This is a genomic window from Clostridium homopropionicum DSM 5847, assembly GCF_001263795.1.
Lineage (GTDB): Bacteria > Bacillota > Clostridia > Clostridiales > Clostridiaceae > Clostridium_H > Clostridium_H homopropionicum.
In genome coordinates this window covers 1-57,671 of sequence record NZ_LHUR01000011.1, presented here as the reverse complement: position 1 = coordinate 57,671, position 57,671 = coordinate 1, and the positions used below count along the sequence as shown (strand labels likewise).

General features: G+C 29.6%; 53 protein-coding genes (1 of these 53 running past the window's edge). 9 read left to right on the top strand and 44 right to left on the bottom strand.

Translation table 11 applies throughout. The annotated features are described in order from the left end of the window. A protein-coding gene (locus CLHOM_RS02425) for a GNAT family N-acetyltransferase (RefSeq protein WP_052220092.1) crosses the window boundary here: on the top strand, positions 1-80 show its end. Its footprint begins 787 nt before the window's first position; 80 of the gene's 867 nt are visible here — the last part of the coding sequence; the start codon falls outside the window, past its left edge; it ends in the stop codon at positions 78-80. 77 nt (positions 81-157) lie between these two features. Here the strand turns inward: CLHOM_RS02425 and CLHOM_RS18260 are convergent, their stop codons facing one another. Then, positions 158-322 (bottom strand): hypothetical protein, encoded by a 165-nt coding sequence (locus CLHOM_RS18260; RefSeq protein WP_161803191.1) that lies wholly within the window; start codon positions 320-322, stop codon positions 158-160. 201 nt (positions 323-523) lie between these two features. Here CLHOM_RS18260 and miaB point away from each other — a divergent pair, with 201 nt between their 5' ends. The 6 genes from miaB (at position 524) to CLHOM_RS02395 (ending at position 9,058) form a co-directional block, all read left to right on the top strand. Further along, complete coding sequence (gene miaB / locus CLHOM_RS02420) at positions 524-1,852, top strand: tRNA (N6-isopentenyl adenosine(37)-C2)-methylthiotransferase MiaB (protein WP_242846726.1); 1,329 nt, start codon at positions 524-526, stop codon at positions 1,850-1,852. A 48-nt stretch (positions 1,853-1,900) separates the two neighbouring features. Further along, positions 1,901-4,537 (top strand): DNA mismatch repair protein MutS, encoded by a 2,637-nt coding sequence (gene mutS, locus CLHOM_RS02415; protein ID WP_052220090.1) that lies wholly within the window; start codon positions 1,901-1,903, stop codon positions 4,535-4,537. Positions 4,538-4,548: 11 nt separating this feature from the next. After that, positions 4,549-6,378: a DNA mismatch repair endonuclease MutL gene (mutL, locus tag CLHOM_RS02410; RefSeq protein WP_052220089.1), complete on the top strand. Its 1,830-nt coding sequence runs from the start codon at positions 4,549-4,551 to the stop codon at positions 6,376-6,378. Positions 6,379-6,422: 44 nt separating this feature from the next. Continuing rightward, entirely contained in the window at positions 6,423-7,367 is a 945-nt protein-coding gene (gene miaA, locus CLHOM_RS02405) for a tRNA (adenosine(37)-N6)-dimethylallyltransferase MiaA (protein ID WP_052220088.1), read from the top strand. 73 nt (positions 7,368-7,440) lie between these two features. Beyond that, positions 7,441-7,677, top strand: coding sequence for an RNA chaperone Hfq (hfq, locus tag CLHOM_RS02400; protein WP_052220087.1), 237 nt, complete (start codon positions 7,441-7,443; stop codon positions 7,675-7,677). Positions 7,678-7,774: 97 nt separating this feature from the next. After that, positions 7,775-9,058, top strand: coding sequence for a methionine gamma-lyase family protein (locus CLHOM_RS02395; RefSeq protein WP_052220086.1), 1,284 nt, complete (start codon positions 7,775-7,777; stop codon positions 9,056-9,058). Positions 9,059-9,109: 51 nt separating this feature from the next. On the opposite strand, the gene lexA is transcribed toward CLHOM_RS02395, so the two are convergent. Beyond that, on the bottom strand, positions 9,110-9,718 hold the full coding sequence (lexA, locus tag CLHOM_RS02390) for a transcriptional repressor LexA (protein WP_052220085.1): 609 nt from the start codon (positions 9,716-9,718) through the stop codon (positions 9,110-9,112). A 134-nt stretch (positions 9,719-9,852) separates the two neighbouring features. Between lexA and CLHOM_RS02385 the strand changes: the two genes are divergently transcribed. Continuing rightward, the gene (locus tag CLHOM_RS02385; RefSeq protein ID WP_052220084.1) at positions 9,853-10,248 is read left to right on the top strand and encodes a hypothetical protein; all 396 of its coding nucleotides are present in this window, start codon (positions 9,853-9,855) and stop codon (positions 10,246-10,248) included. A 47-nt stretch (positions 10,249-10,295) separates the two neighbouring features. Here CLHOM_RS02385 and CLHOM_RS02380 read toward each other — a convergent pair whose 3' ends face one another. After that, the gene (locus CLHOM_RS02380; RefSeq protein ID WP_052220083.1) at positions 10,296-11,288 is read right to left on the bottom strand and encodes a tyrosine recombinase XerC; all 993 of its coding nucleotides are present in this window, start codon (positions 11,286-11,288) and stop codon (positions 10,296-10,298) included. 321 nt (positions 11,289-11,609) lie between these two features. Continuing rightward, on the bottom strand, positions 11,610-13,043 hold the full coding sequence (gene purB, locus CLHOM_RS02375; protein WP_052220082.1) for an adenylosuccinate lyase: 1,434 nt from the start codon (positions 13,041-13,043) through the stop codon (positions 11,610-11,612). 180 nt (positions 13,044-13,223) lie between these two features. Between purB and CLHOM_RS02370 the strand changes: the two genes are divergently transcribed. Next, entirely contained in the window at positions 13,224-13,436 is a 213-nt protein-coding gene (locus tag CLHOM_RS02370) for a DUF378 domain-containing protein (RefSeq protein WP_052220081.1), read from the top strand. A gap of 28 nt (positions 13,437-13,464) precedes the next feature. Here CLHOM_RS02370 and CLHOM_RS02365 read toward each other — a convergent pair whose 3' ends face one another. The 40 genes from CLHOM_RS02365 to CLHOM_RS02175 form a co-directional block, all read right to left on the bottom strand. Further along, on the bottom strand, positions 13,465-13,725 hold the full coding sequence (locus CLHOM_RS02365) for an HPr family phosphocarrier protein (protein WP_052220080.1): 261 nt from the start codon (positions 13,723-13,725) through the stop codon (positions 13,465-13,467). Positions 13,726-13,794: 69 nt separating this feature from the next. Beyond that, positions 13,795-14,988: a pyridoxal phosphate-dependent aminotransferase gene (locus CLHOM_RS02360; protein WP_052220079.1), complete on the bottom strand. Its 1,194-nt coding sequence runs from the start codon at positions 14,986-14,988 to the stop codon at positions 13,795-13,797. A gap of 101 nt (positions 14,989-15,089) precedes the next feature. Beyond that, entirely contained in the window at positions 15,090-15,350 is a 261-nt protein-coding gene (locus CLHOM_RS02355) for a stage V sporulation protein S (protein WP_052220078.1), read from the bottom strand. Positions 15,351-15,478: 128 nt separating this feature from the next. Beyond that, positions 15,479-17,014 carry a ribonuclease Y gene (gene rny / locus CLHOM_RS02350; RefSeq protein ID WP_139205627.1) on the bottom strand — a complete coding sequence of 512 codons (1,536 nt, stop codon included), beginning with the start codon at positions 17,012-17,014 and terminating at the stop codon, positions 15,479-15,481. Positions 17,015-17,203: 189 nt separating this feature from the next. Then, positions 17,204-18,238 carry a recombinase RecA gene (recA, locus tag CLHOM_RS02345; RefSeq protein ID WP_052220077.1) on the bottom strand — a complete coding sequence of 345 codons (1,035 nt, stop codon included), beginning with the start codon at positions 18,236-18,238 and terminating at the stop codon, positions 17,204-17,206. Positions 18,239-18,393: 155 nt separating this feature from the next. After that, positions 18,394-18,936, bottom strand: coding sequence for a CDP-diacylglycerol--glycerol-3-phosphate 3-phosphatidyltransferase (gene pgsA, locus CLHOM_RS02340; RefSeq protein ID WP_052220076.1), 543 nt, complete (start codon positions 18,934-18,936; stop codon positions 18,394-18,396). Then, complete coding sequence (gene rimO, locus CLHOM_RS02335) at positions 18,920-20,257, bottom strand: 30S ribosomal protein S12 methylthiotransferase RimO (protein WP_052220075.1); 1,338 nt, start codon at positions 20,255-20,257, stop codon at positions 18,920-18,922. The genes pgsA and rimO overlap by 17 nt, the downstream gene beginning before the upstream one ends. Before the next feature lie 85 nt (positions 20,258-20,342). Next, a complete protein-coding gene (locus tag CLHOM_RS02330; RefSeq protein ID WP_052220074.1) occupies positions 20,343-22,640 on the bottom strand; it encodes an FtsK/SpoIIIE family DNA translocase in 2,298 nt (765 codons plus the stop codon). 86 nt (positions 22,641-22,726) lie between these two features. Beyond that, on the bottom strand, positions 22,727-23,419 hold the full coding sequence (locus CLHOM_RS02325; RefSeq protein ID WP_052220073.1) for a ClpP family protease: 693 nt from the start codon (positions 23,417-23,419) through the stop codon (positions 22,727-22,729). A gap of 56 nt (positions 23,420-23,475) precedes the next feature. Then, on the bottom strand, positions 23,476-24,681 hold the full coding sequence (dapG, locus tag CLHOM_RS02320; protein ID WP_052220072.1) for an aspartate kinase: 1,206 nt from the start codon (positions 24,679-24,681) through the stop codon (positions 23,476-23,478). A 13-nt stretch (positions 24,682-24,694) separates the two neighbouring features. Then, positions 24,695-24,970 (bottom strand): YlmC/YmxH family sporulation protein, encoded by a 276-nt coding sequence (locus CLHOM_RS02315; protein WP_052220071.1) that lies wholly within the window; start codon positions 24,968-24,970, stop codon positions 24,695-24,697. A 56-nt stretch (positions 24,971-25,026) separates the two neighbouring features. Then, on the bottom strand, positions 25,027-26,346 hold the full coding sequence (locus CLHOM_RS02310; protein WP_052220070.1) for a M16 family metallopeptidase: 1,320 nt from the start codon (positions 26,344-26,346) through the stop codon (positions 25,027-25,029). A gap of 49 nt (positions 26,347-26,395) precedes the next feature. Continuing rightward, positions 26,396-28,519, bottom strand: coding sequence for a polyribonucleotide nucleotidyltransferase (locus tag CLHOM_RS02305; protein WP_052220069.1), 2,124 nt, complete (start codon positions 28,517-28,519; stop codon positions 26,396-26,398). Between the two features lie 115 nt (positions 28,520-28,634). Then, positions 28,635-28,898 carry a 30S ribosomal protein S15 gene (gene rpsO, locus CLHOM_RS02300; protein WP_052220068.1) on the bottom strand — a complete coding sequence of 88 codons (264 nt, stop codon included), beginning with the start codon at positions 28,896-28,898 and terminating at the stop codon, positions 28,635-28,637. A gap of 139 nt (positions 28,899-29,037) precedes the next feature. Next, a complete protein-coding gene (locus CLHOM_RS02295; protein WP_052220067.1) occupies positions 29,038-29,955 on the bottom strand; it encodes a bifunctional riboflavin kinase/FAD synthetase in 918 nt (305 codons plus the stop codon). A gap of 21 nt (positions 29,956-29,976) precedes the next feature. After that, positions 29,977-30,846 carry a tRNA pseudouridine(55) synthase TruB gene (gene truB, locus CLHOM_RS02290; RefSeq protein ID WP_052220066.1) on the bottom strand — a complete coding sequence of 290 codons (870 nt, stop codon included), beginning with the start codon at positions 30,844-30,846 and terminating at the stop codon, positions 29,977-29,979. Further along, entirely contained in the window at positions 30,846-31,805 is a 960-nt protein-coding gene (locus tag CLHOM_RS02285) for a DHH family phosphoesterase (RefSeq protein WP_052220065.1), read from the bottom strand. Before CLHOM_RS02285 ends, truB begins: the two co-directional genes overlap by 1 nt. A 2-nt stretch (positions 31,806-31,807) precedes the next feature. Next, entirely contained in the window at positions 31,808-32,158 is a 351-nt protein-coding gene (gene rbfA, locus CLHOM_RS02280) for a 30S ribosome-binding factor RbfA (protein WP_052220064.1), read from the bottom strand. 26 nt (positions 32,159-32,184) lie between these two features. Then, entirely contained in the window at positions 32,185-34,260 is a 2,076-nt protein-coding gene (gene infB, locus CLHOM_RS02275) for a translation initiation factor IF-2 (RefSeq protein WP_052220063.1), read from the bottom strand. A 23-nt stretch (positions 34,261-34,283) separates the two neighbouring features. Further along, complete coding sequence (gene rnpM, locus CLHOM_RS02270) at positions 34,284-34,565, bottom strand: RNase P modulator RnpM (protein ID WP_052220062.1); 282 nt, start codon at positions 34,563-34,565, stop codon at positions 34,284-34,286. A gap of 25 nt (positions 34,566-34,590) precedes the next feature. Beyond that, positions 34,591-35,637 carry a transcription termination factor NusA gene (gene nusA / locus CLHOM_RS02265; RefSeq protein WP_052220061.1) on the bottom strand — a complete coding sequence of 349 codons (1,047 nt, stop codon included), beginning with the start codon at positions 35,635-35,637 and terminating at the stop codon, positions 34,591-34,593. Between the two features lie 11 nt (positions 35,638-35,648). Continuing rightward, positions 35,649-36,110: a ribosome maturation factor RimP gene (gene rimP, locus CLHOM_RS02260; RefSeq protein WP_052220060.1), complete on the bottom strand. Its 462-nt coding sequence runs from the start codon at positions 36,108-36,110 to the stop codon at positions 35,649-35,651. Between the two features lie 222 nt (positions 36,111-36,332). Then, positions 36,333-40,658, bottom strand: a complete 4,326-nt coding sequence (locus CLHOM_RS02255; RefSeq protein ID WP_052220059.1) for a PolC-type DNA polymerase III — start codon at positions 40,656-40,658, stop codon at positions 36,333-36,335. 67 nt (positions 40,659-40,725) lie between these two features. Then, entirely contained in the window at positions 40,726-41,775 is a 1,050-nt protein-coding gene (ispG, locus tag CLHOM_RS02250; RefSeq protein WP_052220058.1) for a flavodoxin-dependent (E)-4-hydroxy-3-methylbut-2-enyl-diphosphate synthase, read from the bottom strand. 16 nt (positions 41,776-41,791) lie between these two features. Continuing rightward, positions 41,792-42,802, bottom strand: coding sequence for an RIP metalloprotease RseP (rseP, locus tag CLHOM_RS02245; protein WP_052220307.1), 1,011 nt, complete (start codon positions 42,800-42,802; stop codon positions 41,792-41,794). Between the two features lie 16 nt (positions 42,803-42,818). Further along, a complete protein-coding gene (gene dxr / locus CLHOM_RS02240; RefSeq protein ID WP_052220057.1) occupies positions 42,819-43,985 on the bottom strand; it encodes a 1-deoxy-D-xylulose-5-phosphate reductoisomerase in 1,167 nt (388 codons plus the stop codon). Between the two features lie 4 nt (positions 43,986-43,989). Then, complete coding sequence (locus CLHOM_RS02235; protein WP_052220056.1) at positions 43,990-44,988, bottom strand: AI-2E family transporter; 999 nt, start codon at positions 44,986-44,988, stop codon at positions 43,990-43,992. A gap of 4 nt (positions 44,989-44,992) precedes the next feature. Further along, complete coding sequence (locus tag CLHOM_RS02230; protein WP_052220055.1) at positions 44,993-45,793, bottom strand: phosphatidate cytidylyltransferase; 801 nt, start codon at positions 45,791-45,793, stop codon at positions 44,993-44,995. Positions 45,794-45,803: 10 nt separating this feature from the next. Continuing rightward, complete coding sequence (locus CLHOM_RS02225; RefSeq protein ID WP_052220054.1) at positions 45,804-46,565, bottom strand: isoprenyl transferase; 762 nt, start codon at positions 46,563-46,565, stop codon at positions 45,804-45,806. Positions 46,566-46,639: 74 nt separating this feature from the next. Continuing rightward, positions 46,640-47,197, bottom strand: coding sequence for a ribosome recycling factor (frr, locus tag CLHOM_RS02220; protein ID WP_052220053.1), 558 nt, complete (start codon positions 47,195-47,197; stop codon positions 46,640-46,642). A 15-nt stretch (positions 47,198-47,212) separates the two neighbouring features. Continuing rightward, complete coding sequence (gene pyrH, locus CLHOM_RS02215) at positions 47,213-47,923, bottom strand: UMP kinase (protein ID WP_052220052.1); 711 nt, start codon at positions 47,921-47,923, stop codon at positions 47,213-47,215. A 112-nt stretch (positions 47,924-48,035) separates the two neighbouring features. Further along, positions 48,036-48,953 (bottom strand): translation elongation factor Ts, encoded by a 918-nt coding sequence (tsf, locus tag CLHOM_RS02210; protein WP_052220051.1) that lies wholly within the window; start codon positions 48,951-48,953, stop codon positions 48,036-48,038. A gap of 30 nt (positions 48,954-48,983) precedes the next feature. Next, positions 48,984-49,685, bottom strand: coding sequence for a 30S ribosomal protein S2 (gene rpsB / locus CLHOM_RS02205; protein WP_052220050.1), 702 nt, complete (start codon positions 49,683-49,685; stop codon positions 48,984-48,986). Between the two features lie 220 nt (positions 49,686-49,905). Then, positions 49,906-50,685, bottom strand: coding sequence for a GTP-sensing pleiotropic transcriptional regulator CodY (gene codY, locus CLHOM_RS02200; RefSeq protein WP_052220049.1), 780 nt, complete (start codon positions 50,683-50,685; stop codon positions 49,906-49,908). Between the two features lie 149 nt (positions 50,686-50,834). After that, on the bottom strand, positions 50,835-52,910 hold the full coding sequence (gene topA, locus CLHOM_RS02195) for a type I DNA topoisomerase (RefSeq protein ID WP_052220048.1): 2,076 nt from the start codon (positions 52,908-52,910) through the stop codon (positions 50,835-50,837). Positions 52,911-52,973: 63 nt separating this feature from the next. Next, the gene (gene dprA / locus CLHOM_RS02190) at positions 52,974-54,053 is read right to left on the bottom strand and encodes a DNA-processing protein DprA (protein ID WP_052220047.1); all 1,080 of its coding nucleotides are present in this window, start codon (positions 54,051-54,053) and stop codon (positions 52,974-52,976) included. Positions 54,054-54,095: 42 nt separating this feature from the next. Next, a complete protein-coding gene (locus CLHOM_RS02185) occupies positions 54,096-54,986 on the bottom strand; it encodes a YifB family Mg chelatase-like AAA ATPase (protein ID WP_082204341.1) in 891 nt (296 codons plus the stop codon). A gap of 51 nt (positions 54,987-55,037) precedes the next feature. Then, positions 55,038-56,681, bottom strand: coding sequence for a recombinase family protein (locus tag CLHOM_RS02180; RefSeq protein WP_052220045.1), 1,644 nt, complete (start codon positions 56,679-56,681; stop codon positions 55,038-55,040). A gap of 102 nt (positions 56,682-56,783) precedes the next feature. Then, positions 56,784-56,960, bottom strand: a complete 177-nt coding sequence (locus CLHOM_RS18255) for a hypothetical protein (RefSeq protein ID WP_161803190.1) — start codon at positions 56,958-56,960, stop codon at positions 56,784-56,786. After that, positions 56,953-57,525, bottom strand: coding sequence for a hypothetical protein (locus tag CLHOM_RS02175; protein ID WP_052220044.1), 573 nt, complete (start codon positions 57,523-57,525; stop codon positions 56,953-56,955). Before CLHOM_RS02175 ends, CLHOM_RS18255 begins: the two co-directional genes overlap by 8 nt. Positions 57,526-57,671: the final 146 nt, after the last annotated feature.

Sequence of the window (57,671 nt, the reverse complement as noted above, 5' to 3'; positions counted from 1 at the left end):
ATTATTCAGCAATTGCAATGTATAAAAATTTAGGATTTAGAGAAATAGAAGAGTACTCTAATTGGTATTTAAAGAAATAGCTGTGAATTTAAAAGAGCATTAATTTACATATGTAGTATCATCATTAACTACATATGTAGTTAATGCTCTTTTGAACTTATTCCATTTTAATTATTTTTTCTGTTGGAATATAGGAAGATTTAAAATTCATCAAACTTTCCTTTTGGACATTCATGAAATAACTTCTATCTCCAATACACCCATTTTTTAAATTATTGGTTGTATGATTACTTTTTACATTATTATCTTTTGCATCATACATAGTATCACACTCCCTTTTGTTATATTCTTTGCAAAATAATCAAATTTAATTAATAAATTTCATAAATTTTTGTATTTTTCATTATAAATTGCAAAACAATATAAAAGTTCTTTTAAATTAAGTGCAAATTATATATAATAAATAATTGTATAAGAAATTTATAAAAGTTTACCAAAGTTATTTTAGATGAGGAGAAAACACATGAATAAAGTAAATAAGAAATACTATATAGATACTTGGGGATGTCAGATGAATGAAGAAGATTCTGAGAAGATATCTGGCTTACTTAAAGGAATTGGCTATATTCGAACTGAAAATAGAGAGGAATCAGATATAATAATATTTAATACTTGCTGCGTTAGAGAAAACGCTGAGCTGAAAGTATTTGGGCATCTTGGAGCTCTAAAAGCACTAAAAAGGAAAAATCCTGATTTAATAATAGTTGTAACTGGCTGCATGATGCAACAAAAGGGAATGCCAGATAAGGTTATGAGTAAATTCCCTCATGTAGATATTATTGCAGGTAGTTATAATTCATATAAGCTCCCTGAGTATATTGAAAGAGTAAAAACAGAAGGGAATTCTATAGTTGAAGTATGGGATAAGGAAAAAGATATTATTGAAGGACTGCCAGTGGATAGAAAAAGCGATGTAAAGGCTTTTGTTACAATAATGTATGGCTGCAATAACTTCTGTTCATATTGCATTGTTCCTCACGTTAGGGGAAGAGAAAGAAGCAGGGAACCTGAAAATATAATAAATGAGATTAAAGATTTAATTTCTAAAGGTTATAAAGAAATTACCTTATTAGGTCAAAATGTAAATTCTTACGGCAAGGGGCTTAACCCTGAGATTTCCTTTGCAGAACTTTTAAGAAAGGTAAATGAAATAGAAGGTCTTGAAAGAATTAGATTTATGACTTCTCATCCTAAGGATGTTTCAGATGATTTGATTTTAGCAATGGCAGAATGTGATAAAGTTTGTGAACATGGACATTTTGCACTTCAATCTGGATCAACAAAAATTCTAGAAGCAATGAATAGAAAATATACTAGAGAAGATTATTTAAATCTTGTGGTTAGATTAAGAAAGGCTGTACCTGATGTTGCAATTACTACTGATATAATAGTAGGATATCCTGGAGAAACAGAAGAGGATTTTATGGATACCTTAACTCTTGCAGAGCAAGTTCAATTTGATTCTGCTTTTACTTTCATATATTCTAAACGTGAAGGTACTCCAGCTGCAAAGTATGAGGATCAAATACCAGACAGTGTTAAACATGATAGATTTAATAGATTAGTAAAGGTAGTTAATGATTCCATGGCTAAGAAAAACAAAGAATACGAAGACAAAATTGTTGAAATCTTAGTTGAAGGACCTAGTAAAAATGATGATACAAAGCTTATGGGAAGAACCAGAACAAGCAAGCTTGTAAACTTTGATGGAAGTATAGATTTAGTTGGAAAGTTAGTAAAAGTGAAAATAACTAAAGCTCAATCCTTTTCACTAGTAGGGGAAATAGTATAAAAGCTCTTTTGAGGGCTTTTTTACTATATTTAATAAGGAGGAATTAGAATGGCACTTACTCCAATGATGCAGCAATATTTAGAAGTTAAAGAAAAAAATAAAGAGTGTATTCTATTTTTTAGGCTTGGAGATTTTTATGAAATGTTTTTTGAAGATGCAGAAATTGCATCAAGAGAATTAGAGCTAGTTTTAACCGGTAGAGATTGCGGTCTTGAGAAAAGAGCTCCCATGTGCGGAATCCCTTATCATGCATCTAGTTCCTATATAAATAAGTTGGTAACAAAGGGTTATAAGGTCGCAATTTGTGAACAATTAGAAGATCCATCAGAAGCAAAGGGAATAGTTAGAAGAGATGTTATAAAGATAATAACCCCTGGTACCTATTCAGATTCATCTTTTCTTGAAGATACAAGAAATAACTATTTAATGAGTTTATATATAGAAAGTGATAATGCAGCTTTATGTTTTGCAGATGTTTCAACTGGAGACTTTCAATGTACTTTAGTGAAGCATGAAATATCAAATATATTAGATGAAATTTCTAAGTTTTTGCCTAAGGAAATTATATTAGTTGAGGGTATTCCAGATAGATTATTGAATTCAATTACTGAACGATTTTCAATACTAATTACTAAAACGGATAAGAAGTACTTTATAGCTGACGCTTTAGAAAATCTTAAGACTCAATTTAAGGATTGTTCAATAGAAGGCTTCGATAGTATCCTTCAAAAAGGCGCTAATGGACTGCTAAAATACATAATGGAAACTCAAAAGATAGTATTATCTCATATAAATCAAATTAGCTTTTATAATTCATATGATTATTTAAGTATAGATATAAATTCTAGAAGGAACTTAGAAATTACTGAAACTTTAAAAGATAAGTCTAAAAAAGGATCTTTATTATGGGTATTAGATAAGACTAATACTGCTATGGGTGCTAGACTATTAAGAAAATGGCTTGAACAGCCACTGATTAAAAAAGATAAAATTGTAGATAGATTAGATGCAATAGAAGAAATAATGAATAATTATCAGCTATATGAAGATTTGAAATTAAATCTTAAGGATATTTATGATATAGAAAGGCTAGTTGGCAAAATATCTTCAAAAAGTGTAAATGCGAAGGAACTTTTAGCACTTAAAGCTTCTATAGAAAAAATCCCAAGAATAAAAGAACTTCTAAGCAATTTTAAATCTAATCTTCTTAAAGGTATTTACCATAACCTTGATTGTCTTCAAGATGTTTATGAAGTAATTCACAAGTCTATAATTGAAAATCCTTCCTTTTCAATAAAAGAAGGAGGAATTATCAAAAATGGATATAATGAAGAAATTGATGAATTAAGAAGAGCAAAAACTAACGGTAGAGAATGGATAGCATCTTTAGAACATCAAGAAAGAGATGTAACTGGGATTAAGTCTTTAAAGGTTGGTTATAATAAAGTATTTGGTTATTACATTGAAGTTACAAAGTCAAATTTCGGTTCAATTCCTGAAAACAGATATATTAGAAAGCAAACCTTAGCAAATTGTGAAAGGTATATTACTCCAGAACTTAAGGAAATAGAGGAAAAGGTATTAGGAGCGCAAGAAAAGTTAATTGAACTTGAGTATTCTGTTTTTGTGGAAATTAGAGATTTAGTAGAAAAACAGATAGATAGAATGCAAAATAGTGCAAAATTAATATCTGAAGTAGATTGTCTTTGCTCGCTTGCGTTGGTGGCAAAAGAAAATAATTATTGCAAACCAGAAATCAAAGCTGAAGGGGAGCTTGTAATTATTGAAGGCAGGCACCCAATTGTAGAAAAGGTTATTCCAAGAAATAGTTTTGTGGCAAATGATACTCACTTAGATAATGAGAGTAAACAGCTGATTCTAATTACTGGTCCTAATATGGCAGGAAAATCAACCTATATGAGGCAGGTTGCACTAATTAATATTTTAGCACAAATAGGAAGCTTTGTTCCTGCTAAGAAAGCTTCAATTGCTATATGTGATAAAATTTTTACTAGAATAGGAGCTTCTGATGATTTAGCTGGCGGTAAGAGTACCTTTATGGTTGAGATGTGGGAAGTCTCTAATATATTGAAAAATGCTACTAAGAATAGTTTAATTATTTTAGACGAAGTGGGGAGAGGTACTAGTACCTATGATGGGTTAAGTATTGCCTGGTCCGTTATAGAATATATCTGCTCAAATGAAAAAATCAAATGTAAAACATTATTTGCTACTCACTATCACGAATTAACTTCCCTTGAAGGTAAAATAAATGGTGTTAAAAACTATTCCGTAGCAGTTAAAAAAGTACAAAATGATATAGTATTTTTAAGAAAGATTATTGAAGGTGGAGCAGATGAATCCTATGGTATTGAAGTTGCTAAATTAGCCGGAATACCTGAGGAAGTAACAAATAGGGCAAAAGAAATATTACATACTTTAGAAAGCAAAGGCAAGAAGTATGAGGATTCAAAAGAAGCATCAATACAAAATTTTGTAGAAGAACCTAAACAAAAAGTAGAAAATACTAAGAATTCTAAGAAAACTATTAAACAAGTAGGCTTTATTGATATTGAAAAGGAAAATATATTAAATGAATTACAAGCAATAGATATATTAAATATGACTCCTATGGAGGGATTTAATAAACTGTATGATATAATTAAAAGAGTAAAATCTCTATAGAAGGTGATACTTTGAACAGAATTAATCTGTTAGATGAAGAAATATCAAATAAAATTGCAGCCGGAGAGGTTGTAGAGAGACCTGCTTCAGTAGTTAAAGAGCTTGTAGAAAATAGTATTGATGCAAATGCTAAAAATATTACTATAGAAATTGAAGAGAGTGGTCAAAAAAGTATAAAAATCACTGATAATGGAACTGGTATTCATCCCGATGATATTGAAAAAGCATTTATGCCTCACGGGACTAGTAAAATAAAAAAAGTTGAAGATTTATTTTCTGTAAATACCTTTGGATTTAGGGGAGAAGCTTTACCTAGTATAGCATCTGTATCTAAGGTTAATTTAATAAGTCGTATGGAAGGAAATCCTTTCGGAAAAGAAATACATTTAAGTGGTGGTAAAATAGAACTTATCGAGGATATAGGATCAAACGTTGGTACAACAATATTAGTTCAGAATTTATTTTTTAATGTGCCTGCAAGACAAAAATTTTTAAAATCGGACCAAAGGGAAGGCTCGTTAATAAGTAATATAGTTACTAGACTTGCTCTTGCTAATCACAATATCTCTTTTAAATACTACATAAACGATAAAAAATCACTAATAACTTTTGCTACTGAAGATTCAAAGGATACAATAAGAAATATATACGGTAATAATGTATATAATAATTTAATCCAATTTGAAGGATGTACTGATATTGCATCTGTACATGGATATATAGGAAATTCTGAAATAAGCAGAGGGAGTAGAAATAATCAGAGTATTTTTGTAAATAAACGCTATATAAAAAGCGGCCTTATTACTGCTGCTGTAGAAAATGCTTTTAAATCTTTCTTAACTATAAATAGATATCCTTTCTTTGTGCTTTTTATAGAAATATTTCCTGAATTAATAGATGTTAATGTGCATCCTACAAAATCAGAAGTTAAGTTTCAGGATGAGAGAATCATCTATAAATTAGTGTTTGAATCAGTTCATTCAGCTTTAAGGGATTATGTAAAAGGTACATTTAATAAAGAGGAAGAGCTTGATTTACCTTTTATAAATAAAGAAGTTCCTAAGGTAGAAGATATAGAACCAAAATTAGTACAGCTTCCCATAGACCTTAAGGAAGAAAAAGAGAACCAAGTATCAAAGTTTAAAAATTCAGAATATGCTTTTGATAATCATAATAGTAAACAGGATGATACTTCTATTAAAGAAGAAATTCCTAATTACTTAAATAAGACTGAAGCTTCAATTAAAGAAGCAATTGAACCTAAATTCCCTGCTTTAGATATTATAGGGCAATTTAATAATACTTATATTTTAGCTGAATGCAACGGTACCTTGTATATGATAGATCAGCATGCAGCACATGAAAAAATATTATTTGAAAAATATAAAAACGATATTATAAAAAGTAAGGTAGTTTCACAAATACTTATTACTCCAATACTTATGGAGTTAAGTCACGAGGATTATAGTTATTATAATGAAAATATAAACATTTTTATTCAAGCAGGATTTTCTATAGATTTATTTGGAGATAATACTATAAGCATCAGAGAAATTCCAATATTTTTAGGTAAAGTAGGAATTAAGAATTTATTTATAGACATTCTAGATAATATAAAAAATATGGGTTCTGGGAAAACTATTGAAGTAAAATATGATACAATAGCTTCTATAGCCTGTAAAGCTGCAATTAAAGCTAGTCATCAGTTATCTAAATTGGAGATGGCGGCTTTAATTGATGAACTCAGATACATTAATGAACCTTTTAATTGTCCTCATGGTAGACCGACGATTATTACTATGGATGTTAAAGATATAGAAAAAAGATTTAAAAGAACATAAGTAATAAGATGTGTATTTATTTAAATATTGTAAGGAGATCGCTAATGAAAAAAGACTTATTCATTTTAGCTGGACCAACAGCTATAGGAAAAACAGAAACATCTATTGAACTAGCTAAAAGGTTAAATGGAGAAATTATTTCTGCTGATTCTATGCAAATTTATAAGAATATGGATATTGGTTCAGCAAAAATAAAGCCAGAAGAAATGCAAAATGTAAAACACTATCTTTTGGACTTTTTAGATCCACGATTAGAATTTAGTGTAGCTGAGTTTAAAGAAAAAGCTATTGAAGCAATAAATGAAATTTATTCAAAAGGGAAATTACCTTTGGTTGTTGGTGGAACGGGATTTTACATAGATTCTCTAGTATTTAACTATGATTTTGCATCAGTAGAAAAAGATGAAAGCTATAGAGAAAGCTTAAAAGAATTAGCTGTGGAAAAAGGAAATGAATATGTTCATAATCTTCTAAAAGAAGTTGACGAAGAATCGTATAAAAGATTATTTTCAAATGATTTAAAAAGAATTATTAGAGCTTTAGAGGTTTATAAACTAACTGGGAAAACCCTAAGTCAGTTTAATGCCGAACAAAATATTCATGATATTCCATATAATGTTTATTATTTTGTATTAAATATGAATAGAGACAGATTATATGAAAGAATCAATCTAAGAGTAGATATTATGATGGAACAAGGTCTTGTAGATGAGGTTTGTAAACTTAAAGAGATGGGCTGCACTGCAGATATGCAATCTATGAAGGGGATTGGTTATAAAGAGATACTAAGTTATCTTGATGGTAATATCTCTCTTAGTGAAGCTATTGAAATGATTAAAAAGGGTAGTAGGAATTATGCTAAGCGTCAATTAACATGGTTTAGAAAAGATAAGAGAGTTATTTGGGTAGATAAAGATAAATTTAAAGATAGTGATGAAATAGTAGAATATATTAAAAGCAAGTTTTATGAATTAAAAATTAATAAATAAATAATAAAAAAATAAAGGATTTTACTTATTTTTATAGAATAATTTTAAATATCACAAGTTGGAGGGAAACATTATGAATAAACCACCTAGCAATCTACAAGATTTATTTCTAAATAATGCAAGAAGGAACAAAATACACGTTGTCATATATCTAACGAATGGATTTCAGCTAAAAGGTCTTGTTAAAGGATTTGATAATTTTACTGTAATTTTAGACAATGATGGAAAACAGATGATGGTATATAAGCATGCAGTTTCTACCATTATTCCGGCAAAACCAATTTTGTTTGTTCAAGAAGATAACGATTAAAATAGGCAATAGTTTGCCTATTTTTTTTATATGTGTTAATATAATTAATGTTTAAAATAATTAATAATTAATAATTTTAGATTTTGGGGGACTTATTATGATTCAAAATACAAAAGAATTACTAGTTAATCAATATAAAATTAGCAATAAAGTATTAGAGCTATATGAAAAAGCTATTAAAGATGTTGAAGAAGTATGTAATTCATTAGATGAAATAAGAGAATTTAATCAACTTAAAGTTCTAAAAGCTTTTCAGGAAGAGAGAATTAGTGATTCTCATTTTACTTTTTCCACTGGCTATGGATATAACGATATGGGTAGAGATTCTTTAGATAAGGTTTATGCTAGAATATTTAATTGTGAAAGTGCACTTGTTAGACCTCATTTTGTAAATGGTACTCATGCCTTAGGAACTGCCTTATTCGGAAACTTAAGACCTGGTGATACAATGCTTTCAGTTTGTGGAACTCCATATGATACTCTTCATGAAGTCATTGGAATAGGTAAAGGAAATAATATGGGATCACTTAAGGAATATGGCGTTAATCACAAACAATTAGAATTAACTGAGGAAGGAAAACCAAATTACATAGACATTAAGAAAATATTATCTGAAGATCCATCAATAAAATTAGTTCATATTCAAAGGTCCACAGGTTATGGTTGGAGAAATGCTTTACTAATTAATGATATTAAAGAAATAATTGAATGTGTTAAAGCACTTAAGAAAGATATTATATGCTTCGTAGATAATTGCTACGGAGAATTCATAGATATTTACGAACCTACAGATGTTGGAGCTGACTTGGTAGTTGGATCATTAATTAAGAACATCGGAGGAGGTATTACTCCTACAGGAGGATATATAGCAGGAACTAAAGAATGTGTAGAGAGAGCATCTTATAGATTAACTGTTCCAGGAATAGGAGGGGAGTGTGGTTCTACTTTTGGAGTAATGAGAACCATGTTTCAAGGATTATTCCTTGCTCCACACATAACAATGGAGGCTTTAAAAAGTGCAGTATTCTGTTCAAGAATAATGGAACTTGCTGGTTTAAATGTATTACCGAAGTTTGATGATAAAAGAAGCGATATAATTCAAGCCATCAAATTTAATGACAAAGAAAAACTTATAGAATTTTGCAAGGGGATACAAATAGGTTCTCCAATTGATTCTTTTGTAGCTTGTGAACCTTGGGATATGCCAGGATATGCAGATCAAGTAATAATGGCAGCAGGCTCATTTATTCAAGGATCATCTATTGAATTATCATGTGATGCTCCAATTAGAGAGCCTTACATTGCATATCTACAGGGAGGACTTACTTTTGATCATGCTAAAATAGGAATTTTAATAGCATTAGGAAGAATTTTGAAATAGATATAAAAACAAGAGTAAGTGATTAACAATAAATCATTTACTCTTTATACTTTAGTATTTTCTAAATAAGCCTACTAATTTTCCTACAATAATGCAATCATCTACAATAATAGGATTCATTGTCTTGTTTTCAGGTTGAAGCCTAATATGATCTTTCTCCTTATAAAAAGTTTTTAAAGTAGCTTCATTTTCGATTAAAGCAACTACGATTTCTCCATTTTCAGCATAGTTTGTTTTTTCAATTATTGCTAAATCACCATTATGTATACCTGCTTCAATCATACTTTCTCCAGATACATTTAATATAAATAAATCTTTATTTTTTGGCATGAAATTTAAAGATATAGGGAAAGTATCTTCAATGTTTTCTACAGCTAAAATAGGTTCTCCAGCTGTAATCTTCCCAACAATAGGGATGTTTAACATCTCTTTATTGATTACAGGATCCTTAAGAATTTCAATAGTTCTTGGCTTTGTTGAGTCTCTTCGTATTAATCCTTTTTTCTCTAGTCTCTCTAAATGGCCATGAACTGTTGAAGTTGAACTAAGACCAACACCCTTGCATATTTCTCTAACTGATGGTGGGTAGCCCTTTTGAATTATTTGATTTTTAATAAATTCATATATTTCAGATTGTTTATCTTTTTTATTATCACTCATTCTATACACTCCTCTTATCCTATATTTTGAATTATATCATATATATAGGGATATATCAAACAAATGTTCTATAAATATTGATTATTGCATTTTCTTTTGATATAATACTTAGGTGAAAAAGGGGAGGGAATAAAATGAAGAAATTCTGTGTTTTCAAGATTGAAAAGGAATGTACCCATTGCGGGGATTGTGATACCTGCGATTTAGATCCTAAGAAAACATGTAATAATTGTGGAGAATGTCTAAATTTAGAAGGATATGATTCCAAGATAGTTAACATAGAGGAAATTTTAGATACAGAAAGTGATGTTGAAGAAAATTTTCAAATAGCAGAAGATTATAAAAAGCTGGATATTGAATATTTAGCATCTCTTAATAAGGAAATAAAAGAATCAGATTTTAAAGAAGATTATATTGAAGATATAGAGGGGTTGGAAGATGCTTTAAATGAAGAGAGTGCTGGTAATAATCTATTAAATGAAGTGTTTCCTGGTCTAATAGTAGTTAATCCAAATAAAACTAAGAAATAATTTTATAAACAGCTTTACTTCGCTAATTCAGCAAGTAAAGCTGTTTTTCATTCTTCACTTAGGGGATTTAAGCTAACTGCATGCCTTAAAGTATCATCATCAACATGAGTGTATATTTGAGTTGTAGATACATTTTCGTGACCGAGGACCATCTGCAAACTACGTATATCAACGTTACCATATTTATACATAAGTGTTGCAGCTGTATGTCTTAATTTGTGAGGTGAGTATCTTTTAGCTTCAAGGCCGGATTTTTCAATATATTTCTTTACAATAAGTTCTACACTTCTTTTATTTATTCTTTTGTAATTCTTACTTATGAAAAGAGCATCTTTATCTTTAGAATCTACTTTATCATTATAAGACCTTCTTACGTAAAGGTAGCTGTTAATTGATTTCAAGCAAGCGCTATTTAAATATATTGTTCTTTCTTTATTACCTTTTCCGATGATAGTTAGAGTATCATCTTTAATTCTTGATATATCAATACTGCACAGTTCAGAAAGTCTTAAACCGCAATTTAAGAAAAGTGTTATGATACAATAATCTCTTTCTTTATTATTACCGTCAATAGAAGAGAGAAGCTTTTTGCTTTCATCTAAGGTTAGATATACAGGATTTCTCTTATTGATTTTTGGGGTTTCTAATTCAGTGGCTGGATTTTCTTCTATAATTTTTGCTTTACCATGCAAAAATTTAAATAAAGATTTTAATGCAGCTACTTTTCTAGCTCTAGCATAGTTGCTATTGTTTCTATAATTTTCTGCAAAAGCAATAAAAGCATAAAGATCTGAAAGTTTTATTTTTTTAATAAATTCTGTATCTATATCACTGATGGGAATAGAATTAAAATCAATCTTATCTTTATCTTTGATATAACCTTTGTAAAGCTTTAAAAATCTAAAAAACATACTTAAGTCCCATTTATATGCAGCAATAGTATTTAGGGATTTACCCCTGATAGTTCCTAAATAATTTAAGAAATCATTTAAACATTCAGGCAAACAAGGATCGAAAACACTGTTAAGATTATAATTCATTGTTCCCTCCTATTTTGATGATGTAACTTCGCTAAATTTACATTTAGCGAAGTTATAATTGTATATTTTAAGTAGCAATTCCGAAGAATCACTACTTAATAATATTATACTATATATGAATTTAAAATAATAGTTTCCGGTAATAAATAGTAAAAATAAATCTAAATTAAATATGTGGAATTATATGAAAAATACAATTTTAGTTTTATTAAATAGTTATAATATATCATGAAAGAAATTTTGAAGTTTGATTTTTTAATACAATCCAAATTAAATATTTTATACTTATTAGTTAAAGTGAATACATATACATTTAGATAATTATACATTTATACTTACATTTACACCTAAACTTGATTTATTTTTTGCTATGATAGGGTTGATTACATTATTTACAAAATCATCAACCTGACCTGAAGCTCTTCCTGTAAACTTTACAGGATCCATTATTGATAGAATTTCTTCTCTGCTCATAAAGAAGGAATTGTCGTTAATTATTCTTTCGATTAAATCGTTGTTTAATCCTTCTTCTTTAACTCTTTTTGCAGCTTCCATAGATAAGACTCTAATTTTTTCGTGTAACTCCTGCCTGTCCCCTCCTCTTTTTACAGCTTCCATAAGGATAGTTTCAGTAGCCATGAAAGGAAGTTCACTATCAACATGAGTTCTAATTACTTTTTCATATACTACCATATTTTCTGTTACGTTTATATAAAGGTTCAATACTCCATCTAAAGCAAGGAAACATTCTGAAACAGACAATCTCTTGTTAGCTGAGTCATCTAGTGTTCTTTCAAACCATTGAGTACCTGCAGTTATAGCAGGATTAAGTGAATTTACAATTACAAATCTACTAAGAGCACTTATTCTTTCAGACCTCATTGGATTTCTCTTATATGCCATAGCTGAAGATCCAACTTGATTTTTTTCAAATGGTTCTTCCATTTCCTTCATGTTTTGAAGAATTCTTAAATCGTTACTGAACTTGTAAGCACTTTGAGCAACTTCAGATAAAGTATTTAAAACTATTGAATCAACTTTTCTAGGGTATGTTTGACCAGTAACATCATAAGTTTTGTCAAATCCCATTTTACTTGCTATTAAGGAATCAAGTTTAACTACTAATTCCTCATCATTATTAAATAAACTCATAAAACTTGCTTGAGTTCCAGTAGTACCTTTTGCTCCTCTTAGTTTCAAATTATTGATAACAAAATCGATGTTTTCAATATCTAATACTAAATCTTGCATCCAAAGGGTCGCTCTTTTACCTACTGTTGTAAGTTGAGCTGGTTGTAAATGAGTAAATCCTAGAGTAGGTAAGGACTTATATTTAAGAGCAAACTTTGAAAGGTTATCTAATATATTTATAAGTTTATTTTTTATTATAGTTAAAGCTTCTCTCATTATTATTAAATCGGTATTATCTCCAACATAGCAGCTAGTTGCTCCTAAATGTATTATTCCCTTAGCAGCAGGACATTGTAAACCATATGCGTATACATGACTCATAACATCGTGACGAATTTCTTTTTCTTTAGCTTGAGCTACTTCGTAATTTATATCATCAATATTTGTTTTTAGTTCATTAATTTGTTCGTCAGTAATATCTAAACCTAGTTCTTTCTCGCTTTCTGCAAGGGCAACCCATAACTTTCTCCAAGTTTTAAACTTTTTTTCCTCAGAAAATAAATATGACATTTCAGGAGATGCATATCTGCTATTTAAAGGTGTATTGTATGTTGTTCTATTCATTTTTCCCCTCCGTATACATATATTATACTTTATATGTTTTTCATTCATTCATATTATAACATATATTATTTATGATAGTAAGTATTTTGTTCGGATTTAATAAATTAAAAAAAAGTTCTATTTAAGAATTATAATAATATAATCTACTAAAACAAATTATTAAACTAGGAGGTACAATATATGTATAAAATGAGTCCAATTGATAAATTTTCTATTATTATGATGATTTTAGGCGGCATAAACTGGGGAATAATAGGATTATTTCAATTAAATCTTATTAACCTTTTGCTTAATTCTCTTCCTTTGTTAGAAAAAATTATATATATTTTAGTAGGATTATCATCTCTAAATGTATTGGTATTATTGTTTAAGTGTAAATCTAAAGAACTATAAAATAAATAAAAGGCATATAGCCTTTTATTTATTCTTTTAAATCTTCAATTAATTTATACATTTCTTCTGCAGCTAAAGTTTCATCATCTCCGTTGGCTGTTATAGAAATCTTAGACCCTTTTCTAACACCCAAAGATAATACATTAATTAAACTTTTAGCGTTGGCTTTTTTGTCTTCAAAGTCTAAGTAAATATCAGATTTAAATGAGGATGCTTTTCTTACCAATAATGTAGCAGATCTTGCATGTAATCCAGTAGATGCTCTAATAATAGCCTCTTTTTTTATCATATTCAACCACCTCAAATTAATCATTAAATTTATATAATAATTTAATTATATCATTAGACTATCTAAAAATTAATTAAATTTATCCATAAACCTCTCAATTCTATCTAATCCTTCTGTAATTTTTTCAAGAGAAGTAGCATAAGATAATCTTACATATTCATCTAAACCAAAAGCTACTCCTGGGATTACTGCAACCTTTTCTACATCTAAAATCATATCAGAAAATTCCATTGAATTAGATATAGTATTCCCATTTACCTTTTTACCGTATACACTAGATACGTTAAGCATAATGTAAAATGCTCCTTCTGGCTCAATGCAAGATAACTTTGGATTTGCCTTTATTCTTGAAACCATATAGTCTCGCCTTTGAGCAAATTGTTTAACCATAAAATCTAAATCATCTTGTGGCCCAGTAAGCGCTTCAAGTGCAGCATATTGAGAAATAGAAGTAGGATTAGATGTAGTATGACTTTGTATACTAGACATAAGCTTTATTATCTCTTTTGGTCCAGCAGCATAACCAATTCTCCATCCAGTCATTGCATAAGACTTAGAAACAGCGTTAATCACAATTGTTCTATTAAAAGTATCTTCACTTAAGCTTGCAATGCTAACATGAGTTTTATTACCATATATTAATTTTTCGTATATTTCATCAGAAATAATTATTAAATCATACTTTTGGGCAAAATCAGCTATTTCCATTAGCTCTTTATGTGAATATATAGAACCAGCAGGATTATTTGGGCTATTTAATATAATTGCTTTTGTTTTTTTGCTTATAGCCTTCTCGAGAGAATCTAAAGTATATTTATAATCATTTTCTTTCTTATTTTCTACATAAACTGGTTTTCCATCCGAAAGCTTAATCAATTCAGGATAACTAACCCAGTAAGGAATTGGGACTAATACTTCATCCCCAGGATTTAATATAGACTGAAATACATTTGATAAACACTGCTTACCACCAGTTGAAATTATAACTTGATCCATAGTATAAGTTAAATCATTATCTTTTTTAAATTTTTGTACTATAGCCTCTTTTAATTCATTTATTCCTGAAGCTGGAGTATACCTTGTTAAGCCTGCTTCTATAGCTTTTTTTGCAGCCTCTTGAATATTTTTAGGTGTATCAAAATCTGGTTCTCCCGCACCAAAACTAATAACATCGATTCCTTCATTTTTCATTTGCTTAGCTTTTGCTGTTATTGCTAAAGTCAATGAAGGTGAAATTTGCTTTGCCTTTTCTGATAAAATCATTATTCTTCACCCTTCCTTTACATTTAAGAAATTATATATTAAATTATCTCGATTATTTTTTGAAGACTCAATTTAAAGCCCTAAAATATTCGATAATATTGCTATCTTGGTTGAACAATCAGTTTAATTGCAGTTCTTTCTTCCCCATCAATTTCAATATCTGTAAAAGCGGGTACACAAACTAAATCTATTCCACTAGGAGCTACAAAGCCTCTAGCAATTGCCACTGCTTTAATTGCTTGATTCAGAGCACCTGCTCCAATAGCTTGAATTTCTGCAGAGCCAATTTCTTTTAGTACTCCTGTTAGCGCCCCTGCTACAGAGTTTGGACTTGATTTTGATGATACTTTTAATACTTCCATGATAGACCCCCTAAGTAATGATTGTAAATGTATATAAGATATATCCTTATTATATTCTACAATCAAATTAAAAATCCTTTCTATATCTAATAAAATTAGAATAAAAAAGGATTTCTTAATATCATAAACTATTTTGCATATTCAATTGATCTTACTTCTCTTATAATATTAACTTTAATCTGACCTGGATATTCTAATTCATTTTCGATAGTTTTTACAATATTTCTCGCCATCTCAACACATCCAAGGTCATCAACTATTTCTGGTTTAACCATTATCCTAACTTCTCTTCCTGCTTGTATAGCATAAGATTTATCTACACCTTCATAAGAGTTTGCTATTTCTTCAAGCTTTTCTAATCTTTTAATGTACGCTTCTATTGTTTCTCTTCTAGCACCTGGTCTAGCAGCAGATATAGCATCAGCAGCCTGAACAAGTATAGCCTCAATTGATTCAGATTCAACATCTCCATGATGTGCTGCAATCGCATTAACGATGACTTGAGATTCATGATATTTTTTAGCCATTTCTGATCCTATTAAAGCATGAGGCCCTTCTACTTCATGATCTACAGCTTTACCTATATCGTGAAGCAAACCAGCTCTTTTAGCTAAAGTCGGGTCCATACCCAATTCAGAAGCCATTAAGCCTGCTAAATAAGCAACTTCTATGGAATGCTTTAAAACATTCTGACCGTAACTAGTACGATATTTAAGTCTTCCTAATAATTTTATTATTTCTTGATGAAGACCATGTACTCCAGTTTCAAAGGTTGCTTGCTCTCCTTCTTCTTTTATATCATTTTCAACTTCTTTCTTGGCTTTTTCTACCATTTCCTCTATTCTTGCAGGATGTATCCTTCCGTCAATAATAAGCTTTTCTAAAGCTATTCTAGCTATTTGTCTTCTAATCGGATCAAATCCCGAAAGTATTACAGCTTCAGGTGTATCGTCAATTATTAGATCAACTCCAGTTAATGTTTCTAAAGCCCTTATGTTTCTTCCTTCTCTTCCAATTATTCTACCCTTCATTTCATCGTTAGGTAAGGAAACAACGTATACAGTACTTTCAGCTACATGATCAGCAGCACATCTTTGAATAGCACAGGAAATTATTTCTCTTGCTTTTTTATCTGATTCTTCCTTTGCTTTATTCTCCATGTCTTTTATCATTACTGCAACGTCGTGTTTGATTTCTTTTCTTGTTTCCTCTAATAATAATTCTCGAGCTTCTTCAGAAGATAGATTTGATAGTTTTTCAAGTTCTTGTCTTTGACTTTCATATAACTCATCAACACTAGCTTCTTTTTCTATTATTTCTTGTTGCTTCTTATTAAGAGCTTCTTCTTTATTTTCAATAGCTTCGCTTTTCTTGTCGAGTATTTCTTCTCTTTGTATAATTCTTCTTTCAAGTCTTTGAATTTCGTTTCTTCTTTCTCTTGACTCTTTTTCAAAATCATTTCTTAGTTTATGAACTTCTTCTTTTGCTTCTAAAATCGATTCCTTTTTTATAGATTCTGCACTTTTTTCAGCATCTTCAACTAGTTGTTTTGCCTTTAATTCAGCATCTGCAATTTTTGCCTGCGAAATATTTTTCCTCACATATATAATCACAAAAATACAAACAAGTACAAGAATCACTGCTAATAAAAGTACCAAATACATATTCAAATTTTCTCGCAAATCAACACCTCCTTACTCTATCCTATTTGGAATTAGTAAACAAGCGTCATTTAAGTTTAGAAAAGGTGTTACATTTGTTTATATATCAATCAGTATTTTGTTAAACCAGTAATTGTATTCATTTTATATTATTTTTAAATTCATGTCAAGTTTTTGCAAATATTGTTAGAATTATTTAGCATCATTTTCCTTAACATCAGATTCTACTTTTTTAGATAAAGGAAGATTATGTTTGATTCTAATTTGATTTTCAATTTCTTTTAAAATATTTTCATTTTCTTTTAAAAATTGCTTAGCATTTTCTCTACCTTGGCCTAACCTAATATCGTTGTAAGAAAACCAAGAACCGCTTTTTTGAACTATTTCTTCTTCAACACCAACATCAAGAATGTTTCCTTCTGTAGAGATACCTGTACCATACATAATATCAAATTCAGCTTGCTTAAAAGGTGGAGCAACTTTATTTTTTACTACTTTTACTCTTGTTCTACTTCCTAAGAACTCATCACCTTGCTTAATTGTATCTACTTTTCTTACATCTAATCTTACGGATGCATAGAACTTTAATGCTCTTCCACCTGGAGTAGTCTCAGGATTTCCAAACATAACGCCAACCTTTTCTCTTAATTGATTAATGAATATAGTAGCGCATTTTGATTTATTAATAGAACCAGTTAATTTTCTTAAAGCTTGTGACATAAGTCTAGCTTGTAATCCTACATGAGAATCTCCCATTTCACCTTCAATTTCAGCCTTTGGAACTAAAGCTGCTACTGAGTCAATTACAATGACATCAATTGCACCTGATCTTACTAAAGCTTCGCATATTTCTAAAGCCTGTTCTCCAGTGTCAGGTTGAGATAATACAAGATTATCAACATCAACCCCTAAAGCTTTAGCGTAAACTGGATCTAAAGCATGTTCAGCATCTATAAATGCTGCTGTTCCTCCATTTTTTTGTGCCTCTGCAATGATATGTAGAGCAACAGTAGTTTTGCCTGAAGATTCAGGTCCGAATATTTCAATAACCCTTCCTCTTGGAATTCCACCTATACCTAATGCAATATCTAGTGATAAGCTTCCTGTAGAAATTGCTTCTACATTTATTACTTCACTTTCTCCTAATTTCATTACAGAACCTTTTCCAAACTGTTTTTCAATTTGAGTTAAAGCTGCTTGAAGAGCTTTTAATTTTTCATTATTCATATTTTATTACCCCTTTCAGGTTACATACATTTCGAACATTTGTTCTACTAAATTATACAATATATCGTTATGCAGGTCAATAGCATACGATAAAAGTTCCTATATTAAACTTTATAGGAACTTTTTATGATTATGCCCAATATTTTCACTAATAATCATCTAATTGAGCTGAGTACTTTTCTGTTCTTTATAAAATAATCAAAGCCTGAAATAATAGTAGCTAATACAGCTAAAAATAATGATAGATATGTTAAATACTCAATATAGATAGAATTACTTATTAGATAAACCAATGCAGATATAATTGCCACTATTTGTGTTACAGTTTTTGTCTTACCCCACCAACTAGCTGCAATTACTAATCCTTCTGAAGCGGCAATAGTTCTAAGTCCTGTTACCGCAAATTCTCTTCCAATAATAATCATAGCAACCCAAGTAGGTATTATTTGATATTCCACAAGAGATATAAGTGCAGAAGTAACAAGTAATTTATCTGCTAAAGGATCCATAAATTTTCCAAAGTTAGTTATTTGATTTCTGCTTCTAGCAATATACCCATCTAACTTGTCCGTAAGAGCTGCTATAATGAAAATTGAAGTTGCAATAATTAATGTATATTTTGAATTAAATGAAATAAAAATCAAAAAGAAAGGAACTAACACTATTCTAGCTAATGTAAGTTTATTTGCAAGATTCATAGTTAACAACTCCTAATAAATCGTATTCGGAGGCATCTGTAATTAGTACCTCAGTAAAATCACCTATATTTAATATTTTATCACACTTAAACATGATTTCACCATCTATTTCTGGTGCCATTTCATAACTTCTACCATAATATAGTTCATTTTTTAAGCCTTCCACAATTGCTTTATAGGTTTTTCCTATTTTCTTTTTATTTATTTCTCTAGAAATAGCTTGTTGAGTAAGCATTAACTCTTCTAATCTAGACTCCTTTATATTCTCATCAATTTGATTATCCATTTTGGCAGCAGGGGTGTCTTCTTCTTGTGAATATTTAAATACTCCTAGCTTATCAAATTTAATTTCCTTTATAAATTCTTTAAGTTCATTAAAATCTTCTTCTGTTTCTCCTGGAAAACCTACTATAATTGAAGTTCTTAAAGTTATATCTTTTACCTTGCTTCGTAGTTTATTTATATTATTAATTATTAACTCTTTACTAGATTTTCTATTCATTTTTTTCAAAATTGAGTTGCTAATATGCTGTATTGGCATATCAAGGTATTTGCATACTTTATTGTTAGACGCCATCTCATCAATAAACTCTTCAGTTATTTTCTCCGGATATGAATACATAACTCTTATCCATTGTATTTTTTCAATTTTTGAAAGTTCTTTAATAAGTTCGTGTAATTTATTTTCATTATATATATCTGTACCATAGATAGACGTATCTTGCCCTACTAATATTATCTCTTTTACACCAATAGAAGCTAATTTTTCGGCTTCATCTACTATACTCTCAATTCTTCTGCTCCTATATTTACCCCTTATTTTAGGAATTATACAATAAGTACATAGATTATCACAGCCTTCAGAAATTCTTAAATATGCCACATGACCTTCAGTAGTTAAAATCCTATTACCCTCATTGATAATTTGATCACTATAATTACATTCAATTATATTTTGATTTTCGTTATTAAAGAAACATGCAATATGTTCTTGCATTCTAGCATAATCATTTACTCCTAGCATAATATCTATTTCAGGTACTAGCTTCTGCAATTCTTTTGAATATCTTTGTGTTAAACATCCTGTAGCAATTAGCATTTTACACTTGCCTCTTTTGTATTGTGCCATTTCAAGAATTGTATTTATTGATTCTTCCTTAGAGCTTTCGATAAAGCCGCATGTATTTACTATAATTATGTCGGCTTTGTTCGGGTCGTTGACTATTTCATTATTTCCTGAAAGATTACCTAGAATAATTTCTGAATCTATTCTATTTTTATCGCAACCTAAACTTATTAGTCCAATTTTATATTTAGTCACTAAATTTCCTCCTTAAGAACGTTAATTATCACAAAATTAATTTTAAATGGAATAATTGATTTTAACAAGTAAAATATATATTTATTTACTTATTATTTTTTAAACTATCATTTTCTAGCAGCACTTGTCTAGGCTTAGTACCATTTTTACCAGATATTATTCCTTTATCTTCAAGCTGTTCAATTATTCTTGCTGCTCTATTATACCCTATCCTTAATCTTCTTTGTAGAAAAGAAGTAGATATTTGACCACTTTCTAATACTATTTCAATGGCTTCATCTAATAAATCATCACTTTCAGAATCACCTTTTTCTACAGAAGAATTAATTTCATCGATAATCCCCTCTTCATAAGTAACTTCACTCTTTTGGGATTTAATAAAGTTTACTATTTTTTCTACTTCTTCTTCAGATATAAATGCTCCTTGTATCCTAATAGGTTTAGATTCACCTACAGGATAATAAAGCATATCACCTTTTCCTAATAATTTTTCTGCACCAGCTGAATCTATTATAGTTCTAGAATCAATCTGGCTTGATACTGCAAATGAAATTCTTGAAGGAATATTTGCCTTTATTACTCCTGTAATTACATCAACAGAAGGCCTTTGAGTTGCAATTACAAGATGCATGCCAGCTGCTCTTGCCATTTGGGCAAGCCTAGCTATATATTCTTCAACTTCTCCCGGACAAACCATCATTAAATCAGCAAGCTCATCAATGATAATTACTACCCATGGTAACTTACTTTCTATTTTACCTTTATTATATAGTTCATTATATCCTTCAATATTTCTTACGCTATTCTCCGCAAAAAGGTTATACCTTCTTGACATTTCAGTAACTGCCCAATTTAATGCTCCAGCAGCTTTTTTAGGATTTGTAACTACTGGAATTAATAGATGAGGTATATTATTATATATGTTTAATTCAACAACCTTTGGATCTACTAATAATAGTTTTACCTCTTCTGGTGTATATTTATATAATAAGCTCACAATTAACGTGTTGATACATACACTTTTACCAGATCCAGTAGCTCCTGCAATTAATAGATGAGGCATTTTAGATAAATCAGCTACTACACACTTTCCTCCAATGTCTTTTCCAATTGCAAAAGCTATATTTTTATTAAAGTTTCTAAACTCTTCTGATTCAATTACCTCTTTTAAAAATACCGGTAATGTCTCCTTATTTGGAATTTCAATTCCAACAGCGCTTTTACCTGGAATAGGAGCTTCAATTCTAATAGATGATGCAGCTAAGCTTAATGCAATATCATCTGATAAATGAGTTATTTTACTTACCTTAACTCCTGCACTTGGTTGAAGTTCAAACCTTGTAACGGATGGTCCTTTGGTAACCTGCATTACCTTTGCTTCAACTCCAAAACTGCTTAAGGTTTCTTCAAGTTTAGAAGCAATATTTATCAATTCTTTTTTACTGCTCTTATTAGTTGTGATATTTTCATTATAGTTTAAAAGCTGAAGTGGAGGGAAGATATAGGCTACCTCATTTTTAGTTAATCCTTCATTAATTTCTTTATTTAATTCCTCACTTAACCCCTCTTCAGATTTATCTGAATTTTTATCAAGGACTTTAGTTGATTTTTCCTTAAGATTCTCATTGTTCTTACTGAAGGCTACTCTTGGCTCAAATACTTTTATTTCCCTATTTTCAACATTATCTTTACTAACATCTCCCTCAGTTGATTTCATAAAGTTTACCATTTTAATTTTATGATTTATATTTTTTATAAAGGAAGATTGGTTATCTTCTATTTTACTTTCAAGTTTATTATTTTGTTTAATGGATTCTTCGTCCTTATTAGGTGTTCTAAAATACATAAATATATCTTTAATATTAATTTCTACTATTAATACTATGGATATTATATATATAGCTGTCATTATAAAGTATGAACCAATACTTCCAAATAATTTGTACAAAGGTATATCTATTAAATATGTAATTATTCCTCCGTGAAAGATACTAGGATTGCTATATATTTTTTTTATTCCTTGTAGTATATCATTATTTATATAATATTTATTTATGTTTATCATTTGAATTAACATTAGTGAATTAGTTATAAACAAAATTATTCCATAAAATCTATTATTAAATATTACCTTGCCATTTTTGATTATATAGCTAACTCCAGTTAAAATTATTATTAATGGAAAAAAATATGATCCTAATCCCATAAGGGCAATAAAAGTCTTTTTAATTGTTATTCCAATTAATCCTGATGAATTTGTAATAAAAACACTTAATAGCATAAGAACTCCAACAGTAATTAATAATATTCCTTTAATATCATTACCAAATCTGTTAGTGCTTTCAGGTGTTTTTTTATTACTTTTGCTATTTTTTCTTGCCACTTTAATATCACCTCTATGTTTATTTTCTACATAGGATTTAATTATCCTTTTTATTAAAAAATAAAACTAGCTAAAGAAAATCTTAGCTAGTTTTGCTTTTTTACTTCATCAATCATCTGATCTAGTTTTTTGATTGCATCGCTTAAACCACCAACTTCATCTATTATACCATAATCTACTGCCTGTTTTCCAATCAATATTGTTCCCATATCATTTAATAATTCATCTGTTTGTAACATAAGCTTTCTTAGAACACCTTTATCAACTTTTGATGTGCGCCCTATAAATTCTATTATTCTCTCCTGCATTTTATTAAAATATTCAAAGGTCTGTGGTACTCCTAATACCAATCCATTCATTCTAATTGGATGAATTATCATTGTGGCAGAAGGAGAAATAAAAGAGTATTTAGAACAGGTTGCTAAGGGAACACCAATGGAGTGACTTCCTCCAATCACTAAGGATACAGTTGGCTTACTTAAACTATTTATCATTTCAGAAATTGCTAGTCCAGCCTCTACATCTCCTCCAACTGTATTTAAAATAATTAAAACCCCTTCAACTGTTGAATCTGTTTCAATAGAAACTAATTGAGGAATTAAATGTTCATATTTTGTTGATTTAGACTGTGGTGGTAATACTGAATGCCCTTCTATCTGTCCAATTATTGGGAGTATCTGAAATCGCTGATTCATGCTGCTGGTTTTTGAGACTCCTAGTTCTTTTATATTGTCTAAATTATTTTTATTATTTTCTGTTCTGGATATTTCATCACACATAATAATCTCCTCCTATTTGCAATTAGTGTTTGCTTAATAGAAAGGGACTATTCATTTTAGTTGTTATCTAATTCAAATTCTTTGTGTAAAGCTTTGATAGCATCTACTGCATACTTAGATTCTACTAAACACCAAATTGTTATATGAGAATCTGCTGTTTGCAAAACTTCAATTTTTTCTTTAATTAAAGATTTTAATATTTTAGCCATTACACCAGGTATACCTCGCATTCTCGAACCAATAACAGCAATTTTACTACATTTATCTTTAAAAGAATATTTTAATCCTAAAGAATTCATTATGTTATTGAAGTTTTCGAAATCTTTATCATCTATAGTGAAAATCTTTTGATTTGGAAATACATTAATTAGATCAATACTAATATAGTTTTCGGCTAAAACAGGTAAAATATCAAAATAATTTTCATTCTCAATGTTTTCACTTAATTGAACTATTATCTGAGTTCTATTGTCGATATGTGTTATTCCAGTGATAACATTTTTTGATTCTGAATCTCCAAAATTATCAATAACTGTTCCATCGCATTCACTCATGGTATTTTTTATTAATAAAGGAATATTACCTTTCATTGCTACTTCAACTGCTCTAGGATGAATAACTTTAGCTCCCTGATCAGCAAATTGAAATACTTCATTATAGCTAATTTCTTTTATTAGCTTTGCATCTTCAACTATTCTTGGATCTGCTGTCATTATACCATCTACGTCAGTATAAATTTCGATTCCTTCTGCTCTTAAAGCTACTCCTAGCAAAGAAGCAGTAACATCACTTCCTCCTCTGCCTAAAGTAGTAATAAAACCCTCCTCATCAATACCTTGAAAACCTGAAACAACAGGCACGATATTTTTCTCCAATAAACCTAAAATAACTTTATCATCTACATGCTTTACATTTGCATTTCCAAAATTATTATCAGTTTTTATTCCGGCCTGTCCACCGGTAAGCGGCAATGCTTGTATATTTTTTTTATAAAGCTCATTGCACATAATTACCGAGCTTATTATCTCCCCGCAGCTCATTAATAAATCAACAGCTAGTTTACATGAGTTTTTAAAATCTTCAGTTAAAGTAGACAGCAATGTATCAGTCGCGTATGGCTCTCCTTTCCTTCCCATAGCGGAAACAACCACTACTGGGTGAAAACCCAATTCTTTTGCTTTAAGAATTTTACTCACTACTAATTTTCTTCTTTCATAAGTAGATACTGAAGTACCACCGAATTTTTGAACTAAAATTTTCATAATTTCCTCCAAGTTATTTATAAGATTTTTTAATATCTTCTTCTTCAACATCGAGTATTATAGTTTTAGAACCGATCTTATTTACACACTCCCAAGGTAGTTCAAGAAAGTCGCTACCTTTTAAAAAACTAAAATGCTGATTAGATTTATTTACTATAAGAAATTTTAAAGATCCATTTTCGTCAATTAATATATCATTATTCATTAAAAACCCGTATTTTTCTCCATTATTTATATTTATTATTTCATATTTTTCTATTTCGCTATATCTTCTGAATTTTTCCTCCAAAATAATTTCCTCCTTAATATATATTAATAATATTAATATATATTAAGGAGTCATTATTATAATTCAACTTTTTTTGAATTTTTAAAAGCCACTTTATCCGGAGTAAAGATTCTTATAATTTTATCCTCGTCGAAATTTTCTCCTACAAAAGCAGAATTTTCAATTCCGTTAGAAAAAGTATTTTCCATAACATAATTAAGCTTATCAGTGTTAACTTCATCAATTTTATTTAGTATTTCTTCTGGTGGTATTATCTTATCGAAAAATAAAGCAATTCTGCCATTTCTAAACATTCTGCTGCTGGTACTTTCTAAACCTAAAATAAAATTTCCTTTTAATTGTTCTTTCAATTTAAATATTTTATCTCTTTCTTTTAATAAATTATCAACTTTAAAATTTTCTAATTCATTTTTTATATATTTAATAGCTTTTAAAGAACTTTTAGGATTCATACTAGTATATATATTTAGAGTTCCAGAATTAACATAGGAGGATATATAAGAATAAATTGTATAGCACATACCTAATTCTTCTCTAATCTTTTGAAATAAAATGGATGAAGCTCCTCCTCCAAAATATGTGTTTAGTAACATTAATGCATACATGTTATCATCACCTAAAACTAATCCACTCATTCCCAAATTCATATGTAACTGTTCAATTTTTTTATTTAGAAACAGATGAGATTTATTTAATATAGGATAAGAATAGCCTTGTGATTTTATCTCAGGATTATTTAAATTTTTATTCTCCCAATGGCCAAAATATCTTTCTATTATTTTTTCAATTGAGTTACTATCTACTTTTCCACTGATTGAAATCACTGTGTTTTCAGGTGAATACATATTATTAATGTATTCAATAATACTATTTCTATTAAACGATTTTACTGTTTGAATTTCACCTAAAATTGGCAACGAAAGAGAATCTTCTCCATAGGCAGCTTTACTATATAAATCCATTAACATATCTTCTGGGTTATCAATGTTCATTTTTATTTCTTCAATAATTACTTTTTTTTCTTTTTCAATATCTTCTTCTAAAAATAAACTATTAAACAACATATCAGATAAAATATCTAAAGCTAATTCTAAATGAGTATCTAAAATTTTTATATAAAAGCAAGTTGCCTCTTTCCCAGTAAATGCATTAAGTTGTCCTCCTACATCTTCTATACATTCAACAATCTCTTTAGCAGATTTTGTTTTAGTTCCTTTAAATAGCATATGCTCTATAAAATGAGAAATACCGTTATTATACTTATTTTCATTCCTGGAACCATTTTTAATCCAAATTCCAACTGTAACAGAGTTAACATAATCAATACTTTCTAAAACGACTTTTACACCATTGTTTAACTTAAATGAATTATACATTTTTCCTCCTGATTAAGATAAAATAAAAAGGCATCACTGCCCTTCTACTCTAATTATCTATTTCTTCTTTTTGCTCTGCTTCTGAGTCTTTAATAGCATCTTTTCTTGATAGATTTACTCTTCCCATAGAATCTATTTCTGTTACTTTTACTAAGATTTCATCTCCTACAGAAACTACATCTTCAACTTTATTTACACGTTTAACGTCAAGCTTAGAAATATGAACTAAACCTTCTTTACCAGGAAGAATTTCTACAAAAGCCCCGAAATTAGAAATCTTAGTTACTTTTCCTAAGTAAATTTCTCCTTCTTTAACTTCCCTAGTATATCCATCAATCATTGCTAAAGCTTTTTTACCAGATTCATAATCTTCAGCAGTTACAAAAACAGAACCATCATCTTTAATATCTATTTTTACTCCTGTTTCATCAATAATTTTATTGATAGTTTTTCCGCCAGCACCAATAACGTCTTTGATTTTTGCTGGGTTTATTTTGATTGTGAATACCTTAGGAGCATATACTGAAACTTCTTCTCTAGGTTTTGAAATACAATTATTCATTACCTCTAAAATTTTTAATCTAGCTTCTCTTGCATCTTCTATAGCATTTTTTATACATTCATTTGATAATCCTTCAATTTTAGTATCTACTTGAATTGCAGTAATTCCTTTTTCTGTTCCAGCTACTTTAAAATCCATATCTCCAAAGAAGTCTTCTATTCCTTGAATATCAGTTAAAATTGCTTCTTCTGTTAAGCCTTCACTTGTAACAAGACCCATAGCTATTCCTGCAGCAGGTCTTTTAATTGGAACACCTGCATCTAATAAAGCAAGAGTACTTCCGCAAACACTAGCTTGAGAAGTGGAACCATTTGAACTTAAAACTTCAGAAACTAATCTAATTGCATATGGGAATTCTTCTTCACTCGGTATTAATGGCTCAATTGCCTTTTCAGCTAAAGCTCCATGACCTATTTCTCTTCTATTAGGTCCTCTTAATGGCTTTACTTCACCAACACTATAAGATGGGAAATTGTAGTGATGCATATATCTCTTTGATGTTTCTTCACCTATTCCATCTAATATTTGAACTTCACTAATTGAACCTAAAGTAGCAACACTCATTACTTGAGTCATTCCCCTAGTAAAAATTCCACTTCCATGTGTCCTTGGAAGTATTGAAACCTCAGCATCCAATTCTCTTATTTGTTTAAAGTCTCTAGCATCTGGTCTTCTTTTTTCTTTTAATATCATATTTCTTACTACTGATTTTTGCATATGATAAACTGTTTCGGAAATATCCATTAAATTATCAGGGTACTTCTCACTAAATTCATTGTTTACTTTTTCTTTAATTTCATCAATTGCTTTATTTCTTAAATCTTTATCAGTTATATACATAGCTTCTTTAATCATATGGAAAGCAAAATCTTCTACTTCTTTTTCTACTTCTTTATTTACTTCATAAAGTTTTGTTTCAGCCTTTTGTTTTCCGTATTCTTTCATAACTTTTTCTTGGAAATCAGCAATCTTTTTACACTCTTCAAAACCAAACATAATAGCATCATACATTACGTCTTCTGGTATCTCATTACCACCAGCTTCTATCATCATTACTCTATCTTTTGTAGCACATACAGTTAAGTCTAAAATGCTTTGCTCTCTTTGCTTTGAAGTAGGATTAATTATGAATTCTCCATCAATTAAACCAACTGCTACGGTACCTACTGGATTTGTAAATGGAATACTTGATAAACATAAAGCAAATGAAGCTCCATTCATTGCAAGTATATTTGGTAGATTATCTTGATCTACTGATAATACTGTACAAACTACTTGAACATCATTTCTATATCCATCTGGAAATAAAGGTCTTAATGGTCTGTCAATTGCTCTTGCATTTAGGATAGCCTTATCTGAAGGTCTCCCTTCTCTTTTAATGAAACCTCCTGGTATCTTTCCAACAGAGTAAAGTCTTTCTTGATATTCAATACTCAAAGGGAAAAAGTCAATTCCTTCCTTTGGCTCTTCTGAGGCATTTGCATTTATTAGTATTACAGTTTCACCATAACTTAATATTAAGGCACAATCTGAAAGCATACCAACCTTGCCTATTTCACCTTTAAGCTTTCTTCCAGCGACAATAGTTTCGAATGTTTTAGCTTCTCTCATTTTGTATATCCTCCTTTCAATCTATTACATTATTATATTGTTTCCCATTAAAATTCTTTATTATTTAATAAATTATAAATTTTTAAAATAATAGAGCGGTGCTAGCCCGCTCTCACTATTTTCTTAAATTTAAGTTTTTAACTAAAGTACGATATCTTTCAATGTCTTGATCTTTTAAGTAATTTAAAAGACCTCTTCTCTTACCAACCATCATTAAAAGACCTCTTCTTGAGTGATGATCTTTTTTATGTTCTTTAAGATGGTCATTTAAATGATTAATTCTCTCAGTTAATAATGCTACTTGTACTTCTGGAGAGCCTGTATCTCCTTCGTGTGTTGCGTATTGATTAATAATTTCTTGTTTTCTAGCCTTTTCCATTAAAAAGCACCTCCGATTTTGTAATCCCCGATATTCCATGAATACCGCCGGCCAGTCAGTATACATAGGATATGGTTCTAATGTATTATAACAAATAAATAAAAAAAAGTAAATTATTTTTTACATATATTTCTCTAAGTTAAATACTTTGGTTAATTGCAAACTCTTTATCTTTTGATAATTGTTCAGCCAACTTTTCTATAGATTCAAACTTCTTCTCATCTCTTATTCTTTTGTGAAAGAATACTTTAACTTTTTCATTATATATATCTTCATTAAAATTCAATATGTGAGTTTCTATACTTAATTTTTTATCTCTTACAGTAGGATTATATCCTATGTTAGTGATACTCTTGAATTTCTCGTTTTTATATTCAATAGAAGTAAAATATACTCCACCTTTAGGTAATACAATGCTTTTATCATAATCTAAATTAATAGTAGGAAAATTTATTTTCCTTCCTAATTGTTTACCTTTAATTACTTTCCCTTCTAACATGAATGGTCTTGTTAAAAAGTAATTTGCTTTTGTAATATCACCTTCAGAAATCAGGTGCCTAATTTTTGAGCTGCTTATAACTTCTCCATTTACCTTAACTGGTTTTACTATGTAAGTATGAAAATTATATTTTTCGCTTAGACTTTGTAAAAGATCAACGTCACCTAAATTTTTATATCCAAATCTGTAATTAAAACCTACTACAAAGCCTTTAGCATTATAATGTTTTATTAAATTACATATAAAATCCTCTGGGCTTATTTTCATAAACTTGTTGTTAAACTCAGCATAATTTAAAATATCTATACCTAAATTCTTAAGAAGTCTAGTTTTTTCATCATTAGAAATAATTAATTTGGGTGCTATATCACTATTAATCACAGTTAAAGGATGGTTCTTAAAAGTAAATACCATACTCTTAATGTTATTTTCTTTTGCAAGCTCAATAGTTTTATTTATGAGGCTTAAATGTCCCATATGAAGGCCATCAAAACTACCCAAAGCTATATATGTTTTATCATATATTGTTTCCTTAAAATTATCTTCATAAATAACCATATAATCAACTCCAAAAACACTCTAGATAAATATTTTCTCAAGCTTAAATCCGTTTTTTATCATTTTACCTAAGCCTAAAAAAATCTTTTCTTCATTGTACACCCTGTAAACTTTGTCCTCTGAAAGGTTTTTTAACAGGCGCTTGTCTCCAACACAAACTCCATTAATTAATAGCCTTTCAAAGTTTTTATCTACTGTATAGGCCTCATATATATTTAATACTTGATCAATAGGAACTAAATAATTTTTAATATTATCAACATTTAATTCTTCAAGATTTACTGAATTTTCTATTGAGAAGTTTCCACTTTGTATCCTTTCTAAATTCCACATAGTTGCTCCACAATTTAATCTCAATCCAATATCATAACATAAACTGCGAATATAAGTACCTTTTGAACAATTAACAGTGAAGGATACATAAGGTACTTGAATATCTAGAATATTAATTTCATAAATATTTACTTCTCTTGCTTCTATATCTACATCAATACCTTTTCTTGCTAAATCATAAGCTCTTTTCCCATTGATTTTTATTGCAGAAAACTTAGGTGGAATCTGAGAATTTACTCCAATAAAAGATTTAATGCAGCTTACTATTTCATTTTCAGTAACATCAACATTATGAGTTTCTAATACTTTTCCTTCTTGATCATAAGTATCAGTGATTACTCCAAGCTTCAACTCTGCTTTATATATCTTAAAATCATTCATAATATATTCTACAGCTTTAGTAGCTTTGCCAATGCAAATTGGTAATACACCTGAAGCTAATGGATCTAGAGTTCCAGTATGTCCTATCCGTTTTAAACCAGTTATTTTTTTTATTTTTCTTATAACGTCAAAGGAAGTAATTCCTTGTGGTTTATTAATATTAATTACTCCATCCATTAAATCAACTCATTTTCCAGTTTATTAATTAATATGCTCTTTATTGTTTCAGCGTTTTCATTAATAGAGAACCCGGCTGCTCTAACGTGTCCTCCACCCTGAAATTCTTCTGCAATTTTTCTCACATCAACCACATTCTTAGATCTTAAACTTACTTTAGTTCCTTGTTCTGTGTCTTTGATTAGTGCTGTCACTTCAACTGAATCAATTTGAGTGCCAATAGTAATAATATCAGAGGTGTCGCCCTTATTTTCTTCAGGATCACCTAAAATATTTTTATTAAGATGCATTATACATAATTTATTATTGAGATACATTTCCATACCATCAATTACTTTACCATATAGCTTAACTCTAGATACAGATTTATTTTCGAATAATATTCTATGAATTTCAGTAAAATCAATTCCTGTTGTAATTAATATACCCGCAATTCTATGTGTGTTTAAGGTTGTATTAGAGTGTCTAAAGGAACCAGTATCAGTAACTAAAGAAGTATAAAGACAAGTTGCAATGTTTTTATCCAGTTCTATGTTTAAAGCTGTTAAAATTTCATATACTATTTCTGCTACTGCAGCAGCTTTTATATCAATATAATTCATATCTCCATATAAATCATTTGATAAATGATGATCTATGTTAATCAAAGTATACTGTTTATCTTCATAGTTTAAATTACCATTAATTCTGTCTATATTACCGCAGTCTAACACAATTACTACATCAGTATTTTCTAAAACCGTATTATTTTGCTTATAAAATTCATTTGAATAGGGCAAATAAGAAAAGTCTTTAGGCAAAGGCTCCTTAGAGATTATATAGGCATCCTTGCCTAATTTAAGAAGCACTTGCAGAAAAGCAAGTGAACTTCCTAAAGAATCTCCATCAGGAGATACGTGACAAGTAATACCAACTTTATTGCATTCAATTAGCTTATCTACTATATCTCTAATTGCCATTTTTACTTTTTATCCTTTATGTCATTTAGTAGATGGCTAATATGGATCCCTTGCTCAATACTATTATCCAACTCAAGAATAATTTCTGGTGTATACCTTAAGTTAATTCTATGCCCTATTTCTCTTCTTAAATAACTAGTAGAACTTTTTAATGCTTCAAAGCTTTCTTTTTGTGATTCATCTTTACCAAATAAACTAACAAAAACTTTAGCATATCTTAAATCATTAGTTACTTCAACCTTAGTTATACTAACCATAGCAGTAAGTCTAGGATCATTAATTTCATCACGAATAATACTACTTATTTCTTTTTTAATTTCTTCATTTATTCTTCCTAGCCTATGTTTAGCCATTAAGAAAAACCTCCTTTAAGACTGCATTACATAGTTTTTGGCTTTATTTCTTCCATTATAAAAGCCTCAAACTGATCTCCTTCTTTAACATCATTAAATTTTTCAATAGTAATACCACATTCATAACCAGCAGCTACTTCTTTTACATCATCTTTAAATCTCTTTAAAGATGAAATTTCTGATTCAAATATTACTATTCCATCTCTTACAACTCTTATACTGCTGTTTCTAGTAATTTTTCCATTTAAAACATAGCAACCAGCTATTGTACCAACATTGGAAATTTTATAGGTAACTCTAACTTCTGCAGTTCCTAAAACAACTTCTTTATATTCAGGGTCAAGCATTCCTACCATTGCAGATTTAACATCATCAATTGCATCGTAAATAACCCTATAAGTTCTAATATTTACGCCTTCCTTTTCGGCTAAGGTTGATGCAGTACTTGATGGTCTTACATTAAATCCAATAATTATTGCATTTGATGCAGTTGCTAAGGTAACATCTGTCTCAGTTATAGCACCTACAGCACCATGAATTACTCTAACTTTTACTGAATCGTTAGATAATTTTTCTAAAGATTGGCTTACTGCTTCCACAGAACCTTGAACATCTGCTTTAACAATAACATCTAATTCTTTAACTTTACCTTCTTGTATTTGGCTATATAAATCTTCTAATGATACTCTGTTTGTTGATACAATTCTTTCTTCTCTTAACTTAGCTTTTCTAGCTTCAGCCATATTTCTTGCAGTTTTTTCGTCTTTAACAACATTAAATCTGTCACCTGCATCTGGAACTTCAGAAAGGCCTAATATTTCAACTGGTATTGATGGCCCAGCTGAATTAATTTTGTTGCCCTTGTCATCAAACATAGCTCTTATTCTTCCATAGGTAGAACCCACAATTATTGAATCCCCCACATTAAGAGTACCGTTTTGTACTAATAATGAAGCAACAGGTCCCCTTCCTTTATCTAGTTGAGCTTCAATAACAGTTCCTTTTGCCTTTCTAGTAGGATCTGCTATTAATTCTTCCATTTCGGCAGTCAATAATATCATTTCTAATAAAGTATCAAGGCCTTCTTTTGTATGGGCAGATACAGGAACTGTAATTATGTTTCCACCCCAATCTTCTGCTAAAAGATTGTATTCAGTTAATTCTTGTTTAACCTTATCAATATTAGCTCCAGGCTTATCAATCTTATTTATTGCAACAATAATAGGTACATCTGCAGCCTTACAGTGGTTTATAGCTTCAACAGTTTGAGGCATTATTCCATCATCAGCTGCAACAACAAGTATTACTATATCAGTAATTTGAGCACCTCTAGATCTCATTGTAGTAAATGCTTCATGCCCAGGCGTATCTAAAAATGTAATCTTTTCACCGTTAATTTCAACAGTATAAGCACCAATATGTTGTGTTATACCGCCAGCTTCAGTAGAAGTAACTTTTGATTTTTTTATAGCATCTAAAATAGAAGTTTTACCGTGGTCAACGTGACCCATAATAGTTACAACTGGAGGTCTTTTTACATAAGATTCATTTTCAGAAGCATCTTCAGTTTCATCAGATTCTAGTGAAGTTTCTTTATCCTTTTGAATTGCAACGGCATTGAACTTTTCAGCCAATTTTTCTGCAGTATTAAAATCAATTTCTTGATTAATTGCAGCCATTATTCCCATAAACATAAGTTGCTTTATTACTTCTGTTATAGGTTTATTCAGCTTATCTGCTAATTCTTTAACAGTTATAGTATCTTTCATTTCTATAACTACTTCTTCATTAATTTCTTCCTTATTATTCTCTTCTTCAGATTGCTTCTTGTTATTTTTTTTCTTATTTTTTACCTTTATTGAATTATCAATTTCTTCTTCGTACTCATCTACAATGCTTTTCTTGGCATTTTTAGAAGATTCAACTACATCACTTTCTTCATTTTCAACAAAAATTTCTTTAATTAACTCTGCATCTTCTTCATCTAAAACACTCATATGATTTTTTACTTTAATACTAAATTCACTTGCGAGAATGTCGATCAATTCTTTGCTAGAAATGTTTAGTTCTTTTGCTAATTCATATACTCTTGTCTTAGCCAAAACATTCACCCCCGTTTATTTTCTTATAATACTTTACAATCACTATTAGTTATCTCATCCCTTAGGTTATTATATATTTCATCATCAATTTTAACTCCTAGGTTTTTTTCAAGGCGCTTAGTTTTAAAAGCTTGCTCAAGGCATTTTATGTTTTTGCAAATATATGCTCCTCTGCCTGGTTTTTTACCTGTTAAATCCATAGAAATTAAATCCTCATTATTTTTAACGACCCTAATTAATTCTTTTTTAGGTTTCATTTCAGAGCAACCAGTACACATTCTTTGAGGTACTTTTCTTACCTTCATAAATACTACCACCTTTACAAAGAAACTATTGTGCAACCTGAGATTGGGTTTTAATATCTATTTTCCATCCTGTTAATTTTGCTGCCAATCTTACATTCTGGCCTTCTTTACCTATAGCAAGAGATAATTGATTATCTTCAACTACAATTTTAGCTACCTTATTTTGTTCATCTATTTCTACATCTAGTACCTTAGCAGGACTTAGTGCATTTGCTATGTATTTTTCAGGTAACTTATCCCATTTAATTATATCAATTTTTTCATTTTTAAGCTCTGTTACAATATTTTGCACTCTCATTCCTTTTGGCCCAACGCAAGCTCCTGTTGCATCTACAGTTTCATCATTAGAATGAACTGCTATTTTAGATCTAGACCCAGCTTCTCTAGCAATACTCTTTATTTCGACTATCCCTGTATAAATTTCAGGTACTTCTAATTCAAATAATCTTTTTACAAGTCCAGGATGAGTTCTTGAAACAACAATTTGAGGACCTTTTGTGGTGTTTTTAACTTCTACTATATATAGTTTTAGCTTATCATTAAAGTTGTACTCTTCGCCTGGCATTTGTTCATTTGGACCTAGAACTGCTTCAATTTTTTCTAAATCTACAAATACGTTTCCTTTATCTTTTCTTATAACAGTACCTGTAATTATATCATATTCTTTAGATATAAATTCATTATATATTACTTTTCTTTCAGCTTCCTTTATTCTTTGAATAACAACTTGTTTAGCAGTCTGTGCCGCTATTCTTCCAAAACTTTTTGGAGTAGCTTCTAAATCAACAGTATCCTCTAGCTGATATTTTGGATTAACTCTTCTAGCTTCTTCAAGCGAAATTTCATTTATATTAGTAGGTTCTTCAACAACTTTTCTCTGTGTATAAACGTGTAATTCTCCGTTTTCCCTATTGATGGTAACCTTAACATTTTGAAGATTTCCGCCTACCTTTGCGTAATTCTTTTTATAGGCCGATACTAATGCATCCTCAACAGTATCAAAAAGTAAATCTTCACTTATACCTTTTTCTTTTACAATTTCTTTTAATGCTTCTATAAACTCTGCATTCATAGTAAGACCTCCTAAAACTCCCCTTTTAAAATGATCTTTTTAATTTTATTTCTTTCAATAATTAAATTTAATCCTTCTGTTTCTATACTCACTGAATTCTCATCAAAGCTTAGTAAATTACCTTCGTAAACTCTTTTCCCATTAACTAGCTTCGCCAGTTTAACAATAACAGCGTTATTTAAATATTTTTTTAAATGTTTATCGTTATATAGAATTCTTTCGATTCCTGGTGATGATACTTCCAAGTAATAAGCATCACTAATAGGATCTTTTTCATCAAGCATTTCGCTTATTTTTCTACTTACTTTTTCACAGTCTTCTAAAGATATTCCCTCGGGTTTATCTATATACGCTCTAAGATAATATTCATTTTGCTCTTTAATATATTCTAAATAGTATAGCTCATAATTTAAACTTAATACTATAGGTTCAATTAACTCAGTCAGTCTATCAACAATTATATTATTTTGCATATCTACCCCTCCTTACTTATTATTTTTCTCAATTTAATTATAAATAGTCATACATTAACGAAAAACGCAACAAAATAGTTGCGTTTTCACAAATATAAAGAGTGGGCTTCAAACCCACTCTTTAGCTAAAATATATCTGCAAATCATTCCTTTTTATTTTAGCACACTAAAAAAGTTATTTCAAGTAAAAATGGAAAAAGAATTAACGCATATGGATTTTAATCAAAATAATGATAACTGATTAGTATCAGGTAATCCTTCTAAACATCCGTGTTCATCTAATGCTTCAATTACAGTTTTAGAAACTTTTGTCCTTACTCTTAAATCTTCCTTTGAAATAAATCCATCACTTTTTCTTACTTCGCAAATACTTTTAGCAGCATTTGCCCCAACTCCAATTAGAGAACTTAGTGGAGGTCTTAAATCATTTCCCTCGATAATAAATTTTGTAGCATCAGATTTATATATATCCACTTTTAAAAATTTTATACCTCTTTTATACATTTCATATGCAATTTCTAAGTTAGTAAGTAGTCCTTTGTCTTTTTGAGTTGCATTATTACCCATTGAATTTATCTCATCCATTTTCATTTTGATAGCTTCCTGGCCCTTAACAATTAATTCTGCATCAAAATCATCTATACCTCTTACAGTAAAATATACTGCATAATAAGCTTGTGGGTAATATACCTTATAATAAGCTATTCTCACTGCCATCATTACATATGCTACAGCATGCCCTTTAGGGAACATGTATTTTATTTTTTTGCAAGATTCAATATACCATTCAGGAACTTGATTATCCCTCATTAATTTTTCATTTTCTTCTGATAAGCCTTTACCTTTTCTTACTTTTTCCATTATAGTAAAAGCTTCTTTTGGTGGAAGCCCTCTGTAAATTAGATACACCATGATATCATCTCTGGTAGCAATACAATCTTTAAGTGTTGTATATCCTTCTTTTATATAATATTGAGCATTGTTAAGCCAAACATCTGTACCATGAGATAATCCAGATATTCTAACTAAATCAGAAAAAGTTTTTGGCTGGGTATCTACAAGCATTTGCCTAACAAACTTTGTTCCAAATTCAGGTAAACCATAGCTGCCTACAGGACAACCTAATTCATCTGCAGATACGCCAAGGGCATCTGGAGAAGTAAATAAACTAATAACATTTTCATCTCCTAAGGGAAGCTTAGTTGGTTCTATACCTGTTATATCCTTTAACATTCTAAGTACAGTAGGATCGTCATGACCTAGTATATCAAGCTTTAGAAGTCTTCCACTAATGGAATGATAATCAAAATGAGTTGTAATAATGTCTGTATCGTTATCGTCTGCTGGATGCTGTATTGGACAAAAATTAAAAATTTCATTATCACTAGGAACTACCATTATTCCACCTGGATGCTGTCCAGAAGTTCTTTTTACTCCAGTACATCCTTGAGTAAGCCTTTCAATTTCAGCTTGTGTTACTATCATATTATTTTCGTCAATATATTTTTTTACAAATCCATAAGCTGTCTTATCAGCAATTGTACCAATCGTACCAGCTCTAAAGGTATGCCCTTTTCCAAAAAGAACTTCTGTATATCTATGTATATCAGCTTGGTTATCCCCAGAAAAGTTCAAATCGATATCAGGTTCCTTATCTCCATCGAATCCTAAGAATGTTTCAAATGGAATATCATGACCATCTCTTATATATTCTGCACCACATTCTGGGCAAGATTTGTTAGGTAAATCAGCCCCAGATGAAACTGAACCATCAGTAAAAAATTCGCTATGCTTACAATTAGGACAAACATAATGAGGAGGAAGTCCGTTAACTTCAGTAATGTTACACATTGTTGCAACTAAAGAAGATCCAACGGAACCTCTTGAACCAACTAAATAACCATCAGCCAGAGACTTTGCTACTAATTTTTGTGCTATTAAATACAAAACTGCATACCCATTGCTAATTATTGAATTTAGCTCTTTTTCAAGTCTTTTCTTAACAATTTCAGGTAATGGATTACCATAAATGCTATATGCTTTACCCAGTGTCATTTGTCTTATTTCCTCATCTGCTCCCTCAATTTTTGGAGGAAAGGTTTCATCAGGAATAGGCTTGATATTTTCAACCTGTTCTGCTATCTTTTGAGTATTATAAACTACAACTTCCATTGCAGCTTCTTCCCCAAGATATTTAAATTCATTCAACATTTCATTTGTAGTTTTAAAAAAAAGCGGTGGTTGATTCTTCGCATCACTAAACCCTTGTGCCTGCATTAAAATTTCTCTAAATTTCTTATCCTTTTCATCGAGAAAATGAACATCACCGGTTGCAATAACAGGCATGTTATTTTCCTTACCTAGATCATATATAAACTTATTAATTTCCATCAATTGTTCATTATTCTTCACATTTCCGTTATGAATTAAGAACTCATTATTTGATAAAGGTTGAATTTCTAGATAATCATAAAATTTAATTAAGTTATTTAAATCTTCTTCACTCTTACCTTCTAAAACAGCCTTATACACTTCTCCAGCTTCACAAGCTGAGCCTATAATTAATCCTTCTCTATATTGTTCAATTAAGCTTTTAGGCATTCTAGGCTTCCTATAAAAATAATCTAAATTAGAAAAAGATATTAATTTATATAAATTCTTTAAGCCTATCATATCTTTAGCTAAGATAATAAGATGATAAGTAGGTAATTTTTTTATATCTTGTTTACTTAGATACTCCTTATTTAAATCCTTTAATGTTAGTATCTTTCTTTCTCTTAATAGCTCAAAACATTTAAGTAGTATATCGGCTGTAGCTTTTGCATCATCTACTGCTCTATGATGATTTTCAAGAGATACGCCTAAATGCTTTGCTATAACATTCAATTTGTATTTACTTAACTCTGGAAATAAGTATTTAGCTAAAGGAATAGTATCCATAACAGGAAATTCATAAGCAATATTTAGATCCTTACAATTCTTTCTAATAAATGACGTATCAAAAGCCGCATTGTGAGCTACAAGTATAGTTCCTTTACAAAAATCAATAAATTTAGGTAGAACCTCATCAATTGTTTTTGCCTCTCTTACCATATCTGTAGTTATTCCTGTAAGTTCAGTAATCTTATAAGGAATATTCATCTTAGGATTAACAAAATAACTAAATTTATCAATGACTTCTCCACGACTAATCTTAACTGCTCCTATTTCAATAATTTTGTCATTAGCACTTGAAAATCCTGTGGTTTCTAAGTCGAAAACTACAAAGGTATCATCAATAGATTGCTCAGTAACATTGGTAGCGATGGGTATTCCATCATTCACCAAGTATGCTTCTACTCCGTAAATAACTTTAATTTTATGCTTTTTCCCAGCATCCATTGCTTCCGGAAAAGCTTGAGCTACTCCGTGATCAGTAATTGCTATAGCACTATGCCCCCATTTTGATGCCCTTTCAATTAATGCTGATGCTGAAGTCATACCGTCCATTGAACTCATTTGAGTATGTAAGTGAAGTTCTACTCTCTTCTCTTCAGCTGTATCCATTCTATCTATTTTAGTAGTTTTTACAATATCTCTAGCCATTATAACTAATTCCTTAGCATAAGTATCTAATACAGCTTCTCCACGTACCTTACAATATAATCCGACTTTAAGATTTTCAATAAGTTCATCAGTTTCCTTTGGCTTAGGAAAACATTTTACTGTAATAGAACTTGTATAATCAGTTATATAGAATGTAACTATTTTTCTACCTGATTTTGTTTCAATAATATTTATTTTGAATATATCTCCACAAATTGTTACCATTCCCGCAGTATCATCAATGTCTGCCATAGGTGTTATGTCTCCAGAAGCATCTCTTCCAAATATACTATTTGGATTTTTAGCTTGCTTATTATATGTAAATTCTTTTTCACCAGTTTTAATGCTTTTTGGTTTTTTCTCGGTTTTATCCTCCTTAATACTATTTGCAGCAGGTTTGTTTTCTAAAACTGATTTTATTATATTTTTTTCTTCTTTATCCTTATCCAAGAAATAACTTTCACAGGCAATTTCTTCATTATAATTAACTGATACATTATACTTAACTCCGAACATATCTTTAATTGTATGGCTAATTATTTTTTCTATATTTTTGTTTTTTAAGAGTTTACAGGTAAATTCATTATTTAAGCTAATTTCTATAATTCCATTATTAATCTTTCTATGAGATTTTGCTAGCAACTGCTTACTTAAAGGAACATTAATAGATATATTTTCCACAACTTCAATCCAGTGTTCCTTAACAATCTGCTCTAGATTTACATTTAACATCTTTCTATAGCAAATTAGATCAATATTTTCAAAATAAATTAACTTTTTTAGGATAAGTCTTTCAATATTTTTTTTACAATCCGAATCTAATTCTGAAACAGATTTTATCACAACTTTAAGTTTATTGCTTTTACTTAAATATTGAACTTTAATTATCTCAATTCCTTCTTCTATTATTACTCCATTAGAGCCTAACTCATCGTTTAATACTTGAACTAAACTTAAATTCATTGAAGCTCCTCCTATTCATCCTTAAAAGTATAAAAATTCTTAAACAAAAGGCTATGAAATTCATAGCCTACATTTTACTTATTTCATTTATTAATTCATCAATTAAATTTTCTTCTTTTGTTTTTCTAAGAATTTTACCTTTTTTAAATATCAAAAATTCTCCATTTCCTCCTGCAACACCAATGTCAGCTTCTCTAGCTTCACCAGGACCATTTACTACACAGCCCATTATTGCAACCTTAATATTTTTATTACAATTTCCCAACTTTTCTTCTATTTTATTTGCAAGATCTATTAAATTCACTTTTGTTCTTCCACAAGTAGGACAAGAAATAAATTCTATTCCCTCATTTCTGTATCCAAGAGATTTTAGAATTTGTTTTCCAACTCTAATTTCTTCTAGAGGATCTCCAGTTAGAGAAACTCTTATAGTGTCACCAATGCCTTCTGCTAGAAGTGCACCAATTCCTATACTAGATTTAATTGTGCCTCTCCATGGGGTTCCAGCTTCAGTAACTCCAATATGTAGAGGATATTCAACCTTTGAAGAAATCATTCTATAGCTTTCTATCATTTGAATAACATTTGAGGATTTAATAGAAATTACTATATCATAAAAGTTTGCTTTTTCTAATAAATTCACATGCTTAAGAGCACTTTCTACTAGCGCCTCTGGACATACTCCTCCGTATTTTTCTAGTAGCTCTTTTTCAACTGAACCAGAATTAACACCTACTCTAATTGGAATATTTTTTCCCTTTGCAGCTCTTGCTACAGCATTAACTCTAGTTTCTCCCCCAATATTACCAGGATTTATTCTTAAAGCAGATACACCATTTTCAATAGATTTAAGTGCTAGCTTATAATCAAAGTGTATATCAGCTACTAAAGGAATATTAATATTTTTTACAATTTTCTTTATAGCTTCAGCAGCCTCTAAATCTGGAACAGCACAACGGGTTATATCACAACCAGCATTTTCAAAAGCAAGTATTTGCTTAATTGTTCCTTGAATATCTCTAGTATCAGTGTTATTCATAGATTGAATAGTTATTTTAGAGTCTCCTCCGATGTAAATATTACCCACTTTTATTTTTTTTGTTTTTTTTCTTTCCATAAACTTCACCTAATTTTTATAATTTAATTGGATACAATACGTCTTTAATTGTAACTAAAACCATTAACAGTAATAGCAATGCAAAGCCGATTGTATTTATTACCCCAATTTTATTTTTATCCACTTCTTTTCGCGTAATAATTTGATATAGAGATACGAATATCCAAAATCCATCAAGGGCTGGGAATGGCAATAGATTAAATATACCAAGTTGTATACTAATAAAAGCTGAAAAAGCGATGAGATTTATCAAGCCTGCCTTAGATACTTCCCATGTAACCCTCATTATTGTTACTGGCCCACCAATATCATTCTTACTAGCTTCTCCTTTAAATATCATACCTAAAGACAAGATAGTTTGTTTTATAGTTGATCCAGTTTCATCTAATCCATAAGCAACAGATTGAAATACTGTTGGCTTCTCAATAAATGTAGAATATACACCAACTTTATATGTTCCATCCTTTTCATCCTTTTTAGGAGTAATGACTAAGGATTTTTTCTCATTATCTCTTTCTAAAATTACATTTAAAGAATTTCCCTTTGATATATTAACTTGTGTAACAAAGTCTTCCCAAGTTTTAATCTTAGAATTATTAACTTGAAGAATTTTATCTCCAGGTTTAATTCCTGAAACCATAGCTGGACTTTCAGGAACAACTTTGCTTACTATTGGTATTAGATACCCTTTTAATGAACTAACTATTGAAAACAACACAATAGCTAAAATAAAATTCATTATTGGACCAGCTGCAACAATACTTAATCTTCTTAAGGGTGATTTATTGGAAAATGCTCTTATATCTGTAGTTTCTCCCTCTTCCCCAAGCATTCTAACATATCCCCCAATAGGAACTGCCCTAATAGAATAAGTAGTTTCTTTTCCATTAATACTAAATATTTTAGGTCCCATTCCTATAGCAAACTCCAAAACCTTCACATCATTAAACTTAGCCATACAGAAATGTCCTAGTTCATGGATAATTACCAAAATACTAAAGGACATAATTACAAAAATAATATTCATTATAATAGGCAATAATCTATACCTCCCTTAGATTTCTCTTAGCTTCAATATATTTTTTTACATTTGTTTCTGCCTCGAGAATAGTTTCAACACTAGTAATCGGCTCATTTTTAAAAGCACTTAGACAATCTTTAATTATATCTACTATTTCTAGATATTTTATCTTATTGTTTAAAAACAAATTCACAGATACTTCGTTTGCTACATTATATACTGTTGGCATAATTCCACCTGATATACCAGCATCATAAGCAAGCTTCAATCCTTCAAAGGTTTTTAAATCAGGTTTTTCAAAAGTAAGTTTACTTACCTTAAATAGATCCAGCTGATTTATTATTAAATTACCTCTTTTAGGATAATTTAATGCATATTGAATTGGCAACTTCATATCTGGATTTGAAAGCTGTGCTAGAACACTTCCATCCTTGTATTCAACCATAGAGTGAATAATACTCTCTGGATGTATTACAACTTCTATATTTTTATACTCAATATTAAATAACCAATGAGCTTCTATAACTTCTAAGCCTTTATTTACTAAAGTAGATGAGTCAACAGATATTTTTTTACCCATATTCCATTTTGGATGGCTTATAGCTTCCTTAGGAGTAACCTGCAGCAAGTGAGATTTATTTTTACCTCTAAAAGGGCCTCCAGAAGCAGTTAATAAGATTTTATTAATATTGCTCATTTCATTACCTTGTATACATTGAAAAATTGCACCATGCTCTGAATCTACTGGCAAAATTTTAATTCCATATTTTTCAGCAGCATTTATTACAAGTTCTCCTCCAGTAACAAGAGTTTCTTTATTTGCTAAAGCAATATCCTTTCCTGCTTTTATTGCCTCTAAGGTTGGTACAAGTCCTATCATTCCAACAACAGCTGTTACCACTATTTCAATTTCATCTAAAGTTGATATAGTGGTTAATCCATTTACTCCTTCTAATAATTCAATTTCCAGTGAATTTTCTTTACAATATTCTATGACCTTTTTAAAGTTATCATGATCTGTTATAGCTACATATTTAGGGTTAAATTCTTTAATTATTCTAATTGTTTTTTCGTAATTTTTATGTGATGAGAAAGAAATTAATTTAAAATCATCCTTTTGTCCCCTTATAACCTCTAAAGTTTGTTCCCCAATAGAGCCTGTAGCCCCAAGAATACATATTTTTTTCATAACCTTAACTCCTATCATATGTTGAAAATAATATTTCTTTAGTTACTAAAATGTATAAAGGTGTTGTAAATAAGCCAACTATACCCAAAATCTTTACACCTACATATGTTCCTAATAGCATTGCTAAAGGATGAACATTTAGTTTATTGCTAACAAATTTTGCTTCAGCAATCTGCCTAACTATTTGTATTAATATGTATAAAATAATTATGCCGAATGCAATGATTTTATTGTTAGTAATAAATTTATAAATTATCAGTGGAACGAATATAACAATTGTTCCTATATAAGGGACTAAATCTAAAACGCCACAAAATATAGCTAGCTGAAGTGAGCTTTTAATATTTAGTGATATAAACCCTAAAAAAGTAACTAAAGTTGTCAATATTATAATTATTAATTGTATTTTTAAATATTTATTTATTTCATCTATCTTTTCATTTATACGCTTTAGTTTATTATCAGAAATTATTTTCAGAATCGAATTCAATATAACATACTTATCTACTAAAATAAAGTATACTGCTATATTGCTAATAAAATAGTCTAGAATACTCTCAGTAGTATAAACAGCACCTTTTTTTATAAAACTTTCATAAGATAAAGTTAAATAAAAGTTTTTAATTTTATTATTTAAGTCAAATAAATCTATATTGAAAAAATTATATATTACTTGAATAGCATTCTCCATACCTTGAATAAAATTGGTATAATTTTTCTTAAATAAAAAATATGCTTCATTAATAAAAATTTTGCCAATATAGAAAATTATAAAAAAAATAATTAAATTAATTATTACTAAGCTTATTACTGCATTGAGATTTTTATTAAATATTTTTATCTTTGAAAGAAATTCATAAACAGGTTTGCTGAGAAAGTACATAAAAAAAATAATAAAAAAGGCAGTAAAATAATGCTTAATCAACAAACTTACTAAAACAAATATCACTAATAAAATAAAAGATTTATACAGCTTTAAATATAAATGATTTATTTTTATCAAAAAACTACATCCCCATTATTATTGTTACATAATAATATACTACAACTGATGAGAAAAGTATGCTATCAAATCTATCTAATATTCCTCCATGTCCTGGAATTAAATTACTATAATCTTTTACTCCAATAAATCGTTTAATTGAAGAGGCAACTAAATCACCCATCTGGCTAAATATACCGCTAATAAAGCCAATTAAAATAAAATTAAATAATGGAATAGATACTCCTATATGATTGATGAAAATACCAAAACCCATGCAGCCAACAGTGCTTCCAATTAATCCTCCTATAGATCCTTCTATGGTTTTTTTAGGACTAACTTTAGGACATAGTTTATTCTTCCCAAAAAACTTTCCAGAGTAATATGCAACAGTATCGCACATCCATGCAGAAATAAATATTGTCCATACTATATATTTTCCAAAATCTTTTTCACTAACTAAAACAATGAAACTAAAAAATACTGATACATAAAAAAATCCTAACAAGGTTATAGCTACATCTATGAAATTATATTTATCATTTAGTACTGGTATACTAAGCATTATAAATAATGAGAATGCTAAAATTAAAAAAATATTATTTAAGCTAGAATTATTAAAAATCAGTAAAAGGTAATAAAACAAAGTCAATACTATAGCAATAGCTGTCAAAGGTTTGTAATCTTTTATTTTCATAATATTAAAAAATTCATAAATCCCAAGGAGGGAAACAATTGCAACTAGCACTTTTAAATAAATGCCACCAATAAATAATACTATAATAAGAGGTGACAAGATTACTGCTCCCAAATAACGTTTATCCATACTTTCTCTCCTATTTTATACCGCCATAGCGTCTATCTCTATTTTGATAATCATAAATAGCCATATTCAAATGTTCTTTTTTAAAATCAGGCCATTTTACATTTGTATACCAGAACTCTGAATAAGCACATTGCCATAAGAGAAAGTTGCTTAACCTTTGTTCTCCTGCAGTTCTTATTATTATATCTGGATCAGGCATTCCTTTAGTGTATAAATAATTTTCTATTATATCTTCGTTAACTTCATCTAAAGAAATTTTACCTTCTTGAAGTTCTTTATAAATATTTTTTAAAGCACTTACTATTTCACTTCTACCGCCATAATTCAGAGCCAAATTTAGTACTAATCCACTATTATTTTTAGTATTATTATAGGCATCAATTAACTGCTCTTGACAAATTATTGGCAGTTTAGAAATGTCTCCTATGCTTCTGATAATAACATTTTGAGCATTAAGCTCATTAAACTCTTTTTTCAAATATTCAACAAGTAGCTTCATTAAAGTATTTACTTCTTCTTTAGGTCTTTTCCAATTTTCTGTAGAGAAAGCATATAAAGTTAGATATTTAACACCTAATCTACTACTTTCCTTAACTATTTCCCTTATAGCTTCAACACCAGCTTTATGACCAAAGGTTCTTGGTAACTTTTTCTGTTTAGCCCATCTTCCATTACCATCCATTATTATAGCTATATGCTTAGGAATATTATTTAAATCTATTTCAATATTTGTGTCTTCTGAACCTGTATTAACACCAAATATATTTTTCATAACTTATTACTCCATTCAATTGTTATATTTTTAAAATACCTGCGTAAACGCAGGTATTTTAAAAGCGTATGTAATCATACTGACATTACTTCTTTTTCTTTTTCTATTACAACTTCATCTATTTTCTTTATAAACTTATCAGTTAATTTTTGCATAGATTCTTCAGCGCTTTGTGCTTCATCTTCAGTAATTTCATTTTCTTTTTTGAGATTTTTAATTTTATCATTAGCATCTCTTCTTATAGATCTAATTGCTACTTTTCCATCTTCTCCTGACTTTTTAACCTTCTTAACAATTTGTTTTCTGGTTTCTTCTGTTAACTCAGGAACAATAAGTCTAATTACATTTCCATCATTTGAAGGATTTATACCTAAATCAGATTGTAATATAGCTTTTTCAATGCTTTTTAAGGATGCTTTATCCCATGGTTGAATAAGTAACACCCTAGGTTCTGGAGAGGAAATACCTGCTAATTGATTAATAGGTGTTTCACTGCCGTAATATTCAACACTGATTCTGTCAAGCATTGTTGGATTTGCTTTTCCTGCTTTCATTGTTGCAAGCTCTTTTTTCAATATGCTTATGGTTTTATCCATTTTTTCTTCTGACTTTTGAATAATTTCCTTAATCATTAGGTTACCTCCTTTTTATTTAGATACTATAGTACCAATTTTTTCTCCCATAATAACTCTTTTTATATTATTAGGAGTTTCTAGTCCAAAAACCACTATTGGAATGTTATTATCCATACATAAAGATGTTGCTGTAGAATCCATCACCTGAAGTCCCTTTTCTAAAACTTCAATATAGCTAAGCTTATCAAATTTTTTAGCATCAGAATATTTATTTGGATCTTTATCGTATACTCCATCAACCTTTTTTGCTAATAATATTGCATCAGCTTCTATTTCCGCTGCTCTTAAGGCTGCAGTTGTATCTGTAGAAAAATAAGGATTTCCAGTTCCAGCAGCAAAAATTACTACTCTTTTTTTCTCTAAATGTCTCATTGCTCTTCTTCTTATATATGGCTCAGCAACTTGGTGCATAGCAATGGCAGTTTGAACTCTTGTATCCACACCAATGTTTTCTAGAGAATCTTGTAAAGCTAAAGCGTTTATGCAAGTGGCTAGCATGCCCATATAGTCAGCTGTAGTTCTATCCATCTCTTCACCATTTCTACCACGCCATATATTTCCTCCACCAACAACTGCGCCAACTTCAATTCCCATGTCTACTAATTCCTTAATTTCTTCAGAAATTCTCTTTGTAACGTTAAAGTCAATACCATAACCAGCTTCTCCACTTAAAGCTTCTCCTGATAATTTTAACATTATTCTTTTATACTTAGATGAATTCATAATAATATTATACCTCCTGAATTCCTAAAATTACATACTTTTTTTAACATATTTATCATCACAGCCTTAAAAAAAGAGAACACTATGTGTTCTCTTTATTAACTTTTATTCACTATTTTTTAATCTGTCTTTGAACTTCTTCTGCAAAGTTCTCTTCTTTCTTTTCAATACCTTCTCCTCTTTCAAATCTTACAAACTTAGAAAGAGTAATAGGTGAACCTATTTGTTTTGATTTCTCATTTAATAATTGTTTAATAGTAAGATCAGAGTTCTTTACCCAAACTTGATCAATTAAACAAACTTCTTTTAAATATTTTTGAATTCTGCCTTCTACCATTTTATCAACTATTTTTTCTGGCTTACCTTCATTTAAAGCTTGAACTCTATATATTTCTCTTTCTTTATCTAACATTGCATGATCTACATTGTTTTCATCAAGAAATAATGGATTTGTAGCAGCAACTTGCATAGCAATATCCTTAGCAACTGCTAAAAGTTCACTATTTGAAGTAGCACAATCTAATTGAACTAAAACTCCAATTTTGCCGTCACCATGGATATAACTGCTTATTCCACCATTTTCAACAGCTAATTTTTCGAATCTTCTAATATTCATATTTTCACCAAGCTTTGCAATTAAAGCTGTTAAAGCATCTTTTACAGTAAGATTCTCATCATTTATAAATTTAGATTCTAATAATTCTTCTACAGTAGCCACATTGCTGTTTACTATTTGTTTAGCTACAGCATTTGAAAATTCAACAAAAGCTTCATTAATAGCAACAAAGTCAGTTTCACAGTTTACTTCTAAAATTACAGCTGTTTTGCTGTCTTCACTTATTTGTGTTGTAACAATACCTTCTGCAGCTATTCTTCCTGATTTCTTAGCAGCAGCAGCTAATCCTTTTTCTCTTAAATATTCTATAGCTTTTTCTTCATCTCCATTAGATTCTGCTAAAGCTTTTTTACAGTCCATCATTCCTGCACCAGTTTTTTCTCTTAAATCTTTAACCATTTTTGCAGTAATCATTTTTTTCCCTCCTAAACAAGTATATTAAAGCTATTCAGCTAATTGTTCACCTTGTCTTCCTTCTATTATTGCATCAGCTATTTTAGCAGTAATTAATCTTACAGCTCTAATAGCATCATCATTTCCTGGTATTACATAATCAACTTCATCTGGATCACAGTTTGTATCTACTATAGCAACAACTGGTATTCCTAAAGTTTTTGCTTCAGCTAATGCGTTCTTTTCTTTTCTTGGATCAACTACAAATAATGCACCAATGTTGCTAGCATTCATTTCTTTTATTCCACCAAGATTTTTTTCTAATTTTTCTTTTTCGCCTCTTAATTTAATAACTTCTTTTTTAGGTAGAACTTCAAATGTTCCATCTTGTTCCATGTTTTCTAATTCTTCAAGTCTGCTAATTCTTGTTTTGATAGTTTTAAAGTTTGTAAGCATTCCACCTAACCATCTATTATTTACAAAGTGCATGCCTGATCTAATACTTTCTTCTTGAATAGCTTCTTGTGCTTGTTTTTTAGTTCCTACAAAAAGAACATCTTTTCCATCTAAAGCAACACTTCTTATGAAATCATAAGCATCTTCAACTTTCTTTACTGTTTTTTGTAAATCGATGATGTAGATCCCATTTCTTTCTGTGAATATATATGGAGCCATTTTAGGGTTCCATCTTCTTGTTTGATGTCCGAAATGAACACCAGCTTCTAATAATTGTTTCATTGAAATTACTGACATTAATATTACCTCCTAATTGGTTTTTACCTCCATTGTCCTGTTATGATTAAACCTTAATAAAAGGCACCATCTCATAAAATTAGACAATGTGTGTTTTTCTTCCTTATGTAGTATATCACATGAATATTAGTGGTTCAACAATATTTATTAAAAACTTATTAAATTTCTGGTGAAATCACTAAAAAAGAATAGGTTTTGACCTATTCTTTATAATTATTTACTATTTAATTTTTTTTAATTCATCAATAAGCTTTTCATTAAGTATTTTTATATGAGTGCCTTTCATTCCTAGTGATCTAGACTCAATCACACCTGCACTTTCAAACTTTCTTAATGCATTAACTATAACAGAACGGGTAATACCTACCTTATCAGCAATTTTAGAAGCTACTAATAATCCTTCATTACCATCCAGCTCATTAAATACATGCTCAACTGCTTCTAACTCAGAATATGATAGAGTTCCTATAGCTAATTGAACTACAGCTTTTCTACGTGCTTCTTCTTCTAATTCATCATTCTTAGATCTTAAAATTTCTAGACCAACAATTGTGGCACTATACTCAGCTAACACCAAATCTTCATCTGTAAATTTTTCGTCAAATCTAGTTAAAAACAGGGTTCCTAGTCTTTCTCTGTTGCCTACAATTGGAACAATAGTAGATAACTTTCCTTCAATTTCAGCCGGCTTTGTATCATCAAAACTAGACTTCCCATCATTTTCAATATTAGAAACGGTTTCATCCATGCTGAGCAGTTTATTATTGAAATTATCAGGAAATTTTTTTTCATTTAATACTTTTTCTTTTATGCTTTCACATTCTAGTCCATTATAAAATCTATAACCTAAAATTTTGCCTTTTTTATTAATAAGATACACGTTACATTCTAAAATTTCACTAAGTGAACCACATATGTCCTCAAATACAACTGGTTCAGCTCCTGTTTTTTGAAGTATTTTATTAATCCTTCTGACCTTTTTTAATAATTCTGAAGCCATTGTATCTCTCCTTTAAAACACTTTGAAAATTTTTCATTTAAATTGTTATCTTTTTTTAAATATTTAAATAATTTTAACTTCTTACAACAATCATAGCATAGTAGTAATAATATTTCAATTAATATTTATCATTTCTCCAGTAATATTATTTATTCATGAATTATGGTTTTACATTCTTTGTTCGAGCATTCTAAAAATTTTCCGTTTTTCTTATTGAATTTTATTACCATAAAGTTACCACATTTTGGACACTTCTTTTCAGATGGTTCAAACCAACTTGCAAAATCACAATTTGGATAATTACTGCAGCCATAAAATTTTCTACCCTTTTTACTTTTCCTTAATAATATTTTCCCGTTACATTTAGGGCAACTAACATCTAGTTCTTCCACCATAGGCTTAGTATTTTTACATTCAGGATATCCGGGACATGCCAGGAAATCCCCAAACCTTCCGTGTTTTATAACCATAAATCTTCCACATTTATCACATTTAATATCTGTAGGTTTGTCTTCAATTGTAACCTTAGAAATTTCTTTTTCAGCTATTTCTATATAATGTATCAATGGATTATAAAACTCATGTACAACCTTTTTCCAATCTTCCTTTCCTTCTCCAATGAAATCTAGCTTATTTTCCATTTCAGCCGTAAATTCAACATCTACAATTTTAGTAAAGTATTCACTTACAATGTTATTTACTATGAAGCCTAACTCAGTAGGAATTAATGTCTTTTTCTCTCTTTCTACATACTTTCTATCAATTAATGTAGATACTATAGGGGCATAGGTACTTGGTCTACCTATTCCATTGTCTTCTAAAGTTTTAACTAAAGTAGCTTCAGAAAATCTTGCAGGTGGTTGTGTAAAATGCTGAATAGGTTTAATACTTTTACTTTGTAATAATTCGCCTTTTGTCAGGTTAGGTACTTTTGTTGCTTCCTCATCTTCATCTAAGGTGTAATCATATACTTTCATAAATCCATCAAAAACTATATTAGAACCAACTGCTCTAAGGAGATATGGTCCATTAATAACATTGGCAGATATAGTATTCATAATGCAATCAGACATTTGACTTGCAAGAAATCTTTTCCAAATAAGATTATATACTTTATACTGTTCAGGCTTTAAGCTATCTTTTATTTTTTCAGGTGATAGTTCTACATAAGTCGGCCTAATAGCTTCATGTGCATCCTGAATATTTTTTTTACCTTTAAAATCTCGGAATTCTTTTGGTGCATAATCCTCTCCGAAAGCTTCTAGAACATATTTTTTAGCACTTTCTTGTGCTTCCTTAGAAATACGTACAGAATCTGTTCTCATATAAGTTATTAATCCTATCGATCCATGCCCTTTTACATCAACACCTTCGTATAATTGTTGAGCTATAGACATAGATTTTTTTGTTGAAAAATTTAATTTCTTATATGAATCCTGTTGAAATGTACTAGTTGTAAAAGGTGGAAGAGGTTTACGGTGTTTAGTGGCAGTTTTAATATCTTCAACGATAAACCTATTTTTCTTTAGTTCCTTTTCAATTTTGTCACTCGCATCTTTACTTTCTATTTCTATTTTTTTATTATCCTTGCTATATAGTTTTACCCAGAAGTTTTTTTTATCTTCTGATGTTTCTAGTTCACACTCTATTGTCCAATATTCTTTAGATTCAAATTTATTTATTTCTTCTTCTCTATCACAAATTAATCTTAAAGCTACAGATTGAACTCTACCAGCACTTAAACCCCATTTTACCTTTCTCCATAAAATAGGACTTATTTTATATCCAACTAATCTATCTAATACCCTTCTTGCTTGTTGTGCATCTACTAAATTCATGTTTATTATTCGAGGACTTTTTATTGCAGCCTTAACAGCATTTTTTGTAATTTCATTAAACTCTATTCTACATTTTTCAGACTCATCAAGTTTCAAAGCTTCTGCAAGATGCCAAGAAATTGCCTCACCTTCTCTATCAGGGTCCGTTGCTAGATAGACTTGTTCGCACTTTTTAGCTTCTTTTCTAAGATTATTTAGCAAATCTCCTTTTCCACGGATTGTAATATATCTAGGATTATAATTATTTTCTGTATCAACACCTAATTGACTTTTTGGTAAATCCCTTATATGGCCCATAGAAGCTCTTACAATATAATTCTTGCCTAAATATTTTTCTATAGTTTTTGCTTTAGCTGGAGATTCTACTATAACAAGTTTTTGACCCATATTATCCCCTCCGATTAACGTTTTGTCTTATTAAATTGCCATTGTATATTATATTTAATAAGTTTACACTTTTTTGTTGTTTTTTACAAAATAATTACCACTTATGCACATTATTTCATCTTTTAACTGCAATTCAAATAATACCTCATATAATTGTTTGATGTCAATCTTTGTTGCTCTTAAAATATCATCAAAATGTAAAGGAGTATTGTCTATTTTCTCATAAACTGTTTTCTCTAAAGGTTTCATAGATTTTGAAAATTTAGTTTCTTGTATGTTATTTTTTATATGTAAAATATCAAAAATTTGTTCTATATTTGTAAAAATATTAGCTCCTTCTTTTATTAATTTGTTTGTCCCTTTGCTTTGAGATGAAAATATGTTTCCAGGAACAGCTAAAACTTCTTTTCCCTGTTCTATTGCATATGTAGCAGTTATAAGAGATCCACTTTTATCATTAGCTTCTACAACTATAAGAACATCGCCTAAAGCACTAATTATTTTATTTCTTATTGGAAAATTATATGCATATGGCTTTGTTCCTGGTAAAAACTGAGATATAACACAGCCATTTTTTATTATATTTTTATATAAAGAATAATTTTCCTTTGGATATACCACATCAATTCCTGAACCTAGTACGGCGCAGGTATAAGAATTGTTCTTTATACAATTCTCATGAGCTATTGAATCTATTCCCCTAGCCATTCCACTAATTATATTAACTTTATTATTATTCATATGCTCACAAATTATATTTGTAACATTAATCCCATAACTTGTGCAAGTTCTTGATCCTACTATAGAAATATTATAAGGATCATTCAATTTAGTAATATCTCCCTTATAAAAAAGCATATATGGTGAATCATCGTACTCTTTTAACCTATTTGGATACATTTCGTCCGTAATTACAACAGTATTTATACCTTCAGATAAAATTTTTTTACTTATATATTTTATCAGTTCCATATCCCACGCTTCTTTTAAAGCTAATATTATTTTATCATTTATCAAGCTATGTTTTTCATAGCTTATAGTATGATGCCATATTCTAGCCACGTTTCCAAACTGTTTTACTAAATTATTTTTAATACTGTAAGGTAATTTTGAAATTGCAAACCAAATTTCATATTCATTCATGCTATAATTTCTCCTTATGATATACTACTGCATATTTTAATTTTAAATTATTTTTGTATCTAAGAATTTTCTATAGTTTAATGCTTCAATTAAATCTTCCTTTTCAATATTCTTTTTATTTTTTAAATCAGCTATGCTCCTGGATATTTTTAGTATTCTTGAATAACTCCTTCTACTTAATGCATACTTATAATACACTTTCTCCAAAAATTCATTATCACTTTTATTCAATTTACAATATTTTTTAATAAGGCTTTCATTCATTTCTGCATTACAAAAAATACTCTCCTCTTTAAATCTCTCCTTTTGAATTTTTCTTGCCATCTCAACTCTAGCTCTTATATGTTTAGATTTTTCTCCCTTCCCAGCATTCAATTCTTTATATGATACTCCTTTTACATTTATAAATAAGTCAATTCTATCTAATATTGGTCTTGTTAGTTTATTTAAATATCTTTTCCTTTCATAATCATTACATATACATTCTCTAATATTACTTCCGTAATAACCGCATTTACATGGGTTCATTGCCCCTACAAGCATAAAGTTAGCAGGATAATCTACACTGCCAGAATATTTACTTATTTTAATACATCTATCTTCAAGAGGTTGTCTTAAGGCATCTAAAGTTTTTTTATCAAACTCAAGAATTTCATCTAGAAACAACACCCCATTATGTGATAAAGTAACCTCTCCTGGTGTAAGCTTACTTCCACCGCCTACAAGAGAAGTTATGGAGGCAGAATGATGAGGACTTCTAAAAGGTCTTTCAGTAATAAATCCTTCACTGCCTAATTTATCACTTATGCTATATATTTTTGTTACATCCAAGGCTTCCTTATAATTAAGCTTTGGTAAAATAGAAGGTATTCTTCTTGCTATCATTGTTTTACCACAGCCCGGTGGCCCAAACATAATTGTATTATAGTACATAAACAAGGTATTATTTAACCCCAGCTGAATTATTGTCCACTGGGGTTAATTTTATTCACCTAATAACTTATTAAAGTAATTTTCAAGGTCATGCTTTTTAACTAACTGCCTAATATTTGCCGCTACCTTGTAATAAACTTTAACTTTATCATCACTAATTATAATCTTTTCAATACCTGCAATTATTTCATCTCTTGTATATTGCTCTTTTATTTCAAGGCTATCTATATCATTAATAGTATTTTGTATATATGCAATATCGTTCATTATTTCATTGTTTGGCTTTGTTAGTTCCTTAATTTTATATTCAGTTTCTGTAATCTTGTTCTTAAGCTCTGCCGCCGCTTGCTTAAAAATGCTTTCATCTATAATACTTTCTAAATAACTGTTTAAAAGTTTGCTTTGCTGTGCCTTGTACTTGTTTAATTCCTGCCCTAACTGTTGAGCCTGTAAATTACTATTGGTATTTATCCTCTGTTGTAGTTGTAACACCATGTCCTCTAATACTGATTTATACATTACCTTATATTTATAAATTGCTCGTCTATAATTTTCACTGGTTATATAGGTATTTAATTTATTTTCACTAATATTTTTATTATTACAAGCCCCAGTTCCTTTCAACTTTTTAGTCTTACAATTATAGAATCGCCTTCCCCTGTCCATATTGCTTATATAGGGGTTTCCACACTTACCACATAGTATAATTCCTGCATAATCGGTAATCCCTTTATATATTCCAACTTGGTTTTTATGATTAACTTTACTTTGTAACATTGTTTGAACTGAATAAAATAATTCCTTACTTATAATAGAAGGTATTTTATCACTCTCTTGAATTATCCATTGGTCTTTTGGCTTAACTTGTGGGTAACTATATTTATTAAATACCTTGCCAGTATCATATTTTAGTCGAGCATTAATACCTGCATATTTTTCATTAGTTAAAATTCGCTTTATAGTGCTTTTACAAAATGGTTTCTTCTCTCGTGTCATAATAGTATTGTCATTTAGGTAATTTATAATTCTCCTTATGCCTTGTCCTTGGCTATATAGTTTATATATGGTTTTAATTACAGACGCTTCGCTGGGTATTATTTCAAGTCTGTTTTCTGCCTGTATATAGTTATAACCATATAGGCGGCTATTTGCATTTATTGTTCCTTTCCTTGCTCCTTCCCTTATCCCGAAACTTACCTTTGAAGACTTATCTCGGCTTTCTTGTTCATCAAATAATTGAAATAATTTTAGTAGAAAATCACTTGATATATCCTTTGTATTAATGTTTTGCTCTATAAATTTAATATGCACACCCTTATTTCTTAAAAGGTTGATAATTTCAAAGGATAAAGTATTTCGTGCAAATCTCGAAGTATTTTTAATCCATATTTCATTGAATATGGGAGGTCGCTCTGTAATTTCATAAAGTATGTGTTTTTTCTTAAGTCTTCGGTCTTTGCTTGTAAATTGTTCTATAATATCAATTCCAGCATCTTCGAGCATTTTATTAAATTCTGGTCTATTGCTTAACTTTGTACCTGTTAATCCTTGGTCAGCATATATATTAATTAGTTTACAATCTTTACTATGTTCCAGCACATTTAGAAAATATGTTTGCTGGTTCTCGAATGAATTGGCTTGGTCTTTGCTATCTGTTGAAACTCTACAATAACAAGCTACTTTTATAAGTGTCATAAGTTTTTTCACTCCTTTAAAATTTTCCTACCTAATATATAGTAAAAATTATTGAATATTAAAGTTGAGCTTTTTATCCTAAATAAAGTAAAGAGGAAGGCATTATCTACCTTCCTTTTTAGGGCATTCTTTTTCATTTTTCATGTATGAAATCGGCTTTTCTTTAAATATGTGGCATGAATTATAATTTATATTATGTTTGCACTTTGTGCACTGGGGAACAAATGTTATTTTTATTTCATCTTTTGTTTGCATAAATCTTTTTTTAGTTTTATCCATTTATATCAATTCCTTTATTTCTAAATACAAATCCCTGTTCTAATATTTCAATCGCTTTATCATAGGTTTGCTGGTCGGTTACTTTGTAAATACAATCAAGTGTCCAGCCATAAGTATCGGGTACAACCTTGCATAAATCTATATTTTCAGCGGATAGGCTTTGGCTGTTTACATGAAGCCTTATGCCTTTTTTCTGTAAATATATTTCGGCGATATTATGTCTGCCGCACTTAAGCCCTGTATAAGCTGGAGTTTCTTTTGTACTACAACCCTTGTCCACCATGTAAGCAATCATTTTATCAAACATCTTTTGTATAGATGGTTCAATTTGCTTTTTCTTATTAGTTTCTGGCTTTTTAGTTTCAACTATTTTGCCGCCTGCCGCATTTTCTGGAGCTTGCTCTTGTAATTGTACCTTCTTATTATCTTCCGTTTGCTGTGGGGTTGTCTGTATAATTGCTGGGGTTGTTTCTTGGGTTTTCTCCTGTGTTTGTTGGTTTATAATGTTTAATATTTGCTCCTGTGCCTGTTGCTCTGTTAATGCCTTACTATTCTTTTTTCTCATTATAAAATCACTCCTTTCTATATCTAGTGATAAGAGCCTCTAAACCCTTACACTAACGCATTTTTACTTTAAATACATATCTTTATAGAGGATGGCTATACATTGGAGTATAGCTTACCTCTTAATATAGCTAATTGTTCTTTTAA

Coding starts and splice junctions, on each gene's coding strand:
- CLHOM_RS18260 (WP_161803191.1), bottom strand. CDS start 322: ATGTATGATGCAAAAGATAATAATGTAAAAAGTAATCATACAACCAAT.
- miaB (WP_242846726.1), top strand. CDS start 524: ATGAATAAAGTAAATAAGAAATACTATATAGATACTTGGGGATGTCAG.
- mutS (WP_052220090.1), top strand. CDS start 1,901: ATGGCACTTACTCCAATGATGCAGCAATATTTAGAAGTTAAAGAAAAA.
- miaA (WP_052220088.1), top strand. CDS start 6,423: ATGAAAAAAGACTTATTCATTTTAGCTGGACCAACAGCTATAGGAAAA.
- hfq (WP_052220087.1), top strand. CDS start 7,441: ATGAATAAACCACCTAGCAATCTACAAGATTTATTTCTAAATAATGCA.
- CLHOM_RS02395 (WP_052220086.1), top strand. CDS start 7,775: ATGATTCAAAATACAAAAGAATTACTAGTTAATCAATATAAAATTAGC.
- lexA (WP_052220085.1), bottom strand. CDS start 9,718: ATGAGTGATAATAAAAAAGATAAACAATCTGAAATATATGAATTTATT.
- CLHOM_RS02385 (WP_052220084.1), top strand. CDS start 9,853: ATGAAGAAATTCTGTGTTTTCAAGATTGAAAAGGAATGTACCCATTGC.
- CLHOM_RS02380 (WP_052220083.1), bottom strand. CDS start 11,288: ATGAATTATAATCTTAACAGTGTTTTCGATCCTTGTTTGCCTGAATGT.
- purB (WP_052220082.1), bottom strand. CDS start 13,043: ATGAATAGAACAACATACAATACACCTTTAAATAGCAGATATGCATCT.
- CLHOM_RS02370 (WP_052220081.1), top strand. CDS start 13,224: ATGTATAAAATGAGTCCAATTGATAAATTTTCTATTATTATGATGATT.
- CLHOM_RS02365 (WP_052220080.1), bottom strand. CDS start 13,725: ATGATAAAAAAAGAGGCTATTATTAGAGCATCTACTGGATTACATGCA.
- CLHOM_RS02360 (WP_052220079.1), bottom strand. CDS start 14,988: ATGATTTTATCAGAAAAGGCAAAGCAAATTTCACCTTCATTGACTTTA.
- CLHOM_RS02355 (WP_052220078.1), bottom strand. CDS start 15,350: ATGGAAGTATTAAAAGTATCATCAAAATCAAGTCCAAACTCTGTAGCA.
- rny (WP_139205627.1), bottom strand. CDS start 17,014: ATGTATTTGGTACTTTTATTAGCAGTGATTCTTGTACTTGTTTGTATT.
- recA (WP_052220077.1), bottom strand. CDS start 18,238: ATGAATAATGAAAAATTAAAAGCTCTTCAAGCAGCTTTAACTCAAATT.
- pgsA (WP_052220076.1), bottom strand. CDS start 18,936: ATGAATCTTGCAAATAAACTTACATTAGCTAGAATAGTGTTAGTTCCT.
- CLHOM_RS02325 (WP_052220073.1), bottom strand. CDS start 23,419: ATGTGTGATGAAATATCCAGAACAGAAAATAATAAAAATAATTTAGAC.
- dapG (WP_052220072.1), bottom strand. CDS start 24,681: ATGAAAATTTTAGTTCAAAAATTCGGTGGTACTTCAGTATCTACTTAT.
- CLHOM_RS02310 (WP_052220070.1), bottom strand. CDS start 26,346: ATGTATAATTCATTTAAGTTAAACAATGGTGTAAAAGTCGTTTTAGAA.
- CLHOM_RS02305 (WP_052220069.1), bottom strand. CDS start 28,519: ATGAGAGAAGCTAAAACATTCGAAACTATTGTCGCTGGAAGAAAGCTT.
- rpsO (WP_052220068.1), bottom strand. CDS start 28,898: ATGGAAAAGGCTAGAAAACAAGAAATTATTAATCAATACGCAACACAC.
- CLHOM_RS02295 (WP_052220067.1), bottom strand. CDS start 29,955: ATGGTTATTTATGAAGATAATTTTAAGGAAACAATATATGATAAAACA.
- truB (WP_052220066.1), bottom strand. CDS start 30,846: ATGGATGGAGTAATTAATATTAATAAACCACAAGGAATTACTTCCTTT.
- CLHOM_RS02285 (WP_052220065.1), bottom strand. CDS start 31,805: ATGGCAATTAGAGATATAGTAGATAAGCTAATTGAATGCAATAAAGTT.
- rbfA (WP_052220064.1), bottom strand. CDS start 32,158: ATGGCTAAACATAGGCTAGGAAGAATAAATGAAGAAATTAAAAAAGAA.
- rnpM (WP_052220062.1), bottom strand. CDS start 34,565: ATGAAGGTAAGAAAAGTACCTCAAAGAATGTGTACTGGTTGCTCTGAA.
- nusA (WP_052220061.1), bottom strand. CDS start 35,637: ATGAATGCAGAGTTTATAGAAGCATTAAAAGAAATTGTAAAAGAAAAA.
- rimP (WP_052220060.1), bottom strand. CDS start 36,110: ATGCAAAATAATATAATTGTTGATAGACTGACTGAGTTAATTGAACCT.
- CLHOM_RS02255 (WP_052220059.1), bottom strand. CDS start 40,658: ATGAATTTAAGTTTAGTTCAAGTATTAAACGATGAGTTAGGCTCTAAT.
- ispG (WP_052220058.1), bottom strand. CDS start 41,775: ATGGAAAGAAAAAAAACAAAAAAAATAAAAGTGGGTAATATTTACATC.
- rseP (WP_052220307.1), bottom strand. CDS start 42,802: ATGAATATTATTTTTGTAATTATGTCCTTTAGTATTTTGGTAATTATC.
- dxr (WP_052220057.1), bottom strand. CDS start 43,985: ATGAAAAAAATATGTATTCTTGGGGCTACAGGCTCTATTGGGGAACAA.
- CLHOM_RS02230 (WP_052220055.1), bottom strand. CDS start 45,793: ATGGATAAACGTTATTTGGGAGCAGTAATCTTGTCACCTCTTATTATA.
- CLHOM_RS02225 (WP_052220054.1), bottom strand. CDS start 46,565: ATGAAAAATATATTTGGTGTTAATACAGGTTCAGAAGACACAAATATT.
- frr (WP_052220053.1), bottom strand. CDS start 47,197: ATGATTAAGGAAATTATTCAAAAGTCAGAAGAAAAAATGGATAAAACC.
- pyrH (WP_052220052.1), bottom strand. CDS start 47,923: ATGAATTCATCTAAGTATAAAAGAATAATGTTAAAATTATCAGGAGAA.
- tsf (WP_052220051.1), bottom strand. CDS start 48,953: ATGATTACTGCAAAAATGGTTAAAGATTTAAGAGAAAAAACTGGTGCA.
- rpsB (WP_052220050.1), bottom strand. CDS start 49,685: ATGTCAGTAATTTCAATGAAACAATTATTAGAAGCTGGTGTTCATTTC.
- codY (WP_052220049.1), bottom strand. CDS start 50,685: ATGGCTTCAGAATTATTAAAAAAGGTCAGAAGGATTAATAAAATACTT.
- topA (WP_052220048.1), bottom strand. CDS start 52,910: ATGGGTCAAAAACTTGTTATAGTAGAATCTCCAGCTAAAGCAAAAACT.
- dprA (WP_052220047.1), bottom strand. CDS start 54,053: ATGAATGAATATGAAATTTGGTTTGCAATTTCAAAATTACCTTACAGT.
- CLHOM_RS02185 (WP_082204341.1), bottom strand. CDS start 54,986: ATGTACTATAATACAATTATGTTTGGGCCACCGGGCTGTGGTAAAACA.
- CLHOM_RS02180 (WP_052220045.1), bottom strand. CDS start 56,681: ATGACACTTATAAAAGTAGCTTGTTATTGTAGAGTTTCAACAGATAGC.
- CLHOM_RS18255 (WP_161803190.1), bottom strand. CDS start 56,960: ATGGATAAAACTAAAAAAAGATTTATGCAAACAAAAGATGAAATAAAA.
- CLHOM_RS02175 (WP_052220044.1), bottom strand. CDS start 57,525: ATGAGAAAAAAGAATAGTAAGGCATTAACAGAGCAACAGGCACAGGAG.